Origin of the sequence: Pedobacter sp. Leaf176 (assembly GCF_001424305.1) — a bacterium.
Lineage (GTDB): Bacteria > Bacteroidota > Bacteroidia > Sphingobacteriales > Sphingobacteriaceae > Pedobacter.
Window position 1 is genome coordinate 288,357 of sequence record NZ_LMPD01000004.1, and the last position, 57,671, is coordinate 346,027.

Below are 57,671 nucleotides of genomic sequence, written 5' to 3' on the forward strand. Positions count from 1 at the left end.
TAAATTTGTACGGCCATTATCCAAAAGGATAACATACATTTCTTCGGGTCCATCAGTTTCGTTTGGTTGGCGTGGACCGCTTAAAATGGTATTGTAAACCGTTAGATTTTGTCCGGTTCCATGTGAAGCCAGTAAAGGCCAGAACAAATCCAAATCGGACATCGAAGGAATAATTTTTTCGATGCCAACAACGGCAATATGGACTTTTGGGAAAGTTGTACTTAAACGGGCATTTCCTTCATTTTCGGTAATGGCAATACTTCCTGTATCCGCGATCAGAAAATTTCCTCCACTGATACCAATATCCGCATTCAGGTATTTATCCCTTAGTAATTCTCTTGCTTTTTGAACCAACTGTGGCGGCGTTGCATCAATTGGTGTCCCGAATTTATCGTGAAATAACTGTGCTATCTCTGCAGCACTCAGGTGCATTGCCGGTGTAACAATGTGGTATGGAGCCTGCCCGAGTAATTGAACAATATATTCGCCTAAATCACTTTCCAAAGATTCAATCTGATTACTTTCGAGAAAGTCATTTAAGTGAATTTCTTCAGTAGTCATCGATTTTGATTTGATGACCGTCTTACCGTTATTTCTTTTAATGATTTTAAGAATTTCCTGCTGTGCTTCTTCGGCATCATTTGCCCAGATAACCTTTCCACCTCTGCGCTGAAAATTAGATTCAAATTCAGGCAAAAACTTATCGAGATTTTCCATTACGCGCCATTTAATCACGTGCGCTTTCTTTTTCGAAGACTCCAGGTTTTCAAATTTCGATAAACCGCGTTCTACCGCCGTATTGTATTTGCCAATATTATAATTAATGGTTTTACGATGCGGTAAATCAAACGCTTTCTCATCAGATTTCTCTAAAAATTCCTCTGCAGTCTTCATCATATTTCAAAGATAGGAATTTCTATTGCCGCCAAAAGTAATATGCATAAAAAAGCCCCGATTGTACTATCGGGGCTGAAAATTTTTACTTTATTATTTCTTTGGGTTGCCTTTGCCATCCATATCAACCACCGGACGTTTAGCTTGATTCGCCAATTCCCATGCGATATAATAGGTCAGATGTGCCCTTTTGGCCAGCAATTGGAAGTTAATTTTGCTTACCTCGTCGCCCGGGCGGTGGTAATCTTGCTGCAGCATGCCATCATAATAGAAAATAATTGGAATACCTAATTTTGCGAAGTTATAATGGTCTGACCGGTAATAAATTTGCTCAGGGTCTTTTGGATCATCATATTTGAAATCCAGTTTCATTTTAGTATAAGTCGCGTTAACCCTATCCTGCAGATTCGCTAAATCGCTGCTCAACATTCTTGAACCAACTGAATAAATATAGTTTGCCGAATCTGGTTTGCCTAAATATTCTTCTCCAACACGGCCGATCATATCTGTATTTAAATCTGCAATTGTATTTTCTACAGGAAATACCGGATGCTCTGAATACCAGTCTGAGCCCCAAAGCCCCTTCTCTTCGCCTACTACAGTCATAAATAAAATGCTGCGTTTTGGACCTTTTCCTGCTTTTTTTGCATCCATAAATGCTTTTGCCATTAACAACACGCCTGTTGTTCCGGAACCATCATCATCAGCACCGTTGTTAACTTTGTCTGTTGCATTCGGGTCAGTAACTAAACCAATATGATCATAGTGACCAGTTAAAACCAGCACTTCTTTTTTAAGTACAGGGTCAGAACCTTCCAGGTAACCTAAAACATTTTCACATCGAACTGGTGTCTCTGTTTTAGCGGCGCTTGCAGAAAATGGAACATTCAATACTTGCGAAGCCGGAGCCTGACTGTCAATAATTTTCTTTTGTAAATCTGTAACCGTGGTATTCGATGCTTTTAACAATTCGTTAGCAACAGCTGTTGATATTGAAATGCGTGGAACATCATTTTGTTTTTGGGCTTCCAAAGCAGCATTGGTTTTAATCATCACCCGGCCGCTGTTTAGAGTTTTCTTTGTGTTTTCAGTAATTCTATCAACCATCGGGTCAATAAGAATGATAGCTTTAACCTGATTTTCAGCAAAATATTTTGCTCTTGATTCAAGCATTGCACGGTAAGCTTGTCTGTCAACTCTTGTACCTGCTTTAACAGTTGGATCTCCTGCGCTGAACATCATCACAACTTTGCCTTTAATATCAGTTCCGGCGAAATCATTATAAGTTCCTTTGTTTATCGCGTAACCAACAAAAACGATTTGATCGGTTGAAAAAGTAAATCCTTTATCGCTGATTAGTGTTGGAGAAACGATATAATCCTTTTGATATTCTTTTGGCTGACCATTAACCGTTAACTGACTTTGTTTTAAAGTAACGTTAACCAAATCAATTTTCTGGAAATAGTCGCCGTTAACAGGGCCCTTCAATCCAATTGATTTGAAGTAATTTTTGATATAATCTGCGGCCATCCATGCACCTTTCGTGCCTGTTTCACGACCTTCATATTCATCAGAAGCTAAAACGGAAAGGTGTTTAAATCCGTCAGCCGGGTTGATAGCTTTACTAAACCGTATTGCATCCTTATTTGGAGCGAGAGGTTTTACTTGTGCAAAGCAGCCCACACTCAGTACTGAAGCTAAGCCAAGGGTTAGAAATTTTTTATTCATTATGTAGTAAAAAGTTAGTTTCTTAATATTAGCAGGATATTTTCTCAACCCTGTTTTGGTGGCGTCCACCTTCAAATCCGGTGTTTAAAAAAGTTGTTGCAATTTCTTTAGCAAGTTCTTCGGATACAAACCTCGCAGGAATACATAAAATGTTGGCATCATTATGTTTTCTAACTAGTGATGCAACTTCGTTCTCCCAGCATAATCCAGCTCTGATTCCCTGATGTTTATTGGCTGTTATCGCAACGCCATTTGCCGAACCACAGAGTAAAATACCGTAATTAAAATCTCCGCTTTCTACAGCAGAAGCAACTGGATGTGCAAAATCCGGGTAATCAACCGAATCTAAAGAATGGGTTCCGAAGTCTTTAATTTCATGCTCAGCAAGAAAATCCTTTAACATTTCTTTATAGTCAAAACCTGCATGATCTGAACCAATTGCAATTTTAATTTTCGTGGTTGCCATTTTTCAAATTTATTGAGAATAATGAAATCTATTCGTAATGTTTTTGTTAGTTAGCATAGAAAGCTGCATCCGCTTTTTTCTTCTTTTTTTCAATGTAAGCTGATACAAAAATACTGGCTTCATATAATAAAAATAATGGAGCAGCTACTGTAAGCATTGTTAAAATATCGGGCGTCGGTGTTACAATCGCTGAAATAATTAGAATAATAACGGCCGCGTATCTTCTGCTCGAGCGCATTAGTTTTGGGGTCATCAATCCTAGTTTCGAAAGGATAAAAATTATAATTGGTAATTCGAATATAATTCCCGTTCCAAGCGTTAATGTCGCTATAGAAGAAACATAGGAGTCGACTGTAAATGTGTTTTTAATTTCAGAACTGACAGTGTAGCCTGTTAAAAAATTAATCGACAAGGCGCAAATAATAAAATATCCGAATACAATACCGATAATGAAAAGTACAGATGCGAAGAATACAAAACCACTGGCAGATTTACGTTCTTTCTCATGCAAAGCGGGCTTAACAAAGCGCCAGATTTCCCATAATAGGTAAGGGAAACCTAAAACAATACCACACATCACACAAACATTAAGCTGCAAATTAAACTGACCAGCCATTTCGGTATTGATGATTTCCCCATTAATTTTGGTGATACACATGTCCTTTCCAAGGGAGGGGAATTGCTCTACAAGTTTACACATCATTCTGTAAGTCCAGAAATCCGGTTTTTTTGGTCCGAAAATTATCTTATCAAGAATTTCTTCGTTGAAGTAAAATGCAATGCCAGTAAAAACAGCGATGGCGATTACGGCTCTGATTAAATGTTTACGGAGCACATCGAGGTGATCGAAAAAAGACATTTCAGCTTCTAATGTTGTGCTCTTTTGTCCGATAGCTTTTGTAAGTAGTGATTTTTTAGTGTCGCTCATGTTGAAAACAAAAATACCATTCTAAATGAATAGAATGGTATTTACGTGTTAAATATAGAAATAGTTTATGTTAATGTGAGAATTGGCTTTAAAATAGAAACCTGTTTTCTGAAATTATTGAAAATTAGATGTTATTTAACAACTTTGATTATGCTCAATTGTCTCATATTTGCAGCATTACGATAATCAAATTGAAAAACGCCATCCTCCCCGGTAACGATTAATGATTTCGGACCTGCAACTACATCAAAACTTTTAATTGTACTTAAATGCTGCAACATATTTTTCCCAATCTCACTTTTGTTATCAATATTAAAACTTTTAATACCAAAAGCACCTTCACACAGAAAAAGATTATTGCCAGTTACGCTTAATCCATGCGGATTTTGCATTGGAAAAACAGCAACTTGTTTAGGTTTTGAAGGGTCTTCGATGTCGACAACCTCCAACTGATTACTTGCTTGTCTGCACATATTTCCGGTGCGCAAGGTAACGAAGGCATATTTACCTTGAATAACAACAGGATCGCAGGCAAATACATGGCTATATGTCGATAATTTTATAGGATTTGCAGCATCAGCAGCACTAAAAATATGCATGCCCGTATTCGTTCCTATGAATAATTTGTTATCGTAAGGAAATATTGTTTCAACTCCCCAACCTAAGCTTATGGCTTTTATAAATGTTGGATTTGCTGCCGTTTTTACATCGAACAAACTCAAATCGTTGATGCCAACGGTATATAGATAATCATTCATAAGGGTAAACCGGGCCATTGAACCACCTTGTCCGGAAGATCCACTTTGTGAAAATGAGCCGGAGTAAGATGCAGCATCGTACATCACACCTGATTTATAGGTTTGCTTTTTAACGACGGTATCTTTTGTGATGTACAGATATTTTTGAATGCCTAAAGAATAAACCTGTTTAAAAACATCGTTTACTCTTTTAACTTGTTTTATGTTGCCCATGTTCGAGATATCGAAAGCAAGTAAATCGATAAAACTATCTGCGTAGAGAACATTATTGTGAATGGCAAGGTCTACGTTGCCAGGAATCTGAACGAAGGCAATATTTACAGGAGCGGCGGGATTGACATTATTATAAATATGGATCCCCTCTCCAGGCTCATTGATAAAAAGATAATCATTGTAAATGTAGATTTTTCCAGTTTTCTTTGCTGGCATTGCTTTGGTTAATCCTACTGGTAATGCTCTCATTTGATCGACAGTAATCATTTTTGTAATCGTGATTACTTCATAATCATCTTTTTTGCACTGAATAAATACTACACCAATTAAGAGCAGTAGTAAAGCGTTAAATAGATTTTTCATAATTGAATGTTTAAATTAAAACGATTGTAATCCCTTAAACGCTACAATGTTAACTTAAAGATTTAGAATTTTCTAATGAATCAGTTGTTCTGAATTGTTTTATTAGTCAGAAAACAAAACAGCCAAGTTTTTTGAGGACTTGGCTGTTTAAGAATACTAGATATAATTGTTATGAATCCACAAATTCGAATGTTTCCATAAATTTTGTAGTAAAATTACCGGCTCTGAAATTAGGGTCTTTCATTAACTGTAAATGGAAGGGAATGGTTGTTTTAACGCCTTCGATTACAAATTCACTCAAAGCACGTTCCATCGTACAAATTGCCTCTTCGCGGGTTTGGGCCACGCAAATTAACTTTGCGATCATTGAATCATAGTTTGATGGAATTTGATATCCGGCATAAACATGTGTATCAACACGTACACCATGTCCACCAGGAGAGTGGAAATTGGTGATCCTTCCCGGTGAGGGACGGAAGTTATTCGCTGGATCTTCAGCGTTTATACGGCATTCGATTGCATGCATTTCCGGGGTATAATTTTTACCTGAAATTGGAATTCCTGCGGCAACCTTAATCTGTTCTTTAATTAAATCAAAATTGATAACCTCTTCAGTAACCGGATGTTCTACCTGGATACGGGTGTTCATCTCCATAAAATAGAAATTACGGTGTTTATCAACTAAAAATTCGATGGTTCCAGCACCTTCATAATTTACAGCCATTGCGCCTTTAATTGCCGCTTCCCCCATTCTAATCCGAAGTTCTTCAGTCATAAAAGGGGATGGAGACTCTTCCACCAATTTCTGATGGCGACGTTGTATTGAGCAATCACGCTCTGATAAATGACAGGCTTTTCCAAACTGATCTCCGATAATCTGAATTTCAATGTGGCGTGGATCTTCAATGTATTTTTCTAAATATAAACCATCATTTCCAAAAGCTGCGCCAGACTCCTGGCGGGCACTATCCCATGCATTTTCAAAATCTTCATCCTTCCAAACCACACGCATACCGCGTCCACCGCCACCGGCAGTCGCTTTAAGTATTACCGGATAACCCATTTCATTTGCAATTGCAATACCTTCTTTAACGCTGGTAAGCAAACCTTCAGAACCGGGAATTGTTGGTACACCTGCAATTTTCATGGTTTCTTTGGCAGAAGCTTTATCGCCCATGCCATTAATCTGCTCAGGTGTCGCGCCGATAAATTTGATGCCATACTCACGGCAGATATTCGAAAATTTAGCGTTTTCAGATAAAAATCCGTAGCCGGGATGAATCGCGTCAGCGTTCGTTAATTCAGCGGCTGATATAATGTTAGGAATATTTAAATAAGAATCTTTACTCGGCGGCGGGCCAATACAAACAGCCTCATCAGCAAAACGTACGTGTAAACTCTCTCTGTCGGCAGTAGAGTAAACCGCAACCGTTTTGATGCCCATTTCCTTACAGGTGCGAATAATACGCAAAGCGATTTCACCCCTGTTGGCAATTAGTATTTTTTTAAACATAATTTTTTAATTGATGATTACATCGATGGTACGATTACACTGATCATTTAGCGTAATGTAAACCGAAATAATCAAATTTTAAATTAAATGCCATGGTTCGTGTCGCCACGAACCATTTATATTTTTCAGTTCGTTAAAATGCAAACTGAATTTCATCGTAATTTTACGGTATTCCGGTTAGTGAGGACACAGACCGAGGCGTAAGCTAAGGTTATTTTTAAATAGGTTCTACTAAAAACAGCGGTTGATCGTATTCAACTGGAGATGCATTGTCAACCAGAATTTTAACAATACGGCCTGAAACTTCACTTTCAATTTCATTGAAAAGCTTCATTGCTTCTATGATACAGATTACTTTACCCGTCGCAATTTCATCACCTACATTAACAAACATTGGCTTGTCTGGGCTAGATGAACGGTAGAAAGTACCGATCATTGGGGATTTAATCGTAATGTATTTTGAAGTATCTTCTGCAGCTGGAACAGCCGGAGTTGAAGCTGCCGGAGCCGTAGGTGCCGCAGCAACTGGTGCAGCTGCCTGTATAAGCGGCGTTTGTGGTACAGTTGCATGTACAACCGTTGGCGCCTGGTTTGTTTTAATGGTGATTTTAAAATTCTCTTGCTCGATAGCAACTTCATTTACACCAGAACGGGAAACAAATTTAATTAGTTCCTGTATTTGTTTGATATCCATTTTTTAAGCTTTTATGTAAAAAATAGTGATTATTGAATTAACTAAGTTATACTTTTATTGTTTTGTTTTTTTAGCTGGTTGATTCTTTGGGCATTTCGTTATTTGGTGTACAATGACCGGTATTTAGCGTTGTAAATACTAACAAACTAAAAAACCAACAACCAATTAACTATTATAGGCCCACTTAAGGTATATAGAGCCCCATGTAAAACCACCACCAAACGCGGCTAATACAATATTATCGCCTTTTTTTAATTTATTTTCCCACTCCCACAGGCATAAAGGAATTGTGCCGTTTGTTGTATTTCCATAACGTTCGATATTAATCATAACCTTATCAGTTGTTACACCCATACGGTTTGCTGTAGCATCGATAATCCGTTTATTTGCCTGGTGAGGCACCAGCCACGCCACCTCTTCAGCAGTTAAGCCATTGCGTTCCATAATTTCGGCAGCAACATCTGCCATATTGGTTACAGCGAATTTGAATACCGTAGGACCTTCCTGGTGTGCGTAATGTTCTCTGGCATCAATCGTTTCATGTGTAGCAGGTTTAACCGAACCGCCAGCTTTCATGCCCAAAAAATCTCTTCCCGCACCATCTGTTCTTAATATTGAATCAATAACACCAAAACCTTCCTCATTAGGTTCAAGTAAAGCGCAGCCACATCCATCACCAAAAATGATACAAGTGGTGCGATCTTCATAATTAATAATGGACGACATTTTATCTCCACCAACCACTAAAACTTTTTTATGCCTGCCAGATTCAACAAAAGAAGCTCCTGTAGCAAGGCCGAATATAAAGCCAGAACAAGCGGCTTGTAAATCATATCCCCAGGCATTTGTAGCGCCGATTTTATCAGCTAAAACGTTAGCTGTTGCAGGAAAGGTAAAATCTGGGGTAGTGGTGCAAAAAATAATCAATTCAATTTCCTTTGCATCAATACCCCTTTTTTTAAGCAAACCATTTACAGCATGAACTGCCATGTCTGAGGTACCTAAACCTTCTCCTTTTAAAATTCTGCGCTCTTTAATTCCCGTTCTGCTGGTAATCCATTCATCCGAAGTATCAACCATGGTTTCTAACTCTGCGTTTGTAAGCACATAGTCGGGAACATAACCATTTACTGCTGTGATAGCAGCGTGAATTTTACTCATTTTAATATTTTTGATAATTATTTAAATGCAATTCTAATTTTTTCTATCAACCCGGTTGTAATCATCTCCCTGGATTGTAAAACCATGTTCTTAACAGCAAGCGGACTCGAAATTCCATGTCCGATAACTACAGGCGCATTAACGCCTAATACCGGGCTACCACCATATTGCTCATAATTAAAGCGATCGAAAAATTCATCTTTCAATCCTTTTTTCACTGTAAGCACGTAAAACGATTCGGCCAGTTTGAGTACCACATTTCCTGTAAAACCATCGCACACAATAACATCTGCCTTGTCGTTAAATAAATCCCTTCCTTCAACGTTGCCAACGAAATTGAATAAATCTGTTTCCTTCATTAAGGGAAAAGTGGCCATGCTCAGCATATTTCCTTTCTCATCTTCTTCACCGATATTCATTAAAGCGACTTTAGGTTCATTTATCTGCAGCAAATTTTCTGCATACAGGCTACCCAGAACGCCAAATTGTAAAAGGATATCCGGTTTACAATCTGCATTTGCGCCAACATCCAGTAGTAAACCGGTGCCGCCTTTAATTTTTGGAAGGATTGTACATAAACAGGGGCGGATAATGCCCGGAATGGTTTTAACACTGAAAACTGCACCAACCAGCATCGCGCCTGAATTACCTGCGCTGGCAAAAGAATCGATTTTACCTTCTTTTAAAAGATTAAAACCAACGGCTATGCTCGATTTAGGTTTTTGAACAATTGCTTTAGTGGGGTGTTCGCCCATACCAATTACTTCATCAGTATGAACGTATTCAAAATGATCCGGATTAAATCCTTCCTCTGCAAGGATTGGTTTAATCTGTTCGGTATCGCCGATAAGAACAAGATGCTCTCCGGCATTTAGCGATTGATGGGCTGCTATTGCTCCTAAAACAATTGCTTTAGGAGCATAGTCTCCGCCCATTATGTCGAGGCCTATTTTCATAGAAAAAATTTGTCTGTATTCGTTTCAGGTTAATCCTGAAAATTTCAGTTGACTAAGGTATGACTAAAGCCGCTGAAAACACAAACAATTTTTTAAGAAAATTACCCGATTTGAGTATTTTCGATAACCAATTTACCGTTATAGTATAGGTTACCATCAATGTTGTAAGCACGGTGAGGTACGTGGATAGCACCTGTTGCTGAGCATGTTGCTAAAGAAGGTGTCACTGCTTTGTAGTGGGTTCTTCTTTTATTTTTTCTCTGTTTCGAGATTTTCCGTTTTGGATGTGCCATTGGTGTATAATCTAATTATTTTTTTAACTTATTAAGTGCTTCCCAACGCGGGTCGCTTGACTGTTCATTTTCTTCAGCTTGTTTATCAATAGAAAGTTGTTCCAATCTATCAATCATTTCCTGATCACACTCCTTACCGGCCTGCTCACAGTTTTTGATATAAGGCACTGCTACGTTAATCATTTCGTATAATGGGCCTGATATATCAATCGCAGTTTCCTTTCTGCTAAGCGAGATAATTTCATCATCATCGCTTTCCAAATCATCACCTGCAAATTTTACGATTTGTCTTTCGTACAAATTAATCGGTAATGGAAATTCAGATAAGCATTTATCGCAATCTAAATTAACAGTGCCAATTACTTTGAATTTTAAAAGTAACATGGTCTCCTGCTTCTCAAGTTCCAGATTTACTTTTAAATTTCCGCTTTTGATTAACGAATACTTGAAAGCGTTAAAAAAGGTGTCATCAAGCTCATATTCAAATTGATGGCTTCCCAATTTTAATCCGGTAAACGGTACTGAAAATTGTTTTAGCGGGTTCAATTACTATAAAATTTTAGCCTGCAAATGTAGGGATAAAATAATTAGATAAAAAATGTTTTTTAAAAAATTGTTGGCTATTTTAAAAAACCAAGGTGTTTTTTTAAAACCACACAGGTTTAGTTTTTTAAAACCATTTCCTTGTTATTTCTACTCCATTCACTCCAGGAGCCAACATAGAGTTTTGGAATCGGTAAACCTGCATAATCCATTGCCAATAGAGTATGACAAGCTGTAATGCCTGAGCCGCAATGAACAATTATATTTTCAGGCTGCAGACCTGCCAGGACAGAAGTATATTGCTCCTTTAAAACTTCCGGACTTAAAAACCGGCCACTAGCATCAAGGTTTTCGGTAAAGGGAATGTTTACGGCACCCGGAATATGGCCTGCAATTAAATCAATCGGTTCGGTTAAGCCTGCATAACGGCTTGCATCGCGAACATCAATAACAACAAAATTATTGGCTTTGGCTACTTTTTCAACCTCGTTGATATCGGATAAGGGTAAGTTCCAGTCTTGCACATCATATTTTTCAACCGATTTAGGTATTTGAACTTTATTTGTTGTTGGGAATCCGGCTTTTACTGCTGCCTGAAAACCACCATCAATAACCTGAACTTTTTCGTGGCCAATAGCCCTTAGCATCCACCAAAGTCTGGCAGCTGCATTTCCGCCATTTTTATCATCATAAACAATTACATGGCTGTTCTTTGTAATGCCCAGCTTTTGTAAAACGGCAGAAAATTGTTCGGAAGTTGGTAATGGATGTCGGCCGCCCGAGGCAAAATCACCAATGTTGGCTAAATCTTCGTTTACATCGGCGAAAATTGCACCAGCCAGATGTTGTTCATCATACCTTGCTTTTGAACCTGCACTGGCATCTATGATTACGATTTCATCATCCAGATTTAACCAGGTTAAATCTTCAGGTTGTATAAGTGGAGAAAGTTTTGACATAAGGTTATTTTTTAATCTTTATTAGTGCTGTCAGTCCTAACGCCGGCCCGATAGCCAATACCATATAAAGATAGTGTGAATTGATTTCTTTAGCTAACAGATTTATGATTTGAATAACTGATAATTGTAATGGCAAAACCAATACAATTAACCAAAGTTAAGGATGTCCCTCTTAATTTTTCCGGTGCATGTTTAGCCACCAGCGAAGAAAATAATGGCGAATCGGCTGTGCCAAATAGACCCCAGCAAAACAGGAATATAAGAAACAAATACACTGAGCCGCTAAACAGAAATACCGGTGAAAGCAGGCAGCATAAACCCGAAAGTGAAAGTGCAATCGTTGCAAGTCTTTTCGCTCCAAATTTCTGCGACAGTATTCCAGCTACCATGCAGGAAATGCCGCCCGAGGCAATTATTAAAAAAGAAAATAGCGAAACATTTATTGATACTGTGTGCGTGCGGTTATAAAGCAGCAACATGCCCGGAAGAAACGCCCAGAATGTATAAAGTTCCCACATGTGGCCAAAATAACCAAATGCTGCCGAACGAAAGTTCAAATTTTTAAAGCTGCTTAAGGATGCGCCTAAATTGGACTGCTGTGCCGCTAAGCGGAATGGGCCGTTTGGTACAAGTATAAGTATGGAAAAAGCACCTGAAACGGATAATGCCGAGGTGGCGTAAATAACATATTCCCAAGCGAAGATGCCTGTAAAATTTTTTAATAAATGCGGAAATGCTGTGCCAAAAACCAAAGCGCCAACTAAAAACCCTAAAGATTTCCCTAATCCATCTTTAAAATAATCGGAAGCTATTTTCATGCCTACAGGATATATTCCCGCTAACATAAACCCGGTAAGAAAACGAAAAAGCAACAGCAAATTAACTTCGTTTACATCCAGGCAAATGCCTGAATTAAATATTGCCGCAGCAATACCGCAGATAAAGAATACTTTCGAAGGAGAAAAAATATCGGATATGGCAAAAAAAGCAAAAACCAGCGTTCCGCTAATAAAGCCAAGCTGTACCATGCTGGTTAGATTAGCTAAAAGATTTGTTTCGGCAGGGAAGTGTTTAGTAATATCTGGCAATACAGCGTTGCCCGCGAACCAAAGTGAGGTGCAGAGAAACTGAGAAATTACAATAATGGGCAATATGTATCTCGTTGTTTTGGCGCTGGTCATTTTTGAGTTTGGAACACAATTTTAGCTAAAATAAACCTGATTGTACGAAAAGCCAAAATTCTTCATTGGGCTTGTAGGGAAAGCAGGACTTTCCGAACCGATGAAACACAAGGCCTTAGCCAGGCAAAAAAAAATGTTGACCACCTAAGCCACTTTAGTACATCTGAGCTTAATACATCCTGGTCTTTCCACTTTAGTCTTTCTACTCCTTTTAATTCCGGGGTTGGATGTCCGAAGTCAGGGGCCAGGTTTGTTATACCACCGATTATCTGCTTTTCGACTTTTATCTTTCAGCTCTTAGGAAGCATCATCTTTAATATCGAATTGTGTTTCAACAACTTTTCCGCCGCTGCGTAACTGGTTACTTAACATTTCTTCCTGCTCTGTGCGGTTTTTCACAATGTGGATGGCCGAAAATAAAGCCTCGGTAAATGATGTAGAATCTGCTAAATTTTTACCGGCAATATCGTAACCCGTTCCATGATCGGGAGAAGTTCGAACAAAATTTAAACCAGCCGTGTAATTTACACCATTGTGGAAAGCTAAGGTTTTGAAAGGAATCAATCCCTGGTCGTGGTACATGGCCAAAACAGCATCGAATTTTTTATAACTGCCATTGCCAAAAAAGCCATCCGCAGGGTAGGGGCCAAAACACATAATTCCTTTTTCATAAGCTTCCTGAATTGCAGGCGAAATTATTTCTGCTTCCTCAGCGCCCAATAAGCCATTATCGCTTGCATGTGGATTTAAGCCTAAAACAGCGATTTTTGGTTTCCCAATCCAAAAATCTTTCTTTAAACTTTCATTAATCAGTTTTATTTTATTGAGGATTTTTTCTTTCGTAATTGCAGAGGGAACATCTTTTACGGGAATGTGGCCTGTAACCACACCAACACGTAAATCTTCGCTGATTAAAAACATCAGCACATCTTTACTACCACTTTTTTCCTGCAAATATTCGGTATGACCAGGAAAGGAAAATGTTTCTGATTGAATGTTGTGTTTGTTAATCGGGGCGGTAACTAAAGCATCGATATCGCCCGCTACTAAATCTGCGGTTGCCCTTTCCAGAGAAAGCAGCGCATATTTTCCGCCGGTTTCAGTAATCTGACCAAGTTCGATTTTTACATCCTCTTCCCAGCAGTTAATCATATTTGCTTTTTTCAGCTGTGCCTGATTGGCATGATTAATAACATTAAAGCTGAAATCGCCAAGGTTGTTTGCCTTTCTATGAAAAGAGGAAACTTTTGTATGGCCATAAACAATTGGGGTACAGTAATTTAAAATGGCCGGATTGGATAATGTTTTGATGATTACCTCTAAACCTATACCGTTCACGTCGCCAATACTGATGCCAATTTTAAGTTTATTGCTCATAATTAATGGAAAATTTTAGCGCAAATTACTGATTTTCGGTTAAAGACATCAAAAAAAATGAAACCCCAAAGAACACTAAGTTATTCGCAAAGAATAATAAGCATATCTTTGTTGTATAATTTAAATTTTTTTAAAGCCCTTTTAGGGGTTTGGTGTATGAGTTTAGTAAAAGCAAAGAAACATTTAGGTCAGCATTTTTTAACCGATAAAGGGATTGCCAAACGTATCGTAGAGAGTTTGGTTAATACCGATAAGTATAACCAGGTTTTAGAAGTGGGCCCAGGGATGGGAATTCTTTCAGATTTTTTGCTGCAACGCGAGGATCTACAAACCTACCTAATCGATATAGATACCGAATCTTTCCATTTCCTGAATGAAAAATACCCAGAATTAGGCGACCGTTTAATTAATGGTGATTTCCTTAAATTAGATTTCGATGCTATTTTTCCTGGCCAGTTCGCAATTATTGGTAACTTTCCCTACAACATTTCATCGCAGATTTTATTCAAGATTTTAGACAACCGCTATAAGGTTGTTGAAATGGTTGGCATGTTTCAAAAGGAAGTTGCACAACGTTGTGCATCACCGGCAGGAACCAAAGACTATGGGATTTTAAGTGTTTTTCTACAAGCCTATTATAAAATCGACTACCTTTTTACCGTTAAGCCGGGTACTTTTAATCCGCCGCCAAAGGTTCATTCGGCTGTTATTCGTTTAACACGAAATGAAGTGGAAACTTTAGATTGCGATGAGAAATTATTCTGGCGTGTGGTTAAAGCCGGTTTCAATCAACGTAGAAAAACCTTGCGTAATGCAGTTTCTGCTGTTATGCCGAAAGATAAAATGGATGAACATAGCTATTTTGAAAAGCGGGCAGAGCAATTAACCGTTGCTGATTTTGTGGCATTAACGCAACATTTAAGCAAATTGATGGCGCTCTAATATTTAGCCACAGATTCGCAGATTAAATAATCCGGCATTTTCCGTAAGAAAAATCTGTCTAATCTAAAGATCTACTGTTCATACGCGAGGTAATTTCTTGCAAACCCATGATGATTCTGATTGATATTCTCCTTTCCTTTGCACCATAATTTAAGAGGTCATGGTTAACTACAGCGAAATTTTCAGCGAACAAGGGATGGATTATCAAACCTATCGTGCCCTGGTGGATCAGCTTCTTTTAGAAGGAAAAGCAACAGGCGATGTAAGTTATGATTTGCACTACACTAAAATGAATGTGCAAAGGATGAGCCGGGTGGATAAGACTGTTAGCTTAACCGATGAATTAACGTCAACTATTCATCAACTGAAAGAAAATTATAAGTTTTTAGTAATCACTGAAGGTTGGTGTGGTGATGCTGCACAAATTGTTCCGGTATTTAATAAAATCGCAACGGCATCATTGGGTAAAATCGATTTAAAGTTTTTGCTTCGAGATAAAAATCTGCCCTTAATTGATGCCCACTTAACCAATGGAGGGAGAGCAATTCCTGTTCTTTTGGTTTTAAATGAAACCGGTGATAAAGTTTTAGCAAGTTGGGGACCAAGGCCTCAGATTTTACAGGAACTTTTAAAAGATTGGCGGAAAGAAACGACCGAGATGCCAGTTCTGGCAGAAAAACTTCACGGTTGGTATGCAAAAGATAAAACACGAACCACACAGGCGGAGTTGACGGTTTTATTAAAGGGCCTGGAGGATTAACTTTCCAGAGATTTTAAACCAGTTCCAGTTCTTTATCTGAAATAGAATCCCGTTCAGATTTATTGTAGATTGATAAGAGATATATTGTTTCCTTTACAACTCTCACCCTGGTGATTAATCTTGCTCCGGATGATTTCCCCTTTCCTTTGCTAGAAATTGAGATTCTAATTTTATAGCATTCCTTTCCGATTGGAATACCTTGTAGTGGATTTTCTTTAAGATTCTCTACAAAAGTAATAATATCACTTTTTGCAGATTTGTGTTTTTACAGATTTTTTTGAATTCTTTATCGAAGAGGGATGATGTTAGTACATCATATTTCATCTGCTAAATCCTCAAAGCGTTTCAGTTTAAGTTTTCTCTTCTCAGCTAATTCTGTTTCATGGTAAGCATTCGAAAGATCTTTAAGGTAGTTCTCTTTCAATTGATCGATATTTTAATTTTTACGCCCTTTATGCTCCTCAATGTTTCTAAAATCGAAAATGCATCATCGCGTTTTATCTCCAATGTTATTTCCATAATTAAGATACTATTTTATTGCTGTAAAAAATAAAATAGATTAATCTACGCTAACGGTTAATCCTTCTTGTTGTAAAATTTTACGATAGATTTCCATTTCAGTAAAAGATCCCTCTAAAACAGGGCATTTGCCTTCATTGTGCACTTTCCACGCAATTTTCTCAGATTGAGATTCATTATAATCCAGGTATTTCATCATGCAATAAATCACATGGTCGAAAGTATTGATGTCATCATTCCACAAAATAAGGCGATGTACGGTTTTTATAGAAGTTAAAATTTCTTCGAGCGTAAAGGTCTCTTCTTTGGTTTCTGTAGACATGGTTGCAAAAATAAACATTAGTCTCAAGTATTTAGTATCAAGTGTCAACATTTTGTTGTTCAACGATTAATAATAGCTTAGACAATAAATGATTAACTTTGTGTAACCAAATTATAAAATACAAACATGCACCAGTCCAGAATTGCGGGAATCGGCTATTATGTGCCGAAAAATGTATACACCAACAATGATTTAAGTCGTTTTATGGAAACCAGCGATGAATGGATTCAGGAACGTACCGGAATTAAGGAACGCCGTTTTGCCGACAGGTATGAAGAAACCACAACCACAATGGGGATTGAGGCTTCGAAAATCGCTATGGAACGGGCAGGAATCACCGCAAAGGATGTTGATTTTATCGTTTTTGCAACCTTAAGTCCAGATTATTATTTTCCGGGTTGCGGTGTTTTACTGCAACGTGAAATGGGTATGGGCGAAATCGGTGCATTGGACATTCGTAACCAATGTTCGGGATTTGTTTATGCCCTATCAGTAGCCGATCAGTTTGTAAAAACGGGCATGTATAAAAATGTGTTGGTTGTTGGAAGTGAAAAACATTCATTTGCAATGGATTTTGAAACCCGAAGCAGAAATGTGTCGGTAATTTTTGGCGATGGTGCCGGCGCAGTTGTGCTGCAACCTACAGATGAACCGGGCAAAGGCATTTTAAGTACGCATTTACATAGCGACGGAGCTGATGCTGAAATCCTTGCGATGCATTATCCCGGCTCTCATGCCAACAAATGGATGAAAGATAAGCCTGCCTTTCCAGATCAGGAATTAGGCGGGTTATTTATGACGCCTGAAATATTAGAAAGTGGCGCTGTATTACCATATATGGATGGCCCCTCGGTTTTCAAAAAAGCTGTAGTTAAATTTCCTGAGGTAATTAAAGAAGCATTAGCCGCGAACAATTTATCTGAGAAAGATATTAGTATGTTAGTGCCACATCAGGCCAACCTTCGAATTAGCCAATACGTACAGCAATTACTTGGTTTAAAAGACGATCAGGTTTTTAATAACATTCAAAAATACGGTAACACTACCGCAGCTTCGGTGCCGATTGCTTTGTGTGAAGCCTGGGAAGCCGGAAAAATAAAGGAGGGCGATTTAGTTTGCCTGGCAGCTTTCGGTTCGGGTTTTACCTGGGCGAGTGCGCTTATCCGGTGGTAAAATTGGGTTTTGTAACAAAATCCTAATGTTTCGTGTAAAATAACTGAAATTCAGCCAATTTAATTCTTAGTTTTATTTTTAAAGGGAATTTATGGCGATAGAGGTTTACTCAGGAAATTTCGGGACAAAAGAACTAAATCATTTACTAAAACGCACTTTGTTTGGTGCCAAAAGAAGTGATATTAATTCGCTTGTGGGGCAGTCTGTAACTCAGGTTGTCGATTTGTTATTAAAAGACCTTCCGCTCCCTAATCCGCCTGTAAACAATTATAACGACACAGGTTATACCGATGCCAATGTGCCGGCAGGGCAAACCTGGGTAAACGCAATTTATACGGATGGAAATGCAAACAGTCGTCGGGTTGCATCTTTCAAAGCCTGGTGGGTAACGCAAATGCTTAATCAACCCATTTCTTTAAGAGAAAAAATGACCCTTTTTTGGCAAAATCACTTTTCTATCGAAGCGGATACCGTTGATGATGCCAGATACATTTACAAGCACAATAATTTACTTCGCAGTTTTGCTTTTGGTAATTTTAAAACATTAGTCAAGCAAGTGACCATCGATCCTGCTATGCTTCGCTACCTAAATGGATATGCCAGTACCAAGGCGGCGCCCGATGAAAATTACAGCAGGGAATTACAGGAACTTTTTACGTTGGGTAAAGGTACGGATTCTAAATATACAGAAGCCGATGTTAAAGCTGCAGCCCGCCTGCTTACAGGTTATACTCTGGATGGGGTTAACATCACATCAGTGTTTAATGCTTCCCGACATGATGTTACCGATAAGCAGTTTTCATCATTTTATGGAAGCAAATTAATTAAAGGCAGAACGGGTACAGACGGCGCAAAAGAGGTTGATGATTTGTTGGATATGATTTTTACACAGGTAGAAGTTAGTAAATACATTTGCCGTAGATTATATCGCTTTTTCGTTTACTACGATATTACTGCTGATATCGAATCGAATATTATAACGCCGTTGGCAGAAATTTTCAGAAATGCCAATTATGAAATCAAACCTGTTTTAAAGGCTCTTTTTACCAGCAATCATTTTTTTCTGCCTCAGAATCGTTCGTGTAATATAAAAGCACCAGTTGATTTTGTTGTTGGTTTGGCAAGGGAATTCGAAATCATTTTTCCTGATGCTGCCGATTATGTAAATGTTTATTACATGAGCGATTATTTAAGAAATACAGCCTCCAACCTACAGCAAAATCTAGCCGACCCACCAAACGTTTCCGGTTGGCCGGCTTATTACCAGGTTCCTCAGTTTTACGAACTCTGGATTAACTCCGATACCTTACCTAAACGCAATATTTTCACCGATAGGTTTATCAGCACCGGTTATACAAGAAATGGTAAAAAGATAGTTATCGACCCGATTGCTTACACCTCAAAATTCAGCAAGCCTGAAGATCCGAATGTAGTAGTCGATGAAGCAATTGCCCACTTATATACAATTGATGTTAGCGCGGATGTAAGGAAATTTTTAAAAAGTATTTTGCTCAGTAACCAGGTAAATGATGCTTACTGGACGACTGCCTGGCTCGACTATAAATCTGCGCCGACTACTGCAAAAACAACTATTGTGCAAACCCGTTTGCAGGAGTTTTACAAATACATTATGAACCTTGAAGAATACCAACTATCATGAAAAGGCGGGAATTTTTAACTAAAGCAATGCCTGCCGGTGTGGTAATTCCATCCATGCTGGGCGGATATCCTTTAAAGGCTTTTGGCGCGTCAAGTTTGCTTTCAGCAATAACGGCTGCCAATCAGGAAACTGATCACGTTTTAGTTATTATTCAGTTGAATGGCGGTAACGATGGACTAAATATGATTCTTCCTTTGGATCAGTATGATAACTTAACCCTTGCTCGGCCGAATATCATCCTCCCAAAAAATAAAATTATTAAACTTTCGGGTTATAACACGGGTATTCATCCTGCCATGTCTGGCCTGGCTGGTTTGTATGATGATGGGAAAGTTCAGGTTATTCAATCTGTTGGTTATCCCCAACCAAATTTCAGTCATTTCAGGGCGACTGACATCTGGCTTTCAGCTTCAGAATCAGGCCAGGTAATCGACAGTGGCTGGGCCGGGAGATACCTCGCCGAAGAGTACACAAACTTCCCGATAGGTTACCCGAATACAGTAATGCCCGATCCATTGGCCATTCAGATAGGGTCGTTTGTTTCCCCGGCTTTTCAGGGTCCGTCGGTAAATATGGGGATGGCAATTTCCGATCCTGTAAACTTTTATAACCTGATAAATGGCATCCAGTCGCCAGCTCCAAATAGTAATGCTGGTAAAGAATTAACCTATGTGAGGCAAGTTGCACAACAAACCCAGCAATATGCATCGGTTATTAAGACAGCAGCTGGAAAAGTAACCAAGCAAGGTACTTATCCCAGTAATAATTCGCTGGCCGACCAGTTAAAAGTTGTTGCAAGGTTAGTTGGCGGTGGCCTGAAAACCAGGCTATATATGGTAAATATTGGCTCTTTTGATACTCATGCTTCACAAGTAAATACCGGTGCGAATGAAACAGGCACACACGCGGTTCTGCTTCAGAAAGTTAGTGATGCCATTAAAGCATTTATGGCTGATTTAAAAGGTTTGGGCGCTTCAAAAAGAGTTGCCGGAATGACTTTCTCTGAATTTGGCCGCCGTATAAAATCAAACGCCAGTAATGGAACCGACCATGGTGCTGCGGCGCCACTTATTGTTTTTGGAGACGCCATTCAAGGTGGCGTTTTAGGTAAAAATCCAACCATTTCCGCAACAACTTCTGTAAACGATAATATACCGATGCAATATGATTTCAGGTCGGTTTATGCTACATTACTCGAAAAATGGTTTTGCGTTGATAAGGCTACCTTGTCTAATGTTATGTTAAAAGATTTTCAATCTTTACCATTAATTCAGCCCGGCACAAATTGCATGTCGACAAGTCTCGCCCAGGCCAATCATTTAAGCGGCGAAAGTTTAATTTCAAATTATCCCAACCCATTTACAACTTCAACCACGATAAAATATACTTCGAAAGGAGGCCATGTTTTAATCCAGGTTTACAATACTATGGGCAGGTTAATGGCAACTGTTGTTGATGCCGTAAAGGACGAAGGTACCTACAACATCAACTTCGAAAACCAGCAATACGCGCCCGGGGTTTATTATGCACGACTTCAAAATGGAGAATTGCAACAGGTTCGGAATATGCTCATCGTAGCCTAATCTAAAAATCGATACCTTTGCTTAAACGAATTCTTTGAAACATCAGAGAATCAATTCAATATTTTTAAGATGAAATTTAAGCTGGGTGATTTTGTGCGTTTTGTTGATGAAAAACGTGAAGGCTATGTAACCAAAGTTATCGATTCGGAAACTTTGGGCGTTACCGATGAAGATGGTTTTGAAATTCCTGTGGCAATAAGTAATCTGACTTCTGTTCATGGGCACGGCGTTGTTGCGGAAGAAATAGATATACCTAAACCAATTCAGGTTAATGTACCGGGCATTAGTAAAGTAGAAAATGGAATTTATTTAGCCATGGCTACGGATGATAAAGCCGGAAATGTGGTTCACTTTCATTTGCAAAATCAATCGGCGAATGTGCTTTTGGCAACTTTAACTAGCGAACGAAAGGAAAAATATGCTGGTTCTTTTTACGGCATTTTAGAGGCTTATCAATCGAAACTGGTTTATTCCGCATCCCTTGCTGATTTAGATATCTGGCCGGAGTTTACTTTTCAGATTTTGTTATTCAGCAAAGCTGATGTTAAGCCTGTCGAACCTTTGGTTATAAAGAAAAAATTCCGGGCGAAGGATTTTTCTATCGATCAAAAGGAATTGCCTCAGCTTAAAAATAAGGGTTGGCTAATCCGTTTGGACGAATTACCATCGGTAACCATCGATCCACAAAAGTTAAAAGAAAGCTTTTTTAAATCTCCGGCAGAAAAGAAAACGGTTCCGGCACCGGCAAAGGAAATTGATTTACATATTGAAAAACTTCGGGATGACCACCACTTTTTAGAGGCTGATGAAATATTACAGATTCAGTTGTCGCACTTTCAGAATGCTTTAGATGCTGCAATCGTACATCATTTTGATAAAATGATTTTTATACATGGATCAGGTAACGGTACTTTGAGAGACAAAATCCACAAGCTGATTAGTAAAAATCCACATATAAAAACCTATATGGATGCCAGAAAAGAAAAATTTGGCTATGGTGCAACGGAAGTAGTTTTTAAGTAGTGTTGCCATGAGTCGTCATTTCGACCGTAGCGGAGAAATCTTTTGAGCAGAGTTTCAACCTTCAAAAATATCTCCAAAGCCCTGGTTTGTGTCCTCAAGAACCAATATTACTGTTTCGGTTCGTGAGGACACGAACCAAGGCTATTATAGATGGTGAAAATCGGTTATCACGGTTCCGCTGTGCGTAATCTATATAACGGGAATTTTAAAATGGATTAAATAGTTCCAGGACAAATACCCAGGAATTATTATCCATGGCCACTAGTTGTACTTTTTCCGTGTCAAAAAGCGCCAGTCCATCACGCCGTTTCAATAATCTACCTTCAATTTCAAATGCACCATCAATTATAAAAGCATAAAAACTACTTTCTGGCGATTTCATTTTATAAAAAGCCTTTTGTCTTTCGGAAAAAACACCAGCACTTAATTTAAAGGGCAATTTTGGGTTCGAAACGATTTCAATGAGTTTGTTTTTATCCTTTTCAATGTCGAAATTAAATAGCATTTCGCTGTGCCTCAATAAAAACAAATCCGTTCTAATTCCAATCTGGATATAATTTATGGTATCGTTCGGATGTGGATTGCTGATTTCTAAAACCTCACCTTTGCCCATATTCAGGACTTGAACCTGGCCTGTTTTTATAGCATATTCCTTTCCGTTAGATACCATATCTACTCCACCTGTTATGGGTATAAATATCTGAAGCGAATCTGCTTTTGATAGGAAAAAAGTTAATTTTCCGCCAGCGATTGTGTCATCATTTAGAAGAAACAGATCGCCAAAAGGTTCTGCATCCTCATTATAGTATTTTTCGTAGTTAAATGTGCTATATCGTTGAAAAATAGAAGATTCCATAAAACCACTCTGATCTGCTAGATATATTTTACCGGGCGATTTCATTATATGCAATTTAATTAGGTGAATATGTACAATTACGATTTCAAAGATAAATGCAATAGTTGTGAACAGAGCAGTTTGTTTGTTTAAAAAACAAGGGTAAAACAGAACAAAAAATTAGGGTATGCTTTTTGAGAGGATGTAATTTTTTTATATAAAAGATTAAAACTAGCTTTGCCGCTGTTAATGAAACACCTTGTTACCATATCTCTTGTATTTTTTAGCTTAACGCATTTGGCAAAAGCCGAACGTGTTGAAGGGCTTAGAATATTGAGTGATTATTGTAATGAGCATAAGATAAGTGTTAACGATTCGGGCAAAAGTACCGTACAGCTTAATGAAGACCGCAACCCATATTTATTATCTTATACAAGTCTGGCTTTAATCGGAACAAAAACATCATTAAAAATAGAGAAATACGTTAACTCAAATCAGGTAATTACCGATTTAACCATAAGGAAAAAACCGAAGAACAATAGTCCCTAGCTTCCTTTCCCAATAATTCTACACCCCATTTATACCAACAACTGCCAAAGTGACTTAAACAAGCCATTGGATTGGTTGTTGCCACACAACAATTTTTTATAATAAATACGATTAAAATATAATGTTAGGATTTTTAGCGAAGATTTTCGGAAGTAAATCGGAAAGAGATATTAAGAGCATCCAGCCACTGGTTGTTAAAATAAATGAAGAATACGCAAAGTTATCTTCAATAAGCAATGATGAATTGCGTGCAAAAACGGTAGAATTTAAAGACAGAATATCATCTTTTTTAGCGGATATCGATGGTAAAATTTCAGTTTTAAAAGCGGATGCTGATGGCGAAGATTTGGATCTTCATCAGAAAACAGCAATTTATGATCAGGTAGATGCTTTAGGTAAGGAACGCGACACTGAATTAGAAAAAGTGCTTTTGGAAATTCTTCCCGAGGCATTTGCAGTTGTAAAAGAGACATCCCGCCGTTTAAGCGAAAACGATTATTTAGAAGTTACCGCCACACAGTTTGACAGAGATTACGCTGCGCGAAAAAGCAATGTTAAAATTGTTGATGATAAAGCACAATGGGCAAACCGTTGGGATGCTGCAGGCACCGAAGTTGTCTGGAACATGGTTCATTACGATGTTCAGTTAATCGGAGGTATTGTTTTACACAGCGGTAAAATTGCAGAGATGGCTACGGGTGAAGGTAAAACTTTAGTAAGTACGCTGCCTGCTTATTTGAATGCACTTGCCGGTCAGGGTGTTCACATTGTAACCGTGAATGATTACCTGGCTCGTCGTGATAGTGAGTGGAATGGTCCTTTATTTGAGTTCCATGGAATTAGTGTTGATTGTATCGACAAGCATGAGCCAAACTCCGAGGAGCGGAGAAAAGCTTATGCTGCAGACATTACTTACGGAACGAACAACGAATTCGGGTTTGATTACTTGCGCGACAATATGTCACAAACGCCTGACCAACTGGTTCAGCGTAAATTACACTTTGCAATGGTTGATGAGGTCGATTCAGTTTTGATTGATGATGCCCGTACACCTTTAATTATTTCCGGCCCGATACCACGTGGTGATGAGCATGAATTTTATGAATTAAAACCACGTATCGAACGTTTGGTAAATGCTCAGAAAGCTTACGTTTCTCAGGCATTAAACGAGGCGAAAAAATTGATTAACGCTGGTAATACAGGAACTGAAGAGGGCGAAGGTGGTTTAGCCTTATTACGTGCTTACCGCGGTTTGCCAAAAAATAAGGCTTTAATTAAATTCTTGAGTGAAAGTGGTATCCGTGGTTTGTTGTTAAAAACAGAAAACTACTACATGGCCGATCAGTCTAAGAATATGCCTAAAGTAGATTCTGAATTGTATTTCTACATCGATGAGAAAAATAACCAGGTAGAGTTAACGGAAAAAGGTATCGAATTGATTACGCAATCTGGTGAAGACCCTAACTTCTTTATTTTACCTGATGTGGGTACTGAAGTTGCCGAATTGGAAAAATCGGATTTGCCTTTAGACGAAAAAGTAGTTACAAAAGATGCTTTAATGCGTGATTACTCTGTGAAAGCAGAACGTATTCACTCTGTAAATCAGTTATTAAAAGCTTATACTTTGTTTGAAATTGATGTAGAATACATCATCGATGAGGGCAAAATTAAAATTGTTGATGAGCAAACTGGTCGTATTATGGATGGCCGCCGTTACTCAGATGGTTTACACCAGGCAATTGAAGCTAAAGAAAATGTAAAAGTTGAGGATGCAACTCAAACGTATGCAACTGTAACCCTGCAGAATTATTTTCGTATGTACCACAAACTTTGTGGTATGACGGGTACTGCAACAACAGAAGCAGGCGAGTTCTGGTCTATTTATAAATTAGATGTGGTTGAAATTCCAACGAATAGAAATATTTCACGTCAGGATCACCAGGATTACGTTTATCGTACCGTTCGAGAAAAATACAATGCCGTTGCAGATGAAATTGTAAAATTAACCGAAGCTGGTCGTCCGGTTTTGGTGGGTACAACATCTGTTGAGATTTCAGAATTATTGAGCCGTATGCTAAAACTTCGTGGAATTAAACACAATGTATTAAACGCCAAAATGCACCAGAAAGAGGCTGATATTGTCGCCGAAGCTGGTCAGGCTGGTCAGGTTACGATTGCAACAAACATGGCTGGTCGTGGTACGGATATTAAGTTAGGTGCAGGCGTTAAAGATGCGGGCGGTTTAGCGATTGTAGGTACAGAGCGTCATGAATCCCGTCGTGTCGACAGACAGTTGCGTGGTCGTGCAGGTCGTCAGGGTGATCCTGGATCATCTCAGTTCTTCGTTTCACTGGAAGATAACTTAATGCGTTTGTTCGGTTCTGAAAGAATCTCCAGCATTATGGTTCGTATGGGAATTGAAGATGGCGAAGTTATCCAGCACTCTATGATTACCAAATCCATTGAACGTGCTCAGAAAAAAGTAGAAGAAAACAACTTTGGTATCCGTAAGCGTTTATTGGAGTATGATGATGTGATGAACTCACAGCGTACGGTAATTTACGCAAAACGTAAAAATGCTCTATTCGGCGAACGTTTGGACGTTGATATGAACAACATGGTTTTCGATGTTGCAGAAGATATTGTTAACGAATACAAACAGGAAGCAAACTACGATGGATTTAAATTAGAAGTAATTAAAAACTTCTCGTTAGATACCACGATTACCGAAAAGGAATTCTCATCAACTAACGTAGCGCAATTAACTGAAAAGTTATTTGAAGAAGCCGAGGCATTTTACGCACGTAAATCAGAAGCCATAATTCAACAATCTTTACCTGTTTTAACGCAGGTGTACGAAGAGCGCGGCCAGCATATCGAACAAATCGTTGTTCCGTTCACGGATGGTATCCGTGGCATTCAGGTTGCTGTAGATTTGAAAAAGGCCATCGATAATAAAGGAAAAGAAGTTGTTCGTTCGTTTGAAAAAACGATTGTTCTTGCCTTAATTGATGACAGTTGGAAAGAGCATTTACGTGAAATGGATGATTTAAAACAATCTGTTCAAAATGCAGTTTATGAGCAAAAAGATCCGTTGGTAATTTACAAAATGGAAGCCTTCAACTTATTTAAAAACATGCTTACTGCAGTTAATAAAGAAGTTGTGAGTTTCTTGTATAAAGGTGGTATTCCGGTTCAGCAGGAGCCTGAAGATGTTAAAGAAGCACCGGCACCAAAAAAACAACCTAAGTTGCAAACAACCAAACAGGAGTTTGGTCATGAAGAGCCAGGAATTGAATTTGGAGATACCCGTGAAGCCGTTCCTCAGCAACCAATCCGCAAAGAAGCAGCAATTGGTCGTAATGAACCTTGCCCATGTGGAAGTGGTAAGAAATACAAAAACTGCCACGGAGCGAATTTGTAGAATTATTTTAAACAAATAGATTACCCAAGCCTTGACAATCGTTAAGGCTTTTTTTGTATAACTAAATTTTTAATTATCAGAATTAGGTTTATATTTAAGGACACACAAAAAACACACAAATGAAAAAGATTTTTAACATTTTTGCCATTTCGGCAACACTGATGCTTTCCAGCTGCGCTACCGTTTTTACAGGTACAAAACAAACGGTTAACATTAAAACAGATCCTCCTGCCGCTGACATCGAAGTAGATGGTATTAAAGTTGGTGTAACGCCAATGGATGTAACCTTAAAAAAAGGATTTACCGGGCAAACGGTTAGCCTTAAATTAAATGGTTACGAAACCAAAACGTTTCAACCTGCAACAACATTTAATCCGGTAACCGTATTGAATGTAATTGGCATACTTGGTTTCCCGATTGATGCCGCTACAGGTGCGATGATGAAATATGATCCTAAAGTTTATGAAATTAAACTGGAACAAAAGAAATAGTTTTTCAATATGACCAAGCCGGATTTCGAAAGAAATCCGGCTTTTTTATGTGAAAAAAATCTGAGTTAATTTAGTGCTTTTGATTTATGGAAACATTGACGATTAAAATTCCAGAAGAGAAAAGTTCAGCTGTAAAGGCAATACTTAAGCAAATTGGCGTCACTACTGTTGATAGAACCAAATCAGGAACTTTAGACTTATCCCCCCCGAACAAGAAAAAGAAATCATTTCATCCCAAGAGCAAATTAAGGAAGGCTTGTTTGTAGAGCAATCCACACTTGTGAATGAAATGCAAGAATGGCTAAAAAAATAATCTGGTCGCACAAAGTAAGAATTAAACTGCTTGCCGTTCTTGAATTCTATACGGAAAGAAATGGTAATAAAAAATATGCTGCTAAACTTTACAACATTTTAATAGGAAATTAAGCTGTTAATCAGAAATCCTGAGTAAGGCGGTACGCGGCTTGATTGTTATGGATTATATTATATTTTATGAAGTTAACGATTCTTCGGTATAATCCATACGCTTTGGCCATCCAATCAGGATCCTGAAAAGCTAAGGGTTTAAATTAAACCATTTGCACAACCCATAAAGAATGCCGAATTTTGCAGGAAGTTCGGTATTCTTGTTTCTAGCCTCGCCGGATTTTACTACCATGAAAATAATTTATACTATTGCCTTTTTCTTAATCTTATTCAAAACCTCTTTTGGTCAAAAAGGCGAGGTAACAGTTGTAAAAGACCCGTTAATTGACAGCTTAATCGCAAAAAGAATAGAAGTTTACAGAACAGGGGGGGATATTACTTTAAAACCGAATAAACCTGTTGTGTCAGGTTATGGTTATCGGGTTCAGGTTTTTTATGGATCCGACCGCCGGGAATTATTTAATCAGCAAGCGCGGTTTAAAAACAGCTATCCTAAAATAAACACCTACGTTATTTATAAAGAGCCCAACTACTATTTACGTGTTGGCGATTTTCGTACAAGGCTCGAAGCTCAACGATTAATGAGCGAACTCAGAGCCACTTTCCCTACACTTTTTATTTTCAGGGAAAAAATTAATGCACCAACTTTAGATACCACAACTGATGATCAAAAATAAAATTAAAGACTTAGCCGATAATATATTCAATGATGTGGTCGGTTACCGTCGTCATATCCACGCAAATCCCGAACTGTCTTTTAAAGAATTTGAAACTTCCCTTTACATTAAGGATAAACTTACAAAGTGGGGCATTGAATTTACCGATTGCGCGAATACCGGTGTGGTTGGCTTAATTAAAGGTAATTTGCCTTCTGAAAATGTAATTGCTTTAAGAGCCGATATGGATGCGCTGCCAATTCATGAAGCAAACGACAAACCTTATGTTTCAAAAAATCACGGTGTAATGCATGCCTGCGGCCATGATGTCCATACCTCTTCACTTTTAGGTACTGCATACATCTTAAATCAATTGAAAGATGAATTTGGTGGTACTATAAAGCTAATCTTTCAACCTGCTGAAGAATTATTACCAGGTGGGGCAAGCATTATGATAAAAGAAGGCGTGCTCGAAAATCCAAAACCTCAGGCTATTGTTGGTCAACATGTAATGCCGTTGATTGATGCGGGTAAAGTAGGTTTTCGTTCCGGAATTTATATGGCATCAACTGATGAATTGTATGTTACCGTAACTGGTAAAGGTGGCCATGGCGCACAACCTCACCAAAATATAGACCCTGTTCTAATAGCTTCACATATCATTATTGCCCTTCAGCAAATTGTTAGCCGTAATGCAGATCCGCGTCTACCGTCTGTTTTGTCTTTTGGTAAAGTAATTGCAAACGGCGCAACCAACATCATTCCGAATGAGGTAAAAATCGAAGGTACCTTCAGGACTCTGGATGAAGACTGGAGAAATGAGGCGCACAGGCGCATGAAGAAAATGGCTGAAGGCATGGCTGAAAGCATGGGCGGAAGTTGTGATTTTGATATTCACAGAGGTTATCCTTTTTTAATTAATGAAGAGAAACTAACCGCCAACGCTAGGAGCTTCGCTGAAGACTTTTTAGGTGAGGAAAATGTGGTCGATTTAGACATCTGGATGGCGGCGGAAGATTTCTCTTTTTATTCGCAAGTAACTGATGCTTGTTTTTATCGCCTGGGCACTGGAAATGCCATTAAAGATACCAGTTATTCCGTGCACACGCCTAGATTTGACATCGATGAAGATGCACTTAAGTTGTCGACAGGATTAATGGCTTACATCGCGGTTAAACAGCTGGGGAATTAAGGGAGGTATAATCTCTTATGACATGGGTAAATGGTAGAAGTCCTAATGTATCAATATGAGCTCATTGATATACCCAAGTTACCTTTCTCTTCCATCTTAAAAGGGCATCATTTTTGAATACAATGTATCGCATGAAAAACATACTTCTTTTGCTAACGTTATCATTATTTTTCTTTGAAGGATACAGTCAGGTTATCGACCGTTTCAATCCAGATACAGTTAAAACAATAACTTTAGATTCTACAGTAAATATTAAGGCTGAAAAATTAAACGTAGAAACTTTTATAAGAGCGGTAATGAACGATACGAGTTTTTACCAGGCTTTTCGTGATATGAAACGTTATAGTTTTATTGCAGAAAATCGAATTTACAGTTATGATAAGAAAAATGAAGTTGATGGTCGGATTTATCGCAAGATAAAACACAACAATAGCGGGCCTTATAAAATGGAGTACCTTGTTAAAGAAGATGAGGGCAATATGTATAAAAAGAACGGCAAGTACCAGTTATACACGGTAGAAATGTTCGATTATATATTCATGAACGCTTACAATACCGATTTTGTGCCAAATGCACCTGCAGGCGATGGAAAAGGCGGTACAAATGAAAGTTATAAAAATAAATTAAAAACTTTAATTTTTAATCCAGGCAGACCGGTCAAGGTTCCTTTTATTGGCAGTAAAACGGAGATTTTCTCAGCGAACATGCGCCAGTATTATGATTATGCTTTTACCAGCGGCACTTACCTTGATTCTATTCCGGTTTACCGGTTTAAGGTTTCAGTAAAACCTGATTTGAGCAGCTGGACTAAAGATGGCCTGATGATAAAAGATTTGGTAACCATTTTCGATAAGCGAAACTTCAATATTTTAGGACGTTACGTTGACATGAAATACAGTAATATGCTTTTTGATTTTGATGTGCAGATGAATATCGAAATGGGCTATTTTGGCGAGGATAAATTGCCAACTAAAATCACCTACCAGGGTAACTGGGATTATCCGTTTAAAAAAGAAGAACGGGCTAGTTTCTTAATTCTACATAAAGATTATAAGCAGGAAAAGGGTAAGTAGCGGCACCTATCGGATAAAAAGATTTGTTATCTTTAACCTTCAAAATAACCGATAAAAATGCAGTCCTACTTTTCATCAAAATTTAAAATATTCTTTCTTTTAATTTCTTTTTCTGCCACATTTTCACAGGCACAGGTTTTAACTTCGAAGCAGATAGATAGTGTTGTAGAAAAAACTTTAAGCACTTTCAACGTTCCGGGAATTGCGGTTTCAGTTATTAAAGATGGTAAAATAATTCACCTAAAAGGTTATGGCATTCGCTCCATGAAAGCTAATAAAAGAGTGGATGAAAACACACTTTTTGGTGTGGCTTCGAATACCAAAGCTTTCACAGCCGCCGCTTTGGGTATGCTGGTTGATGAAAAGAAAATTTCCTGGGATGCTAAGGTTACCGATGTCATCCCGGAATTTAAAATGTATGATGCCTACGTTACTTCTGAATTTACGATTCGCGATTTATTAACGCATCGAAGTGGTTTGGGTTTGGGAGCAGGAGATTTAATGATTTGGCCCGATTCATCAACAGTTGATAAAAAGCAACTTATTCATAACCTTCGATATTTAAAACCGGTTTCGTCTTTCCGTTCAAAATACGATTATGATAACCTGATGTATATCGTAGCGGGAGATGTTGTTGCCCGTGTTTCAGGAATTTCATACGAAGACTTTATAGAAAACAGATTTTTCAAACCACTGGGGATGACTAAAACTGCTGCTTCATGGTATCGCTTAAAAGACAAATCGAATGTAATTGACGGCCATGCACCCTATGAAGGAAAGTTGTTGCCTGTTGGTTTAAGCTTTGGCGAGGTAGCCAATGCTGCCGGCGGAATTTACTCAAGTGTTACGGATATGAGTAAATGGGTAACTGCAATGATTAATGGCGGGAAATATGGTGAAAACTCAAGTAATAAATTATTCAGTCCTGCCGTTCATAAAGAATTATGGACACCACAAACTATTATTGCCGGTGGCAATCCTGCAAGTTTTAGCAGCTACGGTTTGGGTTGGTTTTTAAGTAATGTTAATGGCAATTTTCAAGCTACGCATACGGGTGGTTTATCGGGTATTGTAACACAGGTTACCATTTTGCCTGATTTGAAGTTAGGAATAATTGTGCTGACGAATCAGCAATCTGGTGCAGCTTTTAATGCCATTACCAATTCAATTAAAGATGGCTACCTAGGAATTAAAGGCCAGGATAGAATTAAAACCTACAACGATAACAGGTTAAAAAACGAGAAACAGGCTAATGAAATGGTAACAAAAGTTTGGTCTGATATCAAAGCACAACAAAATGCCAACACGGCAAACCCTGACCCTAAAAATTATACAGGTACCTTTAACGATGCCTGGTTTGGACAAGTTACTATTCGTGAGGTAAATGGAAAAATGCATTTCCAAGCTATAAATGCGCCGAAGTTGCGTGGCGACATGACGTTCTATAAGGGGAATACTTTCATCGTAAAATGGTATGATAGGAGCTTGGATGCCGATGCTTTTGTAAACTTCACATTAGACAACAATGCAATTGCAAATGGATTTAAAATGGAAGCAATTTCACCGCTGACCGATTTCAGCTTTGACTTTCAGGATTTAGATTTTAAGAAAACCGATATAAAATAAATGCTATGAGAACCACATTAAAAATCACCTTATTCTTTTCAGTTTGTATATTATTTTTAACATCAATGACATTTAAACCAAAGCGAATCATCTTTTTTGGCGATTCGATCACACAACAGGGTGTATCCGCAAAGGGCTATGTTACGTTGATAAAGAAGGCGCTAGACTCAACCAAATACACGGTAATGGGTGCTGGAATCGGCGGGAATAAAGTGTATGATTTGTATTTACGCCTGGAAGATGATGTGCTGAATAAGAAACCTGATTTAGTGGTGATTTATGTTGGAATAAACGATGTTTGGCATAAGCAATCGTCTCATACCGGAACAGATTATGATAAATATTTAAAGTTTTATCAGGCACTGATTAACAAAATTCAGGGTGTAGGCAGTAAGGTGGTTCTAGTTACACCTTCGGTAGTCGGCGAGAAGAAAGATGGTACAAACGAACTCGACGCTGATTTGAATAAATATGCCGAAGGTATAAGGCAGTTAGCTGCTAAAAACAATTTACCCGTTTGCGATTTAAGGAAAATATTTGCCGATTATGAAGCAAAAAATAATCCTGAAGACAAAGAAAAGGGAATCTTAACCGTAGATAGAGTTCACTTAAATGAAACGGGGAATAAACTTGTTGCAGACCAGCTATTGCCTTTGGTAAAGTAACTCCTTAGCCCCTGAAGCGGTAACTAATAGCAATTTAGTAAAGCAAAATTTAAAAATTAATTTATATAAACGATAGACAGAAAAGCCCGTTTAGGGGTTTGAGATAATTACTAGAATGGTGTTAAAAGCCCAGTCGTGATACTTGATACTAACTACTTAATACTATTTTGATAAACCGCGAAACGATAGATAAGATAATGGATACCGCCCGGATTGAGGAGGTAGTAGGGGATTTTGTGCATTTAAAAAAACGCGGAACAAGTCTAATTGGAAATTGTCCTTTTCACGGGGAGAAAACTCCTTCATTTCACGTATCGGTAACTAAAGGCATTTATAAATGCTTCGGTTGCGGAAAAGGCGGCGATTCAGTTCGCTTTATAATGGACCATGAAAAGTACAATTATCCTGAAGCATTAAAGTTTTTAGCCAATAAATACAATATTGAGGTCGAAGAAACGGAGCTGACGCCCCAGGATACTGAAGCGCAGAATGCAAAGGAAAGTTTATACATCGTTTCTCAGTTTGCCGCTTCATTCTTTGTAAAGCAACTTTGGGAAACCGATGAGGGTAGAGGAATCGGACTTAGCTATTTCAAAGAACGTGGTTTCAGAGAAGATATTTTAAAGAAATTCGAAGTTGGATATTCTCCTGATGTTTGGGATGCCATGACTCAAAGTGCCGTAAATGCTGGTCATAAGTTAGAATTTTTGGAGCAGACTGGTTTATCCATTAAAAACGATAACGGCAAAATTTACGACCGCTTTCGTGGCAGGGTCATGTTTCCGATTCATAATTTCACCGGTAGAATAATTGGTTTTGGTGGAAGAACTCTAAAGACTGATAAAAATGTTCCCAAATATGTAAACTCGCCTGAAAGTGAAATTTACCATAAATCGAATGTGCTTTATGGTTTATTCCATGCAAAAAAGGCGATCAGGGATTTAGATAATTGTTACCTGGCCGAAGGTTATGCGGATGTGCTTTCCGTTCATCAGGCAGGAATAGAAAATGTTGTTGCTTCATCAGGAACTTCACTAACCGTAGAGCAAATTAAACTTATCGGGCGTTTTACCCAAAATGTAACGATTCTTTTCGATGGCGATGCGGCGGGGATAAAAGCGTCGTTGCGTGGTTTGGACATGATTCTAGAGGAAGGCCTTAACGTTAAAATCGTATCCTTTCCCGATGGGCATGATCCTGATTCGTATATGCATCACGTCGGAGCGGGCGCCTTCAAAACGTATCTTGAAAACAACCGCAAAGATTTCATTCTTTACAAAGCCAACGTTTTATTAAAAGATGCTGGCGATGACCCCATAAAACGAGCTGGAATTATCCGCGATATTGTAGAAAGTATCGCAAAAATTCCCGATCCGATTAAGGCGTCGGTTTTCATTCGAGAAAGCAGTAGCTTGCTGGAAATTGAAGAGCAGATTTTACTCTCTGAGCTGAATAAAATGCGTTCCGCAAAGGCTAAGAAATCTTTTGAAAGTAATCAGCGGACAAATAATACAAACCATAATCCATATGCTTCGGCTGCGCCAGAACCACTTGGTCCGCCGGATGATTTGTGGGATGATAATCCGGGTTCCTCAGGGCAATCCCAAACAGCTGAAAATGACGAGCATCAGGAGTATGAAATTGTTCGTTTATTACTGGCGTACGGGCACGAATTCGTAAACTGGGATAGTATAGATGACATGGTAATCGGATCTTTCGTGGTACAAAACTTAGCAGATGTTGAATTCGAAAACCCGGTTTGTAGAAAGATAATTGATTATTATAAGTCGGAAATTGACAATGGAAGGCTGCCAACTGCAAACCACTTCATAAAACATGAAGACAGGGGAATTGCAGACTTAGCCATTACGTTATCTACTTCCGAATACACTCTAAGTGAAAACTGGTTAAATAAACACCAGATTTACGTTAAAGATGAAACAATGAATCTAAAAGCAACGATTCTGGGTGGTATATTTCATCTGAAAAAACGTAAAGTTGATAAGATTTTGGCTAATTTGCTTAAAGAAATAAAAGACGAAAAAGATGGCGATAACCAGATGATTTTGATGCAGCGTTACAGTGTGATAAAAGGAGTAGAAAGAGAAATATCAAAATTTTTAGGTTCAGTTATCGTTAAATAGGATTAGGATTTACAGGATTATCAGATTTTAGAATTGTTGAGGTAAAAAAATAAACTGTTATTCATTAATTCGATAATTCAGAATTCAATCATTTCATAATGGCAACTCACAATGACTTAGGTACCAAAGGTGAAGGAATTGCCAAAGTTTATCTTGAATTAAGCGGCTATGAAATTCTTGATGAAAACTGGGTATATGGTAAAGCCGAAATCGATTTGATCGCTTACAAAGACGGCGTAATGATTTTTGTAGAAGTAAAAACCAGAAGTTCAGTTGCTTTTGGCCTGCCGGAAGATTTTGTGCAAAAGGCAAAGCAGAAACAAATGGAATTCGCTTCGCTTCAATATATTGAAATCATGAATCATAAAAATGATATCCGTTTCGATATTATTGCTATAACATTTAAAAAAGATAATACTTATAATTTAAACCACATTGAAGATGCTTTCTGGCCTGAAGATTAACCCTTGCAAAATTTTATTTCTGATTGCTGTAATTATCAATTTTGCCAGTTCATGCAAAGATGATCCTGCTGCAGGTTACAGTACTTTCATTACACCTGCTATGGGTTCAGCTATTGCTTTGGGCAAAGAAATCGAGGTGAAAATTGACTTTGCAAAAGGTATAAAAATTGATTCTGTTGTCTATTTATTGGATTCAGCAAAGGTTGTCTTGGCTAAAGATACACTTGGCGTCAAGTTTAAAACCGATGGAGTTAAACTTGGAAACCATTTAATCACCGCGAAAATTTATTCAGGTGAAAAATCAAATGAAATAACTTCAAATATCATTGTTTTGGCTTCCAAATCTCCTGATTTGTATACCTACAAAGTTGTAACAAAACTACCGCATGATACTTCAGCTTATGTGGAAGGTTTAGAATACACTGATGGCTTTTTTTATGAAGGAACGGGCGAAAAAGGCAAATCTGATTTACGTAAAGTTGATGTTCAAACAGGGAAGGTTTTACAAAGAGCAAAATTAGATACGGCTTTATTTGGCGAAGGTATAATCCTGGTTGGAAATAAAATTCTTCAACTCACCTGGCAGGACAAAAAAGCATTCGTTTATGATAAAGATTCTTTTAAACAACTGGCCGAATTGCCTTATGCCCGGGATGGCTGGGGCTTGACCTTCGACGGCCAGAGAATTTATGCATCAGACGGTACGAACACCATCTATTTCTTAGATAAGAACACCTATCAAAAAATAGGTTCTATTGATGTTTTTGATGATAAAGGTGCCCGGGATAATATCAATGAAATGGAATACATCGATGGGAAAATATACGCTAATGTTTATTTAACAAACGACATTATAATTATTAATCCCGAAAATGGTGCAATAGAAGGTAAGATAGATTTAACAGGTCTATATTCATCAGATAATTTTAAAACCGACTGGGATAAAAGTAATAATGTATTAAACGGAATTGCTTATGACAAGGACGGTAAGCGTCTATTTGTTACGGGTAAAAAATGGCCCTATATTTTTGAAATCAAAATAACCAAAAAATAAGGTAGCCACAAATTAGAAAAAACCAGAATCCTGCCTTACTTTCGAAGCCAATAAGATAAAAATACTTAAGCCACAGATTAACAGATTTAAATTTTTTCAGCAGAATAATCTGCCAATCTGTGGGCGGCTTTCAAGTTAGAAAATCCAGAATGCTGTTTTATCCTAAAATCCGGAAATCCTGGTTATTTCTTCTTAGGTTCGCTTAAAATGCCACTGAAATTTATTGGCTGCCTATTATTGCTGTTGACCATTAGGGTTGCATAACCTTTTTCAGAGACGGTTAAAACCATCTGGTAATTCTCAGATTTTAGATCTTTAGTTTTAATATTTACCGAATACGATCCTTTTTTGTTCTTGCTTTGGGTATAGCTGAAATCTTTTGATTTGAACTTAATTCCTCCTTCTGTTGGATTGTAAGGCGCAAAAAAGGCCCTGCCATAATAGGGTAGATAAGCAACTATACTGTCAGGTGTTACTGTAAAATCGTAAGCAGCTCCGGAAAGATTGATTACGCCTCCACCTTGTGAGCCCGGCAAATTTCTTAAAACCTGGCTGACATCCTGGTTGGCCATTGGCATCGCAGTATTTGCTGTAAAAATGTAACTTTTATCAGCAATTATTTTTGCTGTGGTTTGTTTATCAGTTTGTGAAAATGCCTGAGCAACTAATGCGAAAAATAAAATGCTCAAAAGTTTTAGATGTTTCATTGTGAGTGTTTTTGAATGTATAACAATTTAAAGATGTTGAAGTTTAATCAATTCCATAAACCATATCGATTTTTCAAAAATTCTACATTGAGATAACCAATAAACGAATAGTAAAAAAGCAGCACCATTATAGATGCCGCTTTACCTTAAAAAACAAAATATTTAAACGGTTACAGAAAGTGTGTTGCCAGTAACCGTAGGCGTGTAAACTTTTAGCGCTGATGTTGTCCCTCCATCGTTTGGTTGTGCCAAAATAGCCCCTGCAGGGGTATATTTTGACGCATGTAACGTACACTGAATATAATTATTTGCCTGAATCCAATTTAATGCACCTCCCTGATGGGGGCAAACAGCTTGAGTTGCTGCGAATGATGTGGCGTTATTACCAGTCGCGGTACGAATGAATAAAATTCCATTTATAGTGAGCGAGGCACCAACTGTCAAAAGCTGGTTGTTTAAATTAATACTGGCAGTTGTACCGGTTGAAGGGCCGCCCCCGCCCGGATTATCAGGTTGTGGATCGCTGCCTTTACTTCCGCAGCTCGACAAACATGAACCTGTGCAAACTAATGCAATTCCTAGTCCCAAAGACTTTATAAAATCGTTACGCTCCATAATTTTAATATTGTTATTTAGTTTGGTTTTCTTTTTTCTTATCAAAGGAAAATCTCCGGGCGATGCTAAAACCCCAGCGGTATTGACCTTTTAACCAGGATGTGTTCGTGTCTGTGATAAATTGCGACTCTTGTATGGCTGTTGCATTAGTGAAGTTGAGATGGAAAATATGTCCCCCTGTATCGAATTCCAGTCCGGCGCCAAGCGTATTATACAATTGATTTCCGGAGGTGTTCTCTAAGGCTGCTTTCTTGGTGGCATTTCTAAAAGGAACGGTATAATCTGCCACAAAAGCCATGCGTTTGGTCATCTTAATGCGACCGCCGACTGAAACTGCAAACAGATCATTTTCATCACCAAAAGCAGTAAAATTTCGGTGTATATAAGATGGCATCAACAACATCGAAAAGTTAGTGTTGAATTTTCTGGCGAGAACAGCCTGAACCACATAAACCAGACGATCCTGAAATTCGCTATATGCATTAGCAGCAGTCGGGTCTGTAGAGGTTTTTACAGCCGCTATCGTTGTACTTCCAAATAAGGTTACCGCTAAAGGCATTTTTTCATCGGTGGTTTGTTCTAAAAGGCGGTATTTTAAGTTCCCTTCATATAACTGGGTCACTATTCCTGCTCCTTTTGCTCTTGCTATTCCTGCCGAAAATCTATCGCTTATCCCGTAATCAAATCCAATGCGGATATCGGTTGATTGATCCAATCCAAAAAAATTTTTAATTCCACCAGCGTTTCCGGCAATGTCTCCAAACCGGTGATCGACCCTGAAATCCATTTCATTTTTGTAAATGGTTTCATTGGTTTGTATGTTAATCAGCTTCGGGGCTTTAAATGTGGCTTTTACATTTTTTTTTTCAACAGGCATATCCAACGCATTTTCTAGCGAATCCTGAGCAAAAACTACAGCGGGGAAGAAAAATGTAAGCAGGTATAAAAGAGATCTTAGATGATATTTCATAAAGTTTATTTTTTAGGTTGGTAAATAGCAGTGATTTTAACTAAAATCGTTTCAGCAATTTGCTTGAAAACGATAGTTGGGATTTTGATATTATGATCAGCAAGTTTCACATTAAATGTTGAGGATGCTTTTGCCTCGCCGTTAGCGATAGTCAGCAATCCTTTCGTTGTATATTCTTTGGATACGCCATGAATCTGGAGATTACCTTTCACCGTGATTGGGTAGCTGCCAGATTTCGAAAAATCAATTTGTTCTATAATTTTTCCTTTAAAATCTGAAGTTGGATATCTGTCACTTTCCATATAATTCTCGTTAAAGTGTTCCTGCATCAACTTTTTCTTGAATTGAAAAGAGGTGTTGCTGATTTTGAAAATCATATTATTCGTTTTTGTATCGATTGCCGAAGCACCAGATTTACTCTGTGCATCAATATCTTCTACTGGAGTTGAAGAATAAAATGATGAGGTTACACTTTTACTTACCCATACCTGGGCTTTTAAACCTGTATACAACAATAAAGCTGTTAATGTGAAAAGTAACTTTTGCATCTGTTTGTGATTAAGGAAATTATCTGATATGGTTTAGTTTATTTTATTCTGGTGTATTTCTATCAAACCATGCTTGCAGTAATGCAAGCTCGTTGGCAGTTAGTGTACTCCCCTTAGGCATTGTTTTAGTGACAAGTACGCTGTTGGCAACCCTTACATCATTTTTTATGGAAGCCAATCCATTAAATAGCCACACTGTTCTGATAGCACCGTTTTGTCCATGGCAACTGGCACATTTGTTTTGGAATAGCGCACCAGCAAAATTAGAATAGGTTACGTTTGCGGTCGTAACTGTTGTCGGTCCATCGGGTTTTATTTCTGCCGCCTGTTTCTTAGAGCAGGCAAAAAGTAGTGCAATTAGCGATGCTGATAAAAGAAATGAGTTTAGTTTCTTCATAAAGTAATTGTTTTAAATGGAACTGAATAATGTTGATCTATTAAGGTCTTCAGGTATTTTATATTTTTTGCCAGCTTGATTAGACCAAGTATAACGACATCAGAAAAGCAGCAAGGAAATTGATGATTTATATCTTTGCGCCATTGTAAATGTTTTAATTGTACGTTAAATAGCCTATGTCATAATAATCGATCTGCCCAAGCAGAAATTCTTAACCCATTACGGAGGTATTAACGGATTAGTTGCCTGCCATAAAAAATATAAATGCAGATTAATATATTTATCCGGGAACACAGATTAACACCAGCGGAAGTCTCAATCCTGATGAAGTCGTCCCAGCCATTTATTTTAAAGTTCCCATTGTGTTATGACCTCTGGTAAGTCAGGACGCTGGCATAGTGTGCCAGCAAAGACGATGGCGGGTGAGGTAAGGAATTATCAAATCTTGTATATAAAAAAAACCGCCGCATAATTATATGTGGCGGTTTCAATATGATTTTTGATTTCTAGTTAAAATCTTCGGCTTTTAAAGGCGGGTTTATTTTAATTTCTTTTATTGAAATGTTAAATTCCTGGGTGGCTTGCGGTGTTTGAACAATTTGAATCATTGAATGAGGAAGTAGAACATCACCAACTTTTTTATAATCAGTATAGTCAGTTGTTTGATTGATTGCGATACCATTTTTTGTAGTTGCGTTTTCCTCTCTTAAGAGCAAGCCCGAATTTACATCGTAATACTCCGTTTTCTTTTTACCATTAGCAGATGTTACAATTACTTTATAAGCGTCTTCCGAACCAACTTTCGCAGTTCCAGCTGCTTCTAACTTACTGCCATCAGTTCCATAATAAAGTTGATTGAAAATTCCTTTGTCAGCCTTAGCTTCTGCAATTTCCTCAGCTGTAAGATCCACTTTTTTACCCATTTGCATTTGGTAACCCGTAGTGCCATTAAATGTTTGCTTCATTGCAGTTTGGCCCATCATTGAAATTTCCATGCTGCTCATGGCAGGATTCATTTTTTTAAATGCTACAGCAAGCTTGTTGCCCTGCATATCCATTTCACCAGTTTGCTGTAATGAAGTTACGTTTTTCAAAGCTGCTTCACCACCAATTGCTTTAACATAGTTACCAATAACTTCTTGCGCCGATTTTGCCGGAGCAGCTGTTGTTTTAGCTGTAGCTGTAACGGGCGAAGCATAATTGTCAAAAGTTTTAACTGTAAAGCCGGCTTTCGTTAAACCTGGTACAAAGGCATCAGTTTTGCCTACAATAATTATACGGGTATTATCATGGTTAAAATATTTTTTCGAAACACGTAAAATATCATCGGTAGTAACTGCATTTATTTTTTGTAAGTAAGTACGATAGAAATCCTTCGGCAAACCATTTATTAAAATGCTGCTTGCAAAGCCAGCTGTACGGGCGGGGTTTTCTAAACCTAATGCAAAAGAACCATTATATAGGTTTTTAGCATTTTGAAGTTCTTCAGTACTGACTTTAGTTGTACGAATGTTGTTTATTTCTCTTAAAAATTCTACGACTGCACTGTCCACTTTTTCATTTCTAACAGCTGCGTTTGCTGAAAATTTAGATTGGAACCGACCAGAGCCTGTTCCAGAATAAGCACCGTATGTAAAACCATGTTTCTCACGTAAGTTCATGAACAATCTCGATTCTGAACCGCCACCTAAAATTTGATTTGCAAGTAAAACAGCAAAATAATCAGGGCTGCTTAAAGGTAAATCAATTAGGTTTGCAACTGTTATCTCAGATTGAACTGCATTACTAACGTTTACTACGTTGACTTCAGTTTTAGCTGGGTTGCTAACTTTAGCTACTGTTGGCAATGTTAATGGAGTTCCTTTCCAGTCGCCAAATGCTTTTTCTGCAAGTGCTTTAGCTGCCTCTGGTTTAATATCGCCGACAAATGTTAAATAACCTCTTGATGGCGTAATGTATTTTGTATAAACGGCTTTAACATCCTCTAAAGTAATTCCATTTATTGATGCCTCCGTTGAGAATTCGCCACTTGGGTGGCTTTTGCCATAAGCAAGCGCATTTACAACTCTTGTCGAAATTGCTTTAGCACTTTTTTCGTTCGATTTTAAGCCTGTTAATGTTTGCGATTTGATTTTTTCAAAGGATGCTGCGGGAAATGACGGTTTACGCAGACTTCCTGCCATAAGCATAAAAGCCTGGTCGAAATAGCGCGTTAAAGCCGAAACCGAACCACCAGATGCCCCTGCAGAAACATTTGCGCCTAACTGGTCTACAGCCTCATCAAATTGTGCTTTAGTTTTTGAGGTTGTACCCTCATTTAGCATACTACCCATCAAACTCACTACACCAGCTTTTGCGCCTTCTGTAATCGGGCCTGCATCAATGCTGTAGCTGGCTGTAACTTTGGGTAGCTTATGGTTTTCTACAACCAAAACGGTAATTCCATTTGCTAATTTATAAATAACCGGATCGCCAATGGTGATAACAGGTGCCGGTCCTGGTTTTGGTTTTTGGCTGCGGTTAATTGTTTGTGCTGAAATACCTTGCGCCAATAAGGAAACTACAGCTATTATGAATAATTTTTTCATGTCTTAAATAATGTAATATGAAACTTAGCTTTAGTTATTTTTTTGGTAAATAATACAAAACAATACGTTGCTCTTTATTAAGGTATTTTTTTGCAACATTTCTAATTTCTTCTCTAGTGATCGATTTAATTACATCAAGTTCCTTATTAATGTCGTCGGTATCTTTATTATGGAAAGTATAACCATTCGCTAGATTTTCTGCTACGCCAAGCATTCTGCTGTTTGCGCTTACATAACTGTTTTCAAACTGATTTTGGAGTTTTTTGTAATCGCTTTCGCTAATTAAATCCGTTTGTAAACGCAACACTTCTTCATCTATGTCTTTTAACAGGTCGTTAAGGGGCGTGTTTTTATTTGGTAAAGCCAGTGTGATGTAGGCACCATAATCTTCGAGGGTATAATTAAATGCGGCCACCTGTAAGGCTGTTTTTTTCTCATCAACCATTTTAGTGCTTAATCTAGAACTTCCGCCACCCGATAGAATCGAACTAATCATCCCCAGAACCTTATTTTCCCTACTTTTCATCCCAGGCACGCGGTATGCCGCAAAAATTGCCGGAATCTGAATATTTGCATCATAAGCTGTATCAATAATTTGTTTTTTAATTTCAGGTAATACAACTTCTTTTTTTACAATAGGTCCACCTTTTGGCACTTCGCTGAAGTATTGTTTTACTAAGCCTTTAGTTTTTTCTACATCTAGATCTCCTGCAATAGTTAATACTGCATTATTCGGAACATAGTATTTTTTAAAGAAGGCAATAAATTCATCAAGCTTTGCTGCATCAAGGTGAGCCATTGAGCCAATTGGTTGCCATCTGTATGGATGGGCGTTAAACAAGTGCGTGAAGATTTTTTCAGTAAATTTTCCATATGGAGAGTTGTCGACACGTAAGCGTTTTTCTTCTTTTACAACTTCGTTTTGCGTTTTCACACCAACTTCGTTAATGATGGGGTGAAGCATCCGCTCACTTTCTAACCACAAACCAAGTTCTAATTGGTTTGATGGGAAAACTTCATAGTAAAAAGTACGGTCTTGAGAGGTATTTGCATTGTTCTGCCCACCATTGCTGCTCACCAATTTCATAAATTCACCTCGTTTAATGTTTTTCGAACCCTCGAACAACAAATGCTCAAAGAAATGTGCGAAGCCTGTACGCGTAGTGTCTTCATCTTTAGAGCCAACATGGTACATTACCGATACAGCTACAACTGGTGCCGTTTTGTCTTGATGTAATATTACATGCAATCCATTGTCTAGATCAAATTCGGTAAATTGGACTTTTTGAGCTGAAGCACTAAAGCACAAACCGGAAATGGCAAGAGCAAAAAGAAAATTTTTTTTCATTAGATAATTGGTTTGTTTTTTGAAATCATTGAGGTTGATTTCGGCGTTTTTAAATAATATTAATAATCGTTGGTTGTTTTTTAACTAAACAAATAGGAGATTTAGCTAATGTATATAATAATCATAAAAAAAGCGAGTATTTAGCTCGCTTTTTTATTTAATCAGACTTTTATCTCCAGCTTTTATATTGATTTATCAATCCGTTGGTGGAACTGTCATGGCTAGCAACCGTTTCATCTCCTTCCAGTTCGGGAAGAATTTTCTTAGCTAGCTGTTTACCTAGTTCAACACCCCACTGGTCGAAACTGAAAATATTCCAGATAACACCCTGAACAAAAATCTTATGTTCATATATCGCAACCAGGCTGCCAAGGGTATACGGCGTTACTTTCTTTAACAAAATTGAGTTGGTTGGTCTGTTACCTTCAAATACTTTAAAAGGCGCAAGTTTAGCGATTTCCTCTTTCAATTTGCCATCTTTCTCTAACTCTGCTGAAACCTCTTCTTCTGTTTTTCCATTCATTAAAGCTTCAGTTTGCGCGAAAAAATTTGACAATAAAATCGGGTGGTGTTCGCCTAATGGATTAAGACTTTGTGCAGGTGCAATAAAATCAGCAGGGATAATCCTTGTCCCCTGGTGTATCAATTGATAAAATGCATGTTGCCCGTTTGTACCCGGTTCACCCCAAATAATCGGCCCAGTTTCGTAATCCACTTCATTGCCATTTCTATCGACATGCTTTCCATTACTCTCCATATCTCCCTGCTGGAAATAAGCGGCAAAGCGATGCATATATTGGTCATAAGGTAAGATAACCTGTGTTTCGGCGTTATAAAAATTAATGTACCAAACACCCAATAGTCCTAAGATTACAGGTAGATTATTTTCAAATTCAGCCGTTTTAAAGTGGTTATCTGTTGCATGCGCGCCGGCTAATAATTGTTTAAAATTGTCAAAGCCAATGCTTAAGGCAATTGACAACCCGATTGCACTCCATAAAGAATAACGGCCGCCTACCCAATCCCAGAATTCGAACATATTTTCCGTGTCAATTCCAAAAGCCGATACATCTTTTGCATTTGTGGATAGTGCCGCAAAATGTTTGGCGATATCATCTTCCTTCCCGCCTTTTTCTAAAAACCAGGAACGTGCAGAATGTGCATTCGTCATAGTCTCCTGGGTTGTAAATGTTTTTGATGCAACCAAAAATAAAGTGGTTTCAGCATCTAAACCAGCTATCGTTTCAGCGATATGTGTGCCATCTATATTTGAGACAAAATGAATGTTTAAATGATTTTTGTAGTGCTTTAATGCCTCTGTAACCATTACCGGTCCCAAATCCGAACCGCCAATACCAATATTCACTACATCTGTTATGGCTCTTCCGGTATAACCTTTCCATTCACCGCTAATAATACTATTAGTGAATTTCTCCATCTTGTTCAAAACGGCATTTACTTCCGGCATCACATCCTTGCCATCAGCTAACATCGGGGTATTACTTAAATTGCGAAGCGCGATGTGAAGTACCGAGCGCTCTTCAGTTTCATTGATTTTATCGCCGGCATACATTGATTTTATCGCCTCGTCCAGTTTGCATTCCCTCGCAAGCTGCATCAGTAGAGCCAGAGTCTCATCATTGATTCTGTTTTTGCTGTAGTCCAATAAGATATCCTCAAAAAACACTGAAAATTTCTTAAAGCGATCAGCATCTTCCGCGAATAGATCTTTAATGCTTTTCTGATTTATATCTATAAAATGATCAGTCAGATATTTGTAAGCTGCGGTTTCCGTAAAATTTATCTTTGGTAACATAATTTTTTCCTTTTTTGTAAAAGTAATAAAGCAAATATTTAAAACTGTCTTTTTAATGTTCAAAATTAATGAATGTATACTTAATCTTTTACGCAGTCAAAATTGCCGACGACTATACAATATTATTTGAGCCTGTATAACATAAAACCGTTCCTATAATTTACCTAATATAATTCGCGGTGAAATTGTATTTTAAAACAAATTATCAGTGTATATTTGACAGGACCTCTTATCACATGTCATAAAATTCATTTTTTTATGAAAAAAATCTACATCTTCATTTTACTTGCAGTTTCGTCGGGTGTTTATGGACAAAAAACACCACTTAATGCTGCAGTTTCTAAAAAAGCAGAAGCCATTGAACAAAAAGTCATTAGTTGGCGGCGCGATCTCCATGAACACCCTGAATTGGGTAACAATGAAACCAGAACAGCCGGGATCATTGCCAGACATTTAGAAGCGTTAGGGATAAAAGTGACAACTGGCGTTGCGAAAACCGGGGTGGTTGGAATTCTAAAGGGGGGTAAACCCGGACCAGTTGTGGCTTTAAGAGCAGACATGGATGGTTTGCCTGTTACGGAAAGGGTTAACATTCCTTTTGCATCAAAAGTTAAAACTCAATATAATGGCCAGGAAGTTGGTGTGATGCATGCCTGTGGCCATGATAGCCATGTCGCTATTTTAATGGGTGTCGCAGAAGTGTTGGCATCTATGCAAAAAGACATCGCCGGAACGGTAAAATTTATTTTTCAACCCGCAGAAGAAGGCGTTTCAGCAGGCGAAGAGGGTGGTGCTGCATTAATGATAAAAGAAGGGGTTTTAGAAAACCCTAAAGTCGATGTCATTTTCGGTCTGCATATAAACTCACAAACCGAAGTTGGCGATGTTACGTACAAACCCGGAGGAACGATGGCTGCAGTAAATGACATGAAAATCACGGTTACCGGTAGGCAGGCGCACGGTGCATATCCATGGAGCAGCATCGATCCAATCGTAATCTCTGCCCAGATAATAAATAACCTTCAAACAATTGTAAGCAGAAATTTAAATGTTACTGAAAATCCTGGTGTGGTAACCATTGGTGCAATTAATGGAGGCGTTCGATCGAATATTATTCCTGAAAAAGTGGAGATGCTTGGAACGGTGCGGAATTTTAGCAAGGAAGATGAGGCTATGTTTATTGAAAGAATTAAAACAATTGCAACTAAAACAGCCGAAGCCGGAGGTGGAAAAGCTGAAGTTAAGATTCCATATAGTAACCATTATCCGGTAACCTTTAATAACCTTGCCTTAACCGAAAAAATGTTACCCAGCATGCAAGCGACAGCTGGTGCAGCACACGTTAAATTAAAGCCTCCTGTAACTGGCGCGGAAGATTTCTCCTTCTTTCAGGAAAAGGTACCTGGTTTATTTGTGTTTTTAGGAGGCATGCCAAAAGGTAAGGATCCTTTGAAAGCACCGTCGCACCACACACCTGATTTTTATTTGGACGAAAGTGGCTTCGTTTTGGGCGTGAAATTGTTATCTAATTTAACCCTGGATTATATGGGCATGAAAAAATAATGAATAAGATGTAATCTTTTTAAGGTTCATCCATTAAGGATTGCATTTCCACCATCAAGGATTTAAGAAAAGTTAAGGGTGTGTCTAAACATTTGAAAATTGATTTCTTAATTGCCTTAACTTCTTAATGGTGATTATGATTTACATACGGATTTAAGAAGTTTAAGATTAACCCTGGATTATATGAGCATGAAAAAATAATGAATAAGATGTAATCTTTGAAGGTTCATCCATTAAGGATTGCATTTCCACCCTTAAGGATTTAAGAAAGTTAAGGGTGTGTCTGAACATTTGAAAATTGATTTCTTAATTGCCTAACTTCTTAATGGTGATTATGATTTACATAAGGATTTAAGAAGTTTAAGATTTTGTTCATCAATTTTTTGCTTTTTCTTAAATCCTTTACTTCTTAATGGTGATTACAATTATAAATTTTAACGTGTAACGCCATGCGCTATGCTCATTTCGATTTTATATATTTGCCAATATGACTAAGGAACAAATACAGGATTTAAGAGACAGAATAACGTCTCTGAGGAGGCATCTTTGACGTCGATGAACTACTTTACGCCATTCGCGAAGAAGAAAAACTAACAATGGCGCCCGATTTCTGGGACGACCCTAAAAAAGCGGAAAAAATTCTTGCTGAAATAAGTTCGAAGAAAAAATGGACAGATGGATTTGAGAGAACAAATGGTGCAGTAGAAGATGCTGCGGTAATGTTCGATTTCTTTCAATCCGGAGATGCTTCTGAAGAAGAGCTGCAAGAACAATTCGAGATTAGCAAACAAGCCGTTGCAGATTTAGAACTGAAAAACATGCTTCGTAACAAAGAAGATCAGTTGTCTGCAGTAATGCAGATTACGGCCGGTGCTGGGGGAACTGAAAGTTGCGATTGGGCCTATATGCTCATGCGTATGTATATGATGTGGGGTGAAAAAAATGGTTATAAAATAACTGAACAGGACAGTCAGGAAGGAGATATTGCCGGAATTAAGTCGGTTACGCTCCAGTTTGATGGTGATTTTTCTTACGGCTATTTAAAGGGAGAGAATGGTGTTCATCGTTTGGTGCGCATTTCTCCATTTGATTCTAATGCTCGCCGCCATACATCTTTTGCTTCAGTTTACGTTTATCCTTTAGTTGATGAAACAATAGAGATTTACATCAATCCAGCTGATGTCGAATTCGAAACATTTCGTGCAGGTGGTGCAGGTGGACAGAATGTAAATAAAGTTGAAACCGCTGTACGTTTATACCACAAGCCTTCGGGAATTATTATAAAGAACCAGGAATCAAGATCGCAGCTTCAGAATAAGGAAAATGCATTGCGACTCTTAAAATCGCAACTTTATGAAATTGAGCAGCGCAAACGAAATGAAGAAATTGCTGCAATTGAAGGTTCGAAAAAGAAAATCGAATGGGGTTCGCAGATAAGAAGCTATGTTTTGGATGACAGGAGGGTTAAAGACCACAGAACAAATTACCAGACCTCAAATCCACAGGCAGTGCTGGATGGTGATATCGATGAATTCTTGAAAGCATATTTAATGGAATTTTAGCTTAACAGTATGGCAAAATCATATCTATTCTTTATCGTATTTTTAATGGTGTCTTTTTTTTCAAATGCCCAGGAAGTTATTCCGCTTTATGCTGGAAACGTGCCTGGATCAAAACCAACACCTATTGGTTATGTGGAAAATACTGAAGTACGCGCTAACGGCACCTTGAGTATAACCAAGGTCTCAATACCGACTTTAACAGTTTTTAAGGCGCCAAAAGATATTGCTACGGGTACCGCGGTAATAGTTTGTCCTGGCGGAGGTTACGCCGCGCTGGCATTTAGTCATGAAGGCACTGATGTTGCAAAACGTTTTAACGAAATCGGCATAACGGCCTTTGTTTTAAAGTATAGGTTGCCAAGCGACGAAATCATGGTCGATAAAACTTTTGCTCTTTTGCAGGATATTGAACAGGCAATTTATTTGGTTAGAAAAGGGGCCAGGAAATACAACATCAAATCTGATAAAATTGGAACGATGGGATTTTCTGCAGGAGGCCATCTGGCATCAACTTTACTCGTGCATTATAACGATTTGAAAATTTCAAATCAAGAAAAAATAAGTTTAAAGCCAGATTTTGCGGCCTTAATTTATCCTGTAATTAGTTTTGAGGAATCTGTGCATACGGGTACAATGAAAAACTTACTAGGCCTAAACCCTGCGGAAAGCTTGAAACTATATTTCTCAGCGAATAATAATGTAACGAAGAAAACGTCGCCTGCTTTTTTGGTGCACGCGAAGGATGATAAAACCGTTCCTGTATATAACAGCATTCTTTTAAATGAAGCATTGAAAAAAAATGGAGTTGATTCAGATATTTATCTTTACGAAAAAGGCGGACATGGTTTTGGCTTGGTAAACAAAACTTCTGATGTTGATTGGTTTAATTTACTTTCGGCCTGGTTAAAAAAAGAGCAGTTTTAAAAGATTATTGTTCTTGAACCGTATTATCAATTACGCTGAGCAATCCATTGACATAGGTATCATCGGTTAATTCCCAAAACATAATTCCGTTGAGTTTTTTGTTTATGACGTATTTCGTTTTCAGTGAGATTGATTTTGGGTCATCAAGCGTTGCAATCCTTTTGGCCATGGAGTTGTAGTAATACGGGGCTTGTGCAATTTCATCCCAATAATACTTGTAACCCTTTTCTTCTGTAAACTGTGTGTTGAAATTTTTGAACGATACGCCATTAATGAATTTTGTCGGTTGATATAAACCCTGATTAGCTTCCGTTGAGTTTTCAAAGATTCTGGCATAAAACGCAGCACCTAAAGCAATTTTGTTTGCCGGAACGCCCAATTTAATTAATTCAGTAACGCCGTAATCGCCAGACAGAGGCGATCCTTTGGTGGAGTAAAGCGGCGTATGGTGGCCGCTCGTTGTGGCATAGCCTCCTACCAAATCGTAGCTCATTAAATTAACTCTGTCAACCAGAGGCATAACTTTTTTCCATTCGAAACAAGAATCGATACAGTTTTTTGTGCCACCTGCAGCAAAACTTATTTCCGCTTTTTTACCCAATTGTTTACGCAACTCTTTAATCAATAAGGTAAAGTTTTGTTTGTCATCTTCCGCGTATCTGTGCCCCGGAAATCCGGCAACTGCCGGGTATTCCCAATCGATATCAACTCCATCTGCCTTAAAAAAATCGAGTAATTCTTTTGTTGTTTTAGCAAAGGTTTTCCTGCCATCTGCCCGGCTGAATACTTCTGAGCAATTTGCACAAGCGCTCCAGCCACCCATCGCCATCATCACTTTCAATTCTGGATTTCGCTTTTTTAGATCGACCATTTTTGAAATCAGTGCCGAATCTTTCGCTGAATGGATGTTCATGCTGTCGCCTTTCAAATGTCCGAAGCTGTAAATTAAATGACTTATCTTCTCAATTGGAAAGCTATCAATTAAAGTACCCCCGCCACCAGTGTAGTATGCAATCACATTCGGCTTATATTTTTGCTGCGCTTTTGAATTTAATCCGCAAAAAACAGCGAAAATAATTATACAGGTAGTTGTGTGGAGGTTTTTTAATAGGAATAGCATTTTAGGCATGTTTAGTTTGATGTATCTTGTTCAGAAATAATTTTTTGTAGTTCATTTAGCTCGGCCACTTTATCCGCAGCACCGGCATTTTCGTAGGCAGAAACTAGGTTTCTGATTACCCTGCGAATGATATCGGTATTGCTGCAGGGCCTGTAATATTCAGGTAGCGCTTCTAAATTTAGCTGACGTAAAAATTGATCTACATCATGTTTGCCGAAAATATTACCACGGTTAAAAGCATTTATATAAAACAAAACGCCGTACTCCGAACCTTCCTGCTTACTTTCATCGATAAAGCCCAATATGAAATGTTGCGGAAGATTAATGCCATAAATTGGCATATCCAGTTTTTGAGCGAGTGTTGAATAAATGATCGCCAGGGAAATTTGGTTGCCTTTTTTACTTTCAAGCACCTGATTTAAATAGGAGTTTTGTGGATCATGATGGTTTTTTGTGTTTCCACCAAAACCGAATTGCTGATATAAAACATGATTGATTAGTTTCACTTTCTCAACAGAACTCATTTCATATTGAAGCCCCAGCCATATTTCCCGCTTGATTTCTTCAAGCTGATTAATTACCTTTTGTTCATCTAAATCAGGATATTGATAGCGATTGATGATTAAAGCACCCTGAAGCAAATCAAAAGCACCACTTAAATACCATAGGTTTAAATCTTCCTTAACCGTGTTAAATTGAATTTGATGGACAATGTTTTCAATGCGCTCCTGAAGCAAGCCATCAAAAGACTGTTCCCAGGCATTTTCCAGAAAATGAATAACCTCGCCACCATATTCAAGCAGCTTTTGCTCAACATGCTGATAAACTTCTTCATCAGGGTCGTCAAGTAATTTAACTAAAGCACTTATCTCAGCGTTATTTTCCATAAAACATACATACGTTTGCGGCGTTTAATTACTTTTGCAATAGTTATGATAATCCAATTTATTACTGATTACCTTAAACACCGTTTAACTGCTAAAACCAGGCACGGAACGCATTCGCCGTTCGTTTATAAGCTGGCAGACGAGGTAATTTACGATTTTAGCGATAAATCTGAATACAAAAATATAGAAGCGCAGCGAAAAAAACTTTTTAATGACGATTCAGTTATCAACGTTACAGACCTTGGTGCAGGCTCACACTTAAATAAAAACCGAACAAAAAAGGTAAGCCAAATCGCAAAGAACGCACTAAAAAGTCCTCGTTTAGCAAAGCTTATTTACCGTCTGGCAAAAAGTACAAAGCCGAGAACGGCAATAGAATTGGGTACTTGTCTGGGCATCACTTCTGCGTATCTTTCAAAATCAAATCCCGAAGCCGAAATCATTACCATAGAGGGCTGCCCCGAAACCGCCAATGTGGCCAGGAGAAACTTCGACAATTTAGATTTAACTAATATTGAATTGCATGTGGGTAATTTCGATTTAATTTTACCTGATATTATTGCAAAGCAACCCACGTTGGATTTTGTTTACATCGACGGTAACCATCGTAAAGAAGCTACGTTGAATTACTTTAAATGGTGCTTACCTAAAGTTAACGAAAATTCTTTGCTCATTTTTGATGATATTTACTGGAGCAAGGGGATGAAAGAAGCCTGGAAGGAAATTAAAGAACACCCTGATGTTACGGTTACGATAGACCTATTCTGGATTGGATTGGTTTATTTTAAAAAAGGACAGGCAAAAGAACACTTCAAATTGAAATTTAATCAGTAATGAAAGTCGAACCTAAACTAAAGGGAATCCAGAAGTTAACAGCATTATATATTTTGCTTCTAAGTTTATTCGCCGGAGTTCTTGCTTACTTAGGTTCATTGCTAATTGACACCAGCTTTTTAACTCATATCATGTTCGGCTGGGATTTTTTCTGCGTAGCATTAATCCTTTTACATTGGTATATGTTCTACCATACTTCTGCAACGCAAACACACTTAAAAGCGAAAATGCAGGATGAAACCAGGGGAGAGACATTTGCAATAGTAGTTGTATCTACTTTTGCCGGCTTGCTTGCTGTTATTCTTCTGCTGCTGGATAAGGAAATTAAACCCCTTGATTTGGTAACAGCAATTTCCGGTATGTTTCTATCCTGGGCTTTGGTTCATACCACCTTTACTATGCGCTATGCGCATTTATTTTATGGCGATAACAGCAATAAAAATGGCGGACTGGATTTTCCTGGTGATGGAGAACCCGATTTTATAGATTTTGCTTATTTCTCCTTCGTAATCGGAATGACTTTTCAGGTTTCTGATGTTGAGATTTCCTCAAAAAGGATCCGGAGACTTGCTTTACTTCATAGTATAATTTCTTTTATTTTCAATACGGTAATTGTTGCATTAACCATTAATGCATTGGCTGGTTTAAGCAAATAATCGCTCATTAAAATTATAAAATCCTTATTATCATCCTTTTATCCATTTAAAACTGATTTATCAGTCGTATAACTTATTTTGTAGTTGTAAAACTGAAAAATAAGTTATATGTTTGGGTATGGAAGAATTAACCAAAACAGAAGAGCGTATCATGCAGGTTTTATGGGAGCTGCAAAAGGCATTCGTTAAAGATATAATTGATGAATTGGATGAAGAACCAAAACCACCTTATAATACCATTTCTTCAATAGTGCGCTTACTCGAAAAAAAAGGCTATGTAAACTATAAAGCTTATGGAAAAACCTACGAGTATTTTCCTTCAATTTCTAAAGACGAGTACGCCAAAACTACTTTCTCAAAAATGTTTTCGGGCTATTTTGATAATTCGCCCGCAAGTCTTTTATCATTTATGGTGAAAGAAGAAAAATTAAGTGAAAAGGATATAGAAGAAATCAAGAAACTCATCAGTGAAAATTCTAAATCATGATTTTAATTTATTTGTTAAAGGTGTCTGTTTGCTTGCTTGTGTTTTTTGCAACCTATAAACTCTTATTAAGCAGGCTTACTTTCTTCAGGTTGAACAGGATTTATCTGTTATCAACTTTATTAATCAGCTTTGTTATTCCGGCATTAACGATAGAGCACAAACAGGAGGTTGTTGTTGTAAATCAGCCGGTTTTAAATTCAGCTATATCGTATAGCAACGATCGGTCAGTTGAGCATGAAGTTATCGATGGAAGCTCGAATCCCTATTCTATAAACTGGTTGAAGTTAGCAGCATTTGCCTATCTTTTCATTGCAGGAGCTTTAGCAATTCGAAACCTGTTCATGATGGGCCTCATCAAACGTAGTTTGAGGAAATTTATGATTTCCAAAACTGATTCGGTAATCCTGGTTTCCGCGGATTCGAAAATCAAAAATTGCTCCTTCTTTAATAAAATAATAATTGATTCTTCACTTCCCAAACCAGAGCAAGAACTTGTTTTAAGACATGAATCGGTTCATGTTAATCAAAGGCATGTTATAGATAAGTTAGTTGTTAATCTGGCTGCCTGTATTTTATGGTTCAACCCGGTAATTTACTTCTGGCGAAGCGAAATAGACAATAATCATGAATTCCTGGCAGACGAAGCAACCATTGAAATTGTTGACAAAGGCAGTTATGCATCCCTGCTCCTAAACCTCGCTATGCCATCGAATGGTTTAGTCGTTAACGGTTTTAGTAAACTTCCGCTTAAAAACAGGATAACGATGCTATATAAAAAACCAGATTCTGGTTTTCAAAAAATCACTTATTTAATCGTTATACCGGTTATTTCCATTTGCTGTTTCGCTTTTGTTAATAAGAAAGAAGTGCTTATACGGAAAATCGAAATTGTGAACAGCAAAATTGGTAATCAATCGAAAGTCACCGAAAAACGAGTTGTGATTGGTTTGAAAAATACGACCGATTTAGTTTCGAACCTGGTAAAAGCTGACACAATTAGCAGCAATAAACAATCTTTATTAAGTTCAAATGTCATAAATAGCGCGTTGGATTTAGATGAAATTCCAAAGTATACAACGATTAATGCAGAAATTAGAGATTTAGCAACAAACAGAGAATTGGTTTTAGTGGTCGATGCAGGGCATGGCGGGCAGGACGGTGCAACAAAAAGTCCATCCGGTATTGCCGAAAAAGATCTCAATTTACGTGCTGTGCAAATTCTTAAAGAGGAGGCTGATAAAAGGGGTATAAAAGTAGTACTTACCAGGGATAGAGATAAGATGATTCCGTTAAGGAATCGTTTGCCTGGTGAAAACGCGACCGCCTTCATTTCTATACATTACAATTCCATGCCTAAACCGAACATGAAAGTACCTTTCGAAGGGGTGGAGGTAATTGTATCGAAGCAGAATCCAAATATTAAATATGCAGAACAGTTCGGTTTTAACATCTTAAAAAGCCTGAATTCATTAAATGGAATGACTGTACGCGATTCGTTAAAAAATGCTAATCTATTTTTATTAAGAGAATCAAAAGTGCCTGCTATAGTTATCGAACTTGGAAATATCAATAGCGAAAAAAGCCTGGCTTATTTTAGTGATGAGAAAAACCTGAGGATAGTAAGCAACTTGATTTTAGATGGTTTTACTGCCTACACTAAGTCTTAAAAATTAAATCATGGAATTACTAACTTATCTTCTAAAAGTGAGTGCCTGTACAGCATTATTCTTTGGCTTTTACCTTTTGGTTTTGAGAAAACTTACTTTTTTCAGGATCAATAGATTTTACCTGCTGGTAACATTGCTTCTAAGTTTCGTAATTCCGGCATTGCAATTTAATGTTGAAAAAGCAGCTGATGTACGCCAGGTTTCAGCGCCTGTGGCAGCTCCCCCACTGCCTATTTATGCTATTGCGCAAGCACAAGCAGTTGAAGTTATTCAGATGCCAGTAGCGAGGCAGGGGATAGATTGGTTTTCTCTGATTCCTTACGCTTATTTAAGCGTTGCAGCAATTTTGCTCGGCTTTTCAACCTGGCAATTGTGCCGGTTATTAATTTATATTAACAACCATTCAACACGACAAAATGGGTTAAAACTAGTCCCTAAAACAGTAGGATTTACGAATTGCTCCTTCTTCAACTATGTTTTTATAGACGAACGTAATTTAAGCGGACCAGATTTGGCGGTATTGCTCAAACATGAGGAGGTTCATGCAAATCAATTCCATTCAATAGATAAAATAATCTTAATGATTTGTAAGGCAGTATTATGGTTTAATCCGATAGTTTATTTTTTTGATAAAGCTTTGGAACAAACACACGAATATGAAGCTGATGAAATGACTTCTTTAAACTTCGGGACAGGTGCATATGCTAAACTGCTTTTAAAGTTAGCTGTTTCGGGTAGTAACATGCCGCTAATTCACAATTTCGTTAAAAGTCCGATTAAAGCGCGAATCAAAATGTTGTACAACTTAAAGTCTGGTAATATGAAAAAGTTAAGTTATTTAATGGTGCTACCGGTTGCAATCGGTTTAGTTTGGCTGTTTTCAGTACAGGTTGTTTATGCACAATCCGTGCTTAAAAGTGAGGTGTTGCCCGAGGATACTTTAAAGAAAAAAGCTTTAAAAAATAAAGAATTGGCGCTACCAAATGTAAAGCGAACAGATTCATACTTTGTCTCTGCGGATTACTTAGAAAAGAAAGCAATCTCTGAATCTGCATTAGGAAAGACTTTAATAGGAACAATAAAGGATACTTATAAGTCAAAATCCAAATTTGATTTCGACGGTGGTAAATTATTCCAATCGCAGGGAAGAACTTACATTTTGCCCAGGGTATATTTAGGGTCGCAAACTCTAAATCTTCTAAAAAAAGACAGTGAATTGAAAGTTGTTGTTTCTTCAACCGGCTTTACTAAAGGGGAACGTTTCGTTTACATCCAGCCAAAACAGATCTTTTCCGGAGATAAGCTTGTTTATCAAATGCCAAAACCCGAAGTGTATCCTTTTTTGTATGAAGCCAATAAAGTTAGATTTAATGATGGGAAAATTTCAAGTATAACCTCTTCAGGTAATAAAAAGATAATCAACGTTATTGCAAACGGCTATAATTTTAAGATCGCGATTAACAGGTTGCAAACAGATTTTGCCGATTTAAAAGATTATCAAACAGGCGACGATGTTAGATTGAGATTTGTGCATGAAGTAAAAACCGGGGCTAAATCATATTCGATAAAGGATTGGATCTCAATTTCAAAAAATATAAGAACGTTTGGCGTTCGGAATGGAATTTTATTTCATAAGTTTTATAAAGACGACGGCCGTCAAAAGGTTGCCCATATAAAAACGAATATTTCATCTTCAGATAATTTAATCGCCAACAACTCAAAACTTGAATACCAAGCTATGGATTCTGTTAAAATGAGTAAAGATAAAACTACGATTTACATGTATGGGAAGGCAAAATTATTGTTAAATAAAATTACCATTGAGGCTGATGAAATTGTATACAATCAAATAACAAGGGAAGGACATGCCATTAATTTATTGGCCACTCATCCTTCTGGCGTGAAAATATTGGGTTCAAAAGGCAAATTTGCTGCGGATGGCCAGATAGAAATTTGGCAAAATGTCAGTGGTGAATTCAGGCCTTAATTGAAATATAATTCTTATCATAAATGGTATATCGATTGGGCTTAAGGTTTATAACCACTAAGCACATACAACTTTTTAGCTTCGTTTTTTTACTTTGCATTACTCTGACAGTAAATGCTCAATATAAGATTGAAGGTGGTGTTTTTTATAAAAATAAGCCGCTATCGGCTATATCTGTCTCAATGCTAGGTAATTCGGAGTCTCATCAGGTAACTCAAAGTGATGGACTCGGCAATTTTTTTTTTAATAATCTGGAAAAAGGCATTTATAGAATTCAGTTTTCTTCTATCAATTTTAAAAGGAAGGAAATTCTAATTTCGCTCAACAGAGATACCATAATCAAAACCAGTCTGGAAGAATTAACGAATAGCTTAAATGATGTTCAAA

53 protein-coding genes (2 of these 53 cut by a window edge) are annotated in these 57,671 nt (G+C 37.8%); 26 read left to right on the forward strand and 27 right to left on the reverse strand.

What is annotated here, in order from left to right; genetic code table 11:
* The 14 genes from ASF92_RS13740 to pdxA form a co-directional block, all read right to left on the reverse strand.
* Nucleotides 1-897, reverse strand: the 5' portion of a protein-coding gene (locus ASF92_RS13740) for a LutB/LldF family L-lactate oxidation iron-sulfur protein (protein WP_056094040.1). 492 nt of this gene lie to the left of the window's left edge; 897 of the gene's 1,389 nt are visible here — the first part of the coding sequence; it begins with the start codon at nucleotides 895-897; its stop codon lies off the left edge, out of view.
* Between the two features lie 90 nt (nucleotides 898-987).
* Nucleotides 988-2,622 carry a M28 family peptidase gene (locus ASF92_RS13745; RefSeq protein ID WP_056094044.1) on the reverse strand — a complete coding sequence of 545 codons (1,635 nt, stop codon included), beginning with the start codon at nucleotides 2,620-2,622 and terminating at the stop codon, nucleotides 988-990.
* A gap of 28 nt (nucleotides 2,623-2,650) precedes the next feature.
* Nucleotides 2,651-3,088, reverse strand: a complete 438-nt coding sequence (gene rpiB, locus ASF92_RS13750; protein WP_056094047.1) for a ribose 5-phosphate isomerase B — start codon at nucleotides 3,086-3,088, stop codon at nucleotides 2,651-2,653.
* A gap of 46 nt (nucleotides 3,089-3,134) precedes the next feature.
* Nucleotides 3,135-4,016 (reverse strand): twin-arginine translocase subunit TatC, encoded by an 882-nt coding sequence (gene tatC / locus ASF92_RS13755; protein WP_056094050.1) that lies wholly within the window; start codon nucleotides 4,014-4,016, stop codon nucleotides 3,135-3,137.
* Between the two features lie 131 nt (nucleotides 4,017-4,147).
* The gene (locus ASF92_RS13760) at nucleotides 4,148-5,350 is read right to left on the reverse strand and encodes an LVIVD repeat-containing protein (protein ID WP_231729817.1); all 1,203 of its coding nucleotides are present in this window, start codon (nucleotides 5,348-5,350) and stop codon (nucleotides 4,148-4,150) included.
* Between the two features lie 169 nt (nucleotides 5,351-5,519).
* Nucleotides 5,520-6,863, reverse strand: a complete 1,344-nt coding sequence (gene accC / locus ASF92_RS13765; protein ID WP_056094055.1) for an acetyl-CoA carboxylase biotin carboxylase subunit — start codon at nucleotides 6,861-6,863, stop codon at nucleotides 5,520-5,522.
* Nucleotides 6,864-7,080: 217 nt separating this feature from the next.
* The gene (accB, locus tag ASF92_RS13770) at nucleotides 7,081-7,557 is read right to left on the reverse strand and encodes an acetyl-CoA carboxylase biotin carboxyl carrier protein (protein WP_056094058.1); all 477 of its coding nucleotides are present in this window, start codon (nucleotides 7,555-7,557) and stop codon (nucleotides 7,081-7,083) included.
* A 165-nt stretch (nucleotides 7,558-7,722) separates the two neighbouring features.
* On the reverse strand, nucleotides 7,723-8,718 hold the full coding sequence (locus ASF92_RS13775; RefSeq protein ID WP_056094061.1) for a beta-ketoacyl-ACP synthase III: 996 nt from the start codon (nucleotides 8,716-8,718) through the stop codon (nucleotides 7,723-7,725).
* A gap of 17 nt (nucleotides 8,719-8,735) precedes the next feature.
* Nucleotides 8,736-9,674, reverse strand: coding sequence for a phosphate acyltransferase PlsX (gene plsX / locus ASF92_RS13780; protein WP_056094064.1), 939 nt, complete (start codon nucleotides 9,672-9,674; stop codon nucleotides 8,736-8,738).
* A 101-nt stretch (nucleotides 9,675-9,775) separates the two neighbouring features.
* The gene (gene rpmF / locus ASF92_RS13785) at nucleotides 9,776-9,967 is read right to left on the reverse strand and encodes a 50S ribosomal protein L32 (protein WP_056094067.1); all 192 of its coding nucleotides are present in this window, start codon (nucleotides 9,965-9,967) and stop codon (nucleotides 9,776-9,778) included.
* Between the two features lie 15 nt (nucleotides 9,968-9,982).
* Nucleotides 9,983-10,513, reverse strand: a complete 531-nt coding sequence (locus ASF92_RS13790) for a DUF177 domain-containing protein (protein ID WP_056094070.1) — start codon at nucleotides 10,511-10,513, stop codon at nucleotides 9,983-9,985.
* A 116-nt stretch (nucleotides 10,514-10,629) separates the two neighbouring features.
* Nucleotides 10,630-11,469 carry a sulfurtransferase gene (locus ASF92_RS13795; RefSeq protein WP_056094073.1) on the reverse strand — a complete coding sequence of 280 codons (840 nt, stop codon included), beginning with the start codon at nucleotides 11,467-11,469 and terminating at the stop codon, nucleotides 10,630-10,632.
* An 89-nt stretch (nucleotides 11,470-11,558) separates the two neighbouring features.
* On the reverse strand, nucleotides 11,559-12,650 hold the full coding sequence (locus ASF92_RS13800) for a nitrate/nitrite transporter (protein ID WP_197413298.1): 1,092 nt from the start codon (nucleotides 12,648-12,650) through the stop codon (nucleotides 11,559-11,561).
* 297 nt (nucleotides 12,651-12,947) lie between these two features.
* Nucleotides 12,948-14,027 (reverse strand): 4-hydroxythreonine-4-phosphate dehydrogenase PdxA, encoded by a 1,080-nt coding sequence (pdxA, locus tag ASF92_RS13805; RefSeq protein ID WP_056094075.1) that lies wholly within the window; start codon nucleotides 14,025-14,027, stop codon nucleotides 12,948-12,950.
* Nucleotides 14,028-14,183: 156 nt separating this feature from the next.
* On the opposite strand from pdxA, the gene rsmA reads away from it, so the two are divergent.
* Nucleotides 14,184-14,969, forward strand: a complete 786-nt coding sequence (gene rsmA, locus ASF92_RS13810; protein WP_056094078.1) for a 16S rRNA (adenine(1518)-N(6)/adenine(1519)-N(6))-dimethyltransferase RsmA — start codon at nucleotides 14,184-14,186, stop codon at nucleotides 14,967-14,969.
* A gap of 160 nt (nucleotides 14,970-15,129) precedes the next feature.
* A complete protein-coding gene (locus ASF92_RS13815) occupies nucleotides 15,130-15,729 on the forward strand; it encodes a thioredoxin family protein (RefSeq protein ID WP_056094082.1) in 600 nt (199 codons plus the stop codon).
* 13 nt (nucleotides 15,730-15,742) lie between these two features.
* On the opposite strand, the gene ASF92_RS21445 is transcribed toward ASF92_RS13815, so the two are convergent.
* Nucleotides 15,743-15,970: a hypothetical protein gene (locus tag ASF92_RS21445; protein WP_369817103.1), complete on the reverse strand. Its 228-nt coding sequence runs from the start codon at nucleotides 15,968-15,970 to the stop codon at nucleotides 15,743-15,745.
* Nucleotides 15,971-16,288: 318 nt separating this feature from the next.
* Nucleotides 16,289-16,570 (reverse strand): ATP-dependent Clp protease adaptor ClpS, encoded by a 282-nt coding sequence (locus tag ASF92_RS13820; RefSeq protein WP_056094492.1) that lies wholly within the window; start codon nucleotides 16,568-16,570, stop codon nucleotides 16,289-16,291.
* 126 nt (nucleotides 16,571-16,696) lie between these two features.
* Between ASF92_RS13820 and ASF92_RS13825 the strand changes: the two genes are divergently transcribed.
* The 4 genes from ASF92_RS13825 (at nucleotide 16,697) to ASF92_RS13840 (ending at nucleotide 22,009) form a co-directional block, all read left to right on the forward strand.
* Complete coding sequence (locus ASF92_RS13825; RefSeq protein WP_056094086.1) at nucleotides 16,697-17,743, forward strand: 3-oxoacyl-ACP synthase III family protein; 1,047 nt, start codon at nucleotides 16,697-16,699, stop codon at nucleotides 17,741-17,743.
* 91 nt (nucleotides 17,744-17,834) lie between these two features.
* Nucleotides 17,835-19,403: a DUF1800 family protein gene (locus tag ASF92_RS13830; RefSeq protein WP_056094089.1), complete on the forward strand. Its 1,569-nt coding sequence runs from the start codon at nucleotides 17,835-17,837 to the stop codon at nucleotides 19,401-19,403.
* Complete coding sequence (locus ASF92_RS13835; RefSeq protein WP_056094092.1) at nucleotides 19,400-20,986, forward strand: DUF1501 domain-containing protein; 1,587 nt, start codon at nucleotides 19,400-19,402, stop codon at nucleotides 20,984-20,986. Before ASF92_RS13830 ends, ASF92_RS13835 begins: the two co-directional genes overlap by 4 nt.
* Nucleotides 20,987-21,055: 69 nt before the next feature.
* On the forward strand, nucleotides 21,056-22,009 hold the full coding sequence (locus ASF92_RS13840) for a Smr/MutS family protein (protein WP_056094094.1): 954 nt from the start codon (nucleotides 21,056-21,058) through the stop codon (nucleotides 22,007-22,009).
* 205 nt (nucleotides 22,010-22,214) lie between these two features.
* On the opposite strand, the gene ASF92_RS13845 is transcribed toward ASF92_RS13840, so the two are convergent.
* A complete protein-coding gene (locus tag ASF92_RS13845; RefSeq protein WP_056094096.1) occupies nucleotides 22,215-22,910 on the reverse strand; it encodes a hypothetical protein in 696 nt (231 codons plus the stop codon).
* A gap of 183 nt (nucleotides 22,911-23,093) precedes the next feature.
* Between ASF92_RS13845 and ASF92_RS13850 the strand changes: the two genes are divergently transcribed.
* The 11 genes from ASF92_RS13850 to ASF92_RS13905 all read left to right on the forward strand — a co-directional run bounded on the left by ASF92_RS13850 (nucleotide 23,094) and on the right by ASF92_RS13905 (nucleotide 36,608).
* Nucleotides 23,094-23,393 (forward strand): hypothetical protein, encoded by a 300-nt coding sequence (locus ASF92_RS13850; RefSeq protein WP_056094100.1) that lies wholly within the window; start codon nucleotides 23,094-23,096, stop codon nucleotides 23,391-23,393.
* 121 nt (nucleotides 23,394-23,514) lie between these two features.
* Complete coding sequence (gene secA, locus ASF92_RS13855; RefSeq protein WP_056094102.1) at nucleotides 23,515-26,817, forward strand: preprotein translocase subunit SecA; 3,303 nt, start codon at nucleotides 23,515-23,517, stop codon at nucleotides 26,815-26,817.
* A gap of 119 nt (nucleotides 26,818-26,936) precedes the next feature.
* Nucleotides 26,937-27,308, forward strand: a complete 372-nt coding sequence (locus ASF92_RS13860; RefSeq protein ID WP_056094105.1) for a PEGA domain-containing protein — start codon at nucleotides 26,937-26,939, stop codon at nucleotides 27,306-27,308.
* Nucleotides 27,309-27,904: 596 nt separating this feature from the next.
* On the forward strand, nucleotides 27,905-28,411 hold the full coding sequence (locus ASF92_RS13870; protein WP_231729818.1) for an SPOR domain-containing protein: 507 nt from the start codon (nucleotides 27,905-27,907) through the stop codon (nucleotides 28,409-28,411).
* Nucleotides 28,398-29,582: a M20 family metallopeptidase gene (locus tag ASF92_RS13875; RefSeq protein WP_056094111.1), complete on the forward strand. Its 1,185-nt coding sequence runs from the start codon at nucleotides 28,398-28,400 to the stop codon at nucleotides 29,580-29,582. The genes ASF92_RS13870 and ASF92_RS13875 overlap by 14 nt, the downstream gene beginning before the upstream one ends.
* Before the next feature lie 131 nt (nucleotides 29,583-29,713).
* Nucleotides 29,714-30,655 carry a hypothetical protein gene (locus ASF92_RS13880; RefSeq protein ID WP_056094114.1) on the forward strand — a complete coding sequence of 314 codons (942 nt, stop codon included), beginning with the start codon at nucleotides 29,714-29,716 and terminating at the stop codon, nucleotides 30,653-30,655.
* A gap of 57 nt (nucleotides 30,656-30,712) precedes the next feature.
* Nucleotides 30,713-32,281: a serine hydrolase gene (locus ASF92_RS13885; RefSeq protein ID WP_056094118.1), complete on the forward strand. Its 1,569-nt coding sequence runs from the start codon at nucleotides 30,713-30,715 to the stop codon at nucleotides 32,279-32,281.
* A gap of 5 nt (nucleotides 32,282-32,286) precedes the next feature.
* On the forward strand, nucleotides 32,287-32,946 hold the full coding sequence (locus tag ASF92_RS13890; RefSeq protein ID WP_056094121.1) for an SGNH/GDSL hydrolase family protein: 660 nt from the start codon (nucleotides 32,287-32,289) through the stop codon (nucleotides 32,944-32,946).
* Nucleotides 32,947-33,113: 167 nt separating this feature from the next.
* Nucleotides 33,114-35,090 (forward strand): DNA primase, encoded by a 1,977-nt coding sequence (gene dnaG, locus ASF92_RS13895; RefSeq protein WP_056094124.1) that lies wholly within the window; start codon nucleotides 33,114-33,116, stop codon nucleotides 35,088-35,090.
* Between the two features lie 98 nt (nucleotides 35,091-35,188).
* Nucleotides 35,189-35,554: a YraN family protein gene (locus ASF92_RS13900; RefSeq protein ID WP_056094127.1), complete on the forward strand. Its 366-nt coding sequence runs from the start codon at nucleotides 35,189-35,191 to the stop codon at nucleotides 35,552-35,554.
* A complete protein-coding gene (locus tag ASF92_RS13905; RefSeq protein ID WP_056094130.1) occupies nucleotides 35,532-36,608 on the forward strand; it encodes a glutaminyl-peptide cyclotransferase in 1,077 nt (358 codons plus the stop codon). The genes ASF92_RS13900 and ASF92_RS13905 overlap by 23 nt, the downstream gene beginning before the upstream one ends.
* A 182-nt stretch (nucleotides 36,609-36,790) precedes the next feature.
* On the opposite strand, the gene ASF92_RS13910 is transcribed toward ASF92_RS13905, so the two are convergent.
* The 8 genes from ASF92_RS13910 to pgi form a co-directional block, all read right to left on the reverse strand.
* Nucleotides 36,791-37,315: a DUF4251 domain-containing protein gene (locus ASF92_RS13910; RefSeq protein WP_056094132.1), complete on the reverse strand. Its 525-nt coding sequence runs from the start codon at nucleotides 37,313-37,315 to the stop codon at nucleotides 36,791-36,793.
* A gap of 162 nt (nucleotides 37,316-37,477) precedes the next feature.
* On the reverse strand, nucleotides 37,478-37,930 hold the full coding sequence (locus ASF92_RS13915; protein WP_082489574.1) for a ubiquinol-cytochrome c reductase iron-sulfur subunit: 453 nt from the start codon (nucleotides 37,928-37,930) through the stop codon (nucleotides 37,478-37,480).
* Between the two features lie 13 nt (nucleotides 37,931-37,943).
* On the reverse strand, nucleotides 37,944-38,900 hold the full coding sequence (locus ASF92_RS13920; protein ID WP_056094137.1) for a DUF5777 family beta-barrel protein: 957 nt from the start codon (nucleotides 38,898-38,900) through the stop codon (nucleotides 37,944-37,946).
* A gap of 5 nt (nucleotides 38,901-38,905) precedes the next feature.
* Nucleotides 38,906-39,448, reverse strand: coding sequence for a YceI family protein (locus ASF92_RS13925; protein ID WP_056094140.1), 543 nt, complete (start codon nucleotides 39,446-39,448; stop codon nucleotides 38,906-38,908).
* A 43-nt stretch (nucleotides 39,449-39,491) separates the two neighbouring features.
* On the reverse strand, nucleotides 39,492-39,845 hold the full coding sequence (locus ASF92_RS13930; RefSeq protein WP_056094143.1) for a hypothetical protein: 354 nt from the start codon (nucleotides 39,843-39,845) through the stop codon (nucleotides 39,492-39,494).
* Nucleotides 39,846-40,351: 506 nt separating this feature from the next.
* Nucleotides 40,352-42,433, reverse strand: coding sequence for a pitrilysin family protein (locus tag ASF92_RS13935; protein WP_056094146.1), 2,082 nt, complete (start codon nucleotides 42,431-42,433; stop codon nucleotides 40,352-40,354).
* A 34-nt stretch (nucleotides 42,434-42,467) separates the two neighbouring features.
* Nucleotides 42,468-43,781, reverse strand: a complete 1,314-nt coding sequence (locus ASF92_RS13940) for a pitrilysin family protein (protein WP_056094149.1) — start codon at nucleotides 43,779-43,781, stop codon at nucleotides 42,468-42,470.
* A gap of 169 nt (nucleotides 43,782-43,950) precedes the next feature.
* Complete coding sequence (pgi, locus tag ASF92_RS13945; RefSeq protein WP_056094498.1) at nucleotides 43,951-45,597, reverse strand: glucose-6-phosphate isomerase; 1,647 nt, start codon at nucleotides 45,595-45,597, stop codon at nucleotides 43,951-43,953.
* 258 nt (nucleotides 45,598-45,855) lie between these two features.
* On the opposite strand from pgi, the gene ASF92_RS13950 reads away from it, so the two are divergent.
* The 3 genes from ASF92_RS13950 to ASF92_RS13960 all read left to right on the forward strand — a co-directional run bounded on the left by ASF92_RS13950 (nucleotide 45,856) and on the right by ASF92_RS13960 (nucleotide 49,646).
* Nucleotides 45,856-47,160, forward strand: coding sequence for an amidohydrolase (locus tag ASF92_RS13950; RefSeq protein WP_056094152.1), 1,305 nt, complete (start codon nucleotides 45,856-45,858; stop codon nucleotides 47,158-47,160).
* 487 nt (nucleotides 47,161-47,647) lie between these two features.
* Nucleotides 47,648-48,722, forward strand: a protein-coding gene (gene prfB / locus ASF92_RS13955; RefSeq protein ID WP_157263886.1) for a peptide chain release factor 2 whose coding sequence is annotated in 2 segments (ribosomal slippage) — nucleotides 47,648-47,707 and nucleotides 47,709-48,722 — 1,074 coding nt in all. Because the reading frame shifts where the segments join, the coding sequence is not laid out codon by codon here.
* 9 nt (nucleotides 48,723-48,731) lie between these two features.
* Nucleotides 48,732-49,646, forward strand: coding sequence for an alpha/beta hydrolase (locus ASF92_RS13960; protein WP_056094154.1), 915 nt, complete (start codon nucleotides 48,732-48,734; stop codon nucleotides 49,644-49,646).
* Nucleotides 49,647-49,650: 4 nt separating this feature from the next.
* Here the strand turns inward: ASF92_RS13960 and ASF92_RS13965 are convergent, their stop codons facing one another.
* Nucleotides 49,651-50,766: a glycoside hydrolase family 18 protein gene (locus ASF92_RS13965; protein WP_056094503.1), complete on the reverse strand. Its 1,116-nt coding sequence runs from the start codon at nucleotides 50,764-50,766 to the stop codon at nucleotides 49,651-49,653.
* 11 nt (nucleotides 50,767-50,777) lie between these two features.
* Complete coding sequence (locus ASF92_RS13970) at nucleotides 50,778-51,653, reverse strand: transglutaminase-like domain-containing protein (RefSeq protein ID WP_056094158.1); 876 nt, start codon at nucleotides 51,651-51,653, stop codon at nucleotides 50,778-50,780.
* Nucleotides 51,654-51,698: 45 nt separating this feature from the next.
* On the opposite strand from ASF92_RS13970, the gene ASF92_RS13975 reads away from it, so the two are divergent.
* From ASF92_RS13975 to ASF92_RS14000, 6 genes are all read left to right on the forward strand, one after another.
* Entirely contained in the window at nucleotides 51,699-52,487 is a 789-nt protein-coding gene (locus ASF92_RS13975) for an O-methyltransferase (protein ID WP_056094161.1), read from the forward strand.
* Nucleotides 52,487-53,143, forward strand: coding sequence for a DUF1345 domain-containing protein (locus ASF92_RS13980; protein ID WP_056094164.1), 657 nt, complete (start codon nucleotides 52,487-52,489; stop codon nucleotides 53,141-53,143). Before ASF92_RS13975 ends, ASF92_RS13980 begins: the two co-directional genes overlap by 1 nt.
* Nucleotides 53,144-53,261: 118 nt before the next feature.
* Complete coding sequence (locus tag ASF92_RS13985) at nucleotides 53,262-53,630, forward strand: BlaI/MecI/CopY family transcriptional regulator (protein ID WP_056094168.1); 369 nt, start codon at nucleotides 53,262-53,264, stop codon at nucleotides 53,628-53,630.
* Nucleotides 53,627-55,297: a M56/M15 family metallopeptidase gene (locus tag ASF92_RS13990; protein WP_056094170.1), complete on the forward strand. Its 1,671-nt coding sequence runs from the start codon at nucleotides 53,627-53,629 to the stop codon at nucleotides 55,295-55,297. The genes ASF92_RS13985 and ASF92_RS13990 overlap by 4 nt, the downstream gene beginning before the upstream one ends.
* 10 nt (nucleotides 55,298-55,307) lie before the next feature.
* Nucleotides 55,308-57,284, forward strand: a complete 1,977-nt coding sequence (locus tag ASF92_RS13995; RefSeq protein WP_056094173.1) for a M56 family metallopeptidase — start codon at nucleotides 55,308-55,310, stop codon at nucleotides 57,282-57,284.
* 23 nt (nucleotides 57,285-57,307) lie between these two features.
* On the forward strand, nucleotides 57,308-57,671 hold the start of the coding sequence (locus ASF92_RS14000) for an outer membrane beta-barrel family protein (RefSeq protein WP_082489565.1). It continues 2,051 nt past the right edge of the window; only the first 364 of its 2,415 coding nucleotides appear in the window; it begins with the start codon at nucleotides 57,308-57,310; its stop codon lies off the right edge, out of view.

What these genes read in the sequence shown, in the direction of transcription:
- ASF92_RS13745 (WP_056094044.1), bottom strand. Translation starts at nt 2,622, where the DNA reads ATGAATAAAAAATTTCTAACCCTTGGCTTAGCTTCAGTACTGAGTGTG.
- rpiB (WP_056094047.1), bottom strand. Translation starts at nt 3,088, where the DNA reads ATGGCAACCACGAAAATTAAAATTGCAATTGGTTCAGATCATGCAGGT.
- tatC (WP_056094050.1), bottom strand. Translation starts at nt 4,016, where the DNA reads ATGAGCGACACTAAAAAATCACTACTTACAAAAGCTATCGGACAAAAG.
- ASF92_RS13760 (WP_231729817.1), bottom strand. Translation starts at nt 5,350, where the DNA reads ATGAAAAATCTATTTAACGCTTTACTACTGCTCTTAATTGGTGTAGTA.
- accC (WP_056094055.1), bottom strand. Translation starts at nt 6,863, where the DNA reads ATGTTTAAAAAAATACTAATTGCCAACAGGGGTGAAATCGCTTTGCGT.
- accB (WP_056094058.1), bottom strand. Translation starts at nt 7,557, where the DNA reads ATGGATATCAAACAAATACAGGAACTAATTAAATTTGTTTCCCGTTCT.
- ASF92_RS13775 (WP_056094061.1), bottom strand. Translation starts at nt 8,718, where the DNA reads ATGAGTAAAATTCACGCTGCTATCACAGCAGTAAATGGTTATGTTCCC.
- plsX (WP_056094064.1), bottom strand. Translation starts at nt 9,674, where the DNA reads ATGAAAATAGGCCTCGACATAATGGGCGGAGACTATGCTCCTAAAGCA.
- rpmF (WP_056094067.1), bottom strand. Translation starts at nt 9,967, where the DNA reads ATGGCACATCCAAAACGGAAAATCTCGAAACAGAGAAAAAATAAAAGA.
- ASF92_RS13795 (WP_056094073.1), bottom strand. Translation starts at nt 11,469, where the DNA reads ATGTCAAAACTTTCTCCACTTATACAACCTGAAGATTTAACCTGGTTA.
- ASF92_RS13800 (WP_197413298.1), bottom strand. Translation starts at nt 12,650, where the DNA reads ATGACCAGCGCCAAAACAACGAGATACATATTGCCCATTATTGTAATT.
- pdxA (WP_056094075.1), bottom strand. Translation starts at nt 14,027, where the DNA reads ATGAGCAATAAACTTAAAATTGGCATCAGTATTGGCGACGTGAACGGT.
- rsmA (WP_056094078.1), top strand. Translation starts at nt 14,184, where the DNA reads ATGAGTTTAGTAAAAGCAAAGAAACATTTAGGTCAGCATTTTTTAACC.
- ASF92_RS13815 (WP_056094082.1), top strand. Translation starts at nt 15,130, where the DNA reads ATGGTTAACTACAGCGAAATTTTCAGCGAACAAGGGATGGATTATCAA.
- ASF92_RS13820 (WP_056094492.1), bottom strand. Translation starts at nt 16,570, where the DNA reads ATGTCTACAGAAACCAAAGAAGAGACCTTTACGCTCGAAGAAATTTTA.
- ASF92_RS13825 (WP_056094086.1), top strand. Translation starts at nt 16,697, where the DNA reads ATGCACCAGTCCAGAATTGCGGGAATCGGCTATTATGTGCCGAAAAAT.
- ASF92_RS13830 (WP_056094089.1), top strand. Translation starts at nt 17,835, where the DNA reads ATGGCGATAGAGGTTTACTCAGGAAATTTCGGGACAAAAGAACTAAAT.
- ASF92_RS13835 (WP_056094092.1), top strand. Translation starts at nt 19,400, where the DNA reads ATGAAAAGGCGGGAATTTTTAACTAAAGCAATGCCTGCCGGTGTGGTA.
- ASF92_RS13840 (WP_056094094.1), top strand. Translation starts at nt 21,056, where the DNA reads ATGAAATTTAAGCTGGGTGATTTTGTGCGTTTTGTTGATGAAAAACGT.
- ASF92_RS13845 (WP_056094096.1), bottom strand. Translation starts at nt 22,910, where the DNA reads ATGAAATCGCCCGGTAAAATATATCTAGCAGATCAGAGTGGTTTTATG.
- ASF92_RS13850 (WP_056094100.1), top strand. Translation starts at nt 23,094, where the DNA reads ATGAAACACCTTGTTACCATATCTCTTGTATTTTTTAGCTTAACGCAT.
- secA (WP_056094102.1), top strand. Translation starts at nt 23,515, where the DNA reads ATGTTAGGATTTTTAGCGAAGATTTTCGGAAGTAAATCGGAAAGAGAT.
- ASF92_RS13860 (WP_056094105.1), top strand. Translation starts at nt 26,937, where the DNA reads ATGAAAAAGATTTTTAACATTTTTGCCATTTCGGCAACACTGATGCTT.
- ASF92_RS13870 (WP_231729818.1), top strand. Translation starts at nt 27,905, where the DNA reads ATGCCGAATTTTGCAGGAAGTTCGGTATTCTTGTTTCTAGCCTCGCCG.
- ASF92_RS13875 (WP_056094111.1), top strand. Translation starts at nt 28,398, where the DNA reads ATGATCAAAAATAAAATTAAAGACTTAGCCGATAATATATTCAATGAT.
- ASF92_RS13880 (WP_056094114.1), top strand. Translation starts at nt 29,714, where the DNA reads ATGAAAAACATACTTCTTTTGCTAACGTTATCATTATTTTTCTTTGAA.
- ASF92_RS13885 (WP_056094118.1), top strand. Translation starts at nt 30,713, where the DNA reads ATGCAGTCCTACTTTTCATCAAAATTTAAAATATTCTTTCTTTTAATT.
- ASF92_RS13890 (WP_056094121.1), top strand. Translation starts at nt 32,287, where the DNA reads ATGAGAACCACATTAAAAATCACCTTATTCTTTTCAGTTTGTATATTA.
- ASF92_RS13900 (WP_056094127.1), top strand. Translation starts at nt 35,189, where the DNA reads ATGGCAACTCACAATGACTTAGGTACCAAAGGTGAAGGAATTGCCAAA.
- ASF92_RS13905 (WP_056094130.1), top strand. Translation starts at nt 35,532, where the DNA reads ATGCTTTCTGGCCTGAAGATTAACCCTTGCAAAATTTTATTTCTGATT.
- ASF92_RS13910 (WP_056094132.1), bottom strand. Translation starts at nt 37,315, where the DNA reads ATGAAACATCTAAAACTTTTGAGCATTTTATTTTTCGCATTAGTTGCT.
- ASF92_RS13915 (WP_082489574.1), bottom strand. Translation starts at nt 37,930, where the DNA reads ATGGAGCGTAACGATTTTATAAAGTCTTTGGGACTAGGAATTGCATTA.
- ASF92_RS13920 (WP_056094137.1), bottom strand. Translation starts at nt 38,900, where the DNA reads ATGAAATATCATCTAAGATCTCTTTTATACCTGCTTACATTTTTCTTC.
- ASF92_RS13925 (WP_056094140.1), bottom strand. Translation starts at nt 39,448, where the DNA reads ATGCAAAAGTTACTTTTCACATTAACAGCTTTATTGTTGTATACAGGT.
- ASF92_RS13930 (WP_056094143.1), bottom strand. Translation starts at nt 39,845, where the DNA reads ATGAAGAAACTAAACTCATTTCTTTTATCAGCATCGCTAATTGCACTA.
- ASF92_RS13935 (WP_056094146.1), bottom strand. Translation starts at nt 42,433, where the DNA reads ATGAAAAAATTATTCATAATAGCTGTAGTTTCCTTATTGGCGCAAGGT.
- ASF92_RS13940 (WP_056094149.1), bottom strand. Translation starts at nt 43,781, where the DNA reads ATGAAAAAAAATTTTCTTTTTGCTCTTGCCATTTCCGGTTTGTGCTTT.
- pgi (WP_056094498.1), bottom strand. Translation starts at nt 45,597, where the DNA reads ATGTTACCAAAGATAAATTTTACGGAAACCGCAGCTTACAAATATCTG.
- ASF92_RS13950 (WP_056094152.1), top strand. Translation starts at nt 45,856, where the DNA reads ATGAAAAAAATCTACATCTTCATTTTACTTGCAGTTTCGTCGGGTGTT.
- ASF92_RS13960 (WP_056094154.1), top strand. Translation starts at nt 48,732, where the DNA reads ATGGCAAAATCATATCTATTCTTTATCGTATTTTTAATGGTGTCTTTT.
- ASF92_RS13965 (WP_056094503.1), bottom strand. Translation starts at nt 50,766, where the DNA reads ATGCTATTCCTATTAAAAAACCTCCACACAACTACCTGTATAATTATT.
- ASF92_RS13970 (WP_056094158.1), bottom strand. Translation starts at nt 51,653, where the DNA reads ATGGAAAATAACGCTGAGATAAGTGCTTTAGTTAAATTACTTGACGAC.
- ASF92_RS13975 (WP_056094161.1), top strand. Translation starts at nt 51,699, where the DNA reads ATGATAATCCAATTTATTACTGATTACCTTAAACACCGTTTAACTGCT.
- ASF92_RS13980 (WP_056094164.1), top strand. Translation starts at nt 52,487, where the DNA reads ATGAAAGTCGAACCTAAACTAAAGGGAATCCAGAAGTTAACAGCATTA.
- ASF92_RS13985 (WP_056094168.1), top strand. Translation starts at nt 53,262, where the DNA reads ATGGAAGAATTAACCAAAACAGAAGAGCGTATCATGCAGGTTTTATGG.
- ASF92_RS13990 (WP_056094170.1), top strand. Translation starts at nt 53,627, where the DNA reads ATGATTTTAATTTATTTGTTAAAGGTGTCTGTTTGCTTGCTTGTGTTT.
- ASF92_RS13995 (WP_056094173.1), top strand. Translation starts at nt 55,308, where the DNA reads ATGGAATTACTAACTTATCTTCTAAAAGTGAGTGCCTGTACAGCATTA.